At 56.5% G+C, this 57,671-nt stretch carries 51 protein-coding genes (1 of these 51 running past the window's edge); 17 read left to right on the top strand and 34 right to left on the bottom strand.

What is annotated here, in order from left to right; genetic code table 11:
* Positions 1-270 carry the beginning of a nickel/cobalt transporter gene (locus tag QFI97_RS08025; protein ID WP_346430892.1) on the bottom strand. 711 nt of this gene lie to the left of the window's left edge, so 270 of the gene's 981 nt are visible here — the first part of the coding sequence; the start codon lies at positions 268-270; its stop codon lies off the left edge, out of view.
* A complete protein-coding gene (locus QFI97_RS08020; RefSeq protein WP_095100259.1) occupies positions 261-899 on the bottom strand; it encodes a DUF1007 family protein in 639 nt (212 codons plus the stop codon). The genes QFI97_RS08025 and QFI97_RS08020 overlap by 10 nt, the downstream gene beginning before the upstream one ends.
* Before the next feature lie 124 nt (positions 900-1,023).
* On the opposite strand from QFI97_RS08020, the gene csiE reads away from it, so the two are divergent.
* On the top strand, positions 1,024-2,301 hold the full coding sequence (gene csiE, locus QFI97_RS08015) for a stationary phase inducible protein CsiE (protein WP_095100257.1): 1,278 nt from the start codon (positions 1,024-1,026) through the stop codon (positions 2,299-2,301).
* On the opposite strand, the gene QFI97_RS08010 is transcribed toward csiE, so the two are convergent.
* From QFI97_RS08010 to QFI97_RS07980, 7 genes are all read right to left on the bottom strand, one after another.
* On the bottom strand, positions 2,298-3,431 hold the full coding sequence (locus QFI97_RS08010) for a 3-phenylpropionate MFS transporter (protein WP_346430891.1): 1,134 nt from the start codon (positions 3,429-3,431) through the stop codon (positions 2,298-2,300). The two genes, csiE and QFI97_RS08010, sit on opposite strands and share 4 nt — an antisense overlap.
* Positions 3,432-3,522: 91 nt before the next feature.
* Entirely contained in the window at positions 3,523-4,404 is an 882-nt protein-coding gene (locus QFI97_RS08005; protein ID WP_346430890.1) for an aldose 1-epimerase, read from the bottom strand.
* 9 nt (positions 4,405-4,413) lie between these two features.
* Complete coding sequence (locus tag QFI97_RS08000) at positions 4,414-5,475, bottom strand: zinc-dependent alcohol dehydrogenase family protein (RefSeq protein WP_346430889.1); 1,062 nt, start codon at positions 5,473-5,475, stop codon at positions 4,414-4,416.
* A 27-nt stretch (positions 5,476-5,502) separates the two neighbouring features.
* On the bottom strand, positions 5,503-6,501 hold the full coding sequence (locus tag QFI97_RS07995) for an ABC transporter permease (protein WP_346430888.1): 999 nt from the start codon (positions 6,499-6,501) through the stop codon (positions 5,503-5,505).
* Positions 6,502-6,528: 27 nt separating this feature from the next.
* A complete protein-coding gene (locus QFI97_RS07990) occupies positions 6,529-8,040 on the bottom strand; it encodes a sugar ABC transporter ATP-binding protein (RefSeq protein ID WP_346430887.1) in 1,512 nt (503 codons plus the stop codon).
* A gap of 35 nt (positions 8,041-8,075) precedes the next feature.
* A complete protein-coding gene (locus QFI97_RS07985) occupies positions 8,076-9,059 on the bottom strand; it encodes a substrate-binding domain-containing protein (RefSeq protein ID WP_346430886.1) in 984 nt (327 codons plus the stop codon).
* Positions 9,060-9,199: 140 nt separating this feature from the next.
* Positions 9,200-12,478: a DUF5107 domain-containing protein gene (locus tag QFI97_RS07980; RefSeq protein WP_346430885.1), complete on the bottom strand. Its 3,279-nt coding sequence runs from the start codon at positions 12,476-12,478 to the stop codon at positions 9,200-9,202.
* Between the two features lie 115 nt (positions 12,479-12,593).
* Here QFI97_RS07980 and QFI97_RS07975 point away from each other — a divergent pair, with 115 nt between their 5' ends.
* Both QFI97_RS07975 and QFI97_RS07970 read left to right on the top strand, forming a co-directional pair.
* Positions 12,594-13,787 carry an ROK family transcriptional regulator gene (locus QFI97_RS07975; RefSeq protein ID WP_346430884.1) on the top strand — a complete coding sequence of 398 codons (1,194 nt, stop codon included), beginning with the start codon at positions 12,594-12,596 and terminating at the stop codon, positions 13,785-13,787.
* Positions 13,788-13,861: 74 nt separating this feature from the next.
* Positions 13,862-14,284 carry a DoxX family protein gene (locus QFI97_RS07970; protein WP_346430883.1) on the top strand — a complete coding sequence of 141 codons (423 nt, stop codon included), beginning with the start codon at positions 13,862-13,864 and terminating at the stop codon, positions 14,282-14,284.
* A 66-nt stretch (positions 14,285-14,350) separates the two neighbouring features.
* On the opposite strand, the gene glyA is transcribed toward QFI97_RS07970, so the two are convergent.
* Entirely contained in the window at positions 14,351-15,604 is a 1,254-nt protein-coding gene (glyA, locus tag QFI97_RS07965) for a serine hydroxymethyltransferase (RefSeq protein ID WP_095100236.1), read from the bottom strand.
* Positions 15,605-15,926: 322 nt separating this feature from the next.
* On the opposite strand from glyA, the gene hmpA reads away from it, so the two are divergent.
* Positions 15,927-17,117, top strand: a complete 1,191-nt coding sequence (gene hmpA, locus QFI97_RS07960; RefSeq protein ID WP_346430882.1) for an NO-inducible flavohemoprotein — start codon at positions 15,927-15,929, stop codon at positions 17,115-17,117.
* Positions 17,118-17,154: 37 nt separating this feature from the next.
* Here the strand turns inward: hmpA and glnB are convergent, their stop codons facing one another.
* The 5 genes from glnB to purL form a co-directional block, all read right to left on the bottom strand.
* Positions 17,155-17,493, bottom strand: coding sequence for a nitrogen regulatory protein P-II (gene glnB / locus QFI97_RS07955; RefSeq protein ID WP_041146740.1), 339 nt, complete (start codon positions 17,491-17,493; stop codon positions 17,155-17,157).
* 65 nt (positions 17,494-17,558) lie between these two features.
* Positions 17,559-18,896, bottom strand: coding sequence for a two-component system response regulator GlrR (gene glrR, locus QFI97_RS07950; RefSeq protein ID WP_095100227.1), 1,338 nt, complete (start codon positions 18,894-18,896; stop codon positions 17,559-17,561).
* The gene (gene qseG, locus QFI97_RS07945; RefSeq protein WP_346432075.1) at positions 18,883-19,587 is read right to left on the bottom strand and encodes a two-component system QseEF-associated lipoprotein QseG; all 705 of its coding nucleotides are present in this window, start codon (positions 19,585-19,587) and stop codon (positions 18,883-18,885) included. The genes glrR and qseG overlap by 14 nt, the downstream gene beginning before the upstream one ends.
* A gap of 17 nt (positions 19,588-19,604) precedes the next feature.
* Positions 19,605-21,041, bottom strand: coding sequence for a sensor histidine kinase (locus tag QFI97_RS07940; protein ID WP_095100221.1), 1,437 nt, complete (start codon positions 21,039-21,041; stop codon positions 19,605-19,607).
* 652 nt (positions 21,042-21,693) lie between these two features.
* Positions 21,694-25,581, bottom strand: a complete 3,888-nt coding sequence (gene purL, locus QFI97_RS07935; protein ID WP_346430881.1) for a phosphoribosylformylglycinamidine synthase — start codon at positions 25,579-25,581, stop codon at positions 21,694-21,696.
* Between the two features lie 174 nt (positions 25,582-25,755).
* On the opposite strand from purL, the gene mltF reads away from it, so the two are divergent.
* Entirely contained in the window at positions 25,756-27,372 is a 1,617-nt protein-coding gene (gene mltF, locus QFI97_RS07930) for a membrane-bound lytic murein transglycosylase MltF (RefSeq protein WP_346430880.1), read from the top strand.
* Here mltF and tadA read toward each other — a convergent pair.
* Positions 27,369-27,875 (bottom strand): tRNA adenosine(34) deaminase TadA, encoded by a 507-nt coding sequence (gene tadA, locus QFI97_RS07925; RefSeq protein ID WP_346430879.1) that lies wholly within the window; start codon positions 27,873-27,875, stop codon positions 27,369-27,371. The genes mltF and tadA overlap by 4 nt on opposite strands.
* A 61-nt stretch (positions 27,876-27,936) precedes the next feature.
* A complete protein-coding gene (gene yfhb / locus QFI97_RS07920; protein ID WP_189339871.1) occupies positions 27,937-28,560 on the bottom strand; it encodes a phosphatidylglycerophosphatase C in 624 nt (207 codons plus the stop codon).
* A gap of 219 nt (positions 28,561-28,779) precedes the next feature.
* Here yfhb and QFI97_RS07915 point away from each other — a divergent pair, with 219 nt between their 5' ends.
* Positions 28,780-29,628, top strand: coding sequence for a MurR/RpiR family transcriptional regulator (locus QFI97_RS07915; RefSeq protein WP_095100207.1), 849 nt, complete (start codon positions 28,780-28,782; stop codon positions 29,626-29,628).
* 56 nt (positions 29,629-29,684) lie between these two features.
* Positions 29,685-29,945 carry a YfhL family 4Fe-4S dicluster ferredoxin gene (locus QFI97_RS07910; protein ID WP_045856379.1) on the top strand — a complete coding sequence of 87 codons (261 nt, stop codon included), beginning with the start codon at positions 29,685-29,687 and terminating at the stop codon, positions 29,943-29,945.
* Here the strand turns inward: QFI97_RS07910 and acpS are convergent.
* The 11 genes from acpS to rpoE all read right to left on the bottom strand — a co-directional run bounded on the left by acpS (position 29,942) and on the right by rpoE (position 39,477).
* On the bottom strand, positions 29,942-30,322 hold the full coding sequence (gene acpS, locus QFI97_RS07905) for a holo-ACP synthase (RefSeq protein WP_159237913.1): 381 nt from the start codon (positions 30,320-30,322) through the stop codon (positions 29,942-29,944). The genes QFI97_RS07910 and acpS overlap by 4 nt on opposite strands.
* Positions 30,322-31,053, bottom strand: coding sequence for a pyridoxine 5'-phosphate synthase (pdxJ, locus tag QFI97_RS07900; RefSeq protein WP_095100201.1), 732 nt, complete (start codon positions 31,051-31,053; stop codon positions 30,322-30,324). Before pdxJ ends, acpS begins: the two co-directional genes overlap by 1 nt.
* 8 nt (positions 31,054-31,061) lie before the next feature.
* Complete coding sequence (gene recO / locus QFI97_RS07895; RefSeq protein ID WP_095101323.1) at positions 31,062-31,802, bottom strand: DNA repair protein RecO; 741 nt, start codon at positions 31,800-31,802, stop codon at positions 31,062-31,064.
* A gap of 131 nt (positions 31,803-31,933) precedes the next feature.
* Positions 31,934-32,839 carry a GTPase Era gene (gene era, locus QFI97_RS07890; RefSeq protein WP_095100195.1) on the bottom strand — a complete coding sequence of 302 codons (906 nt, stop codon included), beginning with the start codon at positions 32,837-32,839 and terminating at the stop codon, positions 31,934-31,936.
* Positions 32,836-33,516, bottom strand: coding sequence for a ribonuclease III (rnc, locus tag QFI97_RS07885; protein ID WP_041146753.1), 681 nt, complete (start codon positions 33,514-33,516; stop codon positions 32,836-32,838). The genes era and rnc overlap by 4 nt, the downstream gene beginning before the upstream one ends.
* 294 nt (positions 33,517-33,810) lie before the next feature.
* Positions 33,811-34,785 carry a signal peptidase I gene (gene lepB / locus QFI97_RS07880; protein WP_095100192.1) on the bottom strand — a complete coding sequence of 325 codons (975 nt, stop codon included), beginning with the start codon at positions 34,783-34,785 and terminating at the stop codon, positions 33,811-33,813.
* A 16-nt stretch (positions 34,786-34,801) separates the two neighbouring features.
* Positions 34,802-36,601 (bottom strand): translation elongation factor 4, encoded by a 1,800-nt coding sequence (gene lepA, locus QFI97_RS07875; protein WP_346430878.1) that lies wholly within the window; start codon positions 36,599-36,601, stop codon positions 34,802-34,804.
* Positions 36,602-36,787: 186 nt separating this feature from the next.
* Positions 36,788-37,267, bottom strand: coding sequence for a SoxR-reducing system protein RseC (gene rseC / locus QFI97_RS07870; RefSeq protein ID WP_095100186.1), 480 nt, complete (start codon positions 37,265-37,267; stop codon positions 36,788-36,790).
* Positions 37,264-38,220: a sigma-E factor regulatory protein RseB gene (gene rseB / locus QFI97_RS07865; protein ID WP_095100183.1), complete on the bottom strand. Its 957-nt coding sequence runs from the start codon at positions 38,218-38,220 to the stop codon at positions 37,264-37,266. The genes rseC and rseB overlap by 4 nt, the downstream gene beginning before the upstream one ends.
* Positions 38,220-38,870, bottom strand: coding sequence for an anti-sigma-E factor RseA (gene rseA / locus QFI97_RS07860; protein WP_041146759.1), 651 nt, complete (start codon positions 38,868-38,870; stop codon positions 38,220-38,222). Before rseA ends, rseB begins: the two co-directional genes overlap by 1 nt.
* A gap of 31 nt (positions 38,871-38,901) precedes the next feature.
* On the bottom strand, positions 38,902-39,477 hold the full coding sequence (rpoE, locus tag QFI97_RS07855) for an RNA polymerase sigma factor RpoE (RefSeq protein WP_041146760.1): 576 nt from the start codon (positions 39,475-39,477) through the stop codon (positions 38,902-38,904).
* Between the two features lie 420 nt (positions 39,478-39,897).
* Between rpoE and nadB the strand changes: the two genes are divergently transcribed.
* Positions 39,898-41,517, top strand: a complete 1,620-nt coding sequence (gene nadB / locus QFI97_RS07850; RefSeq protein ID WP_346430877.1) for an L-aspartate oxidase — start codon at positions 39,898-39,900, stop codon at positions 41,515-41,517.
* On the opposite strand, the gene trmN is transcribed toward nadB, so the two are convergent.
* A complete protein-coding gene (gene trmN / locus QFI97_RS07845; RefSeq protein WP_346430876.1) occupies positions 41,502-42,239 on the bottom strand; it encodes a tRNA(1)(Val) (adenine(37)-N(6))-methyltransferase TrmN in 738 nt (245 codons plus the stop codon). The genes nadB and trmN overlap by 16 nt on opposite strands.
* A 130-nt stretch (positions 42,240-42,369) precedes the next feature.
* On the opposite strand from trmN, the gene srmB reads away from it, so the two are divergent.
* Both srmB and QFI97_RS07835 read left to right on the top strand, forming a co-directional pair.
* Entirely contained in the window at positions 42,370-43,695 is a 1,326-nt protein-coding gene (gene srmB, locus QFI97_RS07840) for an ATP-dependent RNA helicase SrmB (RefSeq protein WP_346430875.1), read from the top strand.
* Positions 43,696-43,812: 117 nt separating this feature from the next.
* The gene (locus tag QFI97_RS07835) at positions 43,813-44,532 is read left to right on the top strand and encodes a GntR family transcriptional regulator (protein ID WP_095100171.1); all 720 of its coding nucleotides are present in this window, start codon (positions 43,813-43,815) and stop codon (positions 44,530-44,532) included.
* On the opposite strand, the gene QFI97_RS07830 is transcribed toward QFI97_RS07835, so the two are convergent.
* Positions 44,533-45,732, bottom strand: a complete 1,200-nt coding sequence (locus QFI97_RS07830) for an enolase C-terminal domain-like protein (protein ID WP_346430874.1) — start codon at positions 45,730-45,732, stop codon at positions 44,533-44,535. It lies immediately after the preceding gene.
* 273 nt (positions 45,733-46,005) lie between these two features.
* On the opposite strand from QFI97_RS07830, the gene QFI97_RS07825 reads away from it, so the two are divergent.
* The gene (locus QFI97_RS07825; protein WP_346430873.1) at positions 46,006-47,370 is read left to right on the top strand and encodes a PTS transporter subunit EIIC; all 1,365 of its coding nucleotides are present in this window, start codon (positions 46,006-46,008) and stop codon (positions 47,368-47,370) included.
* A 54-nt stretch (positions 47,371-47,424) separates the two neighbouring features.
* On the opposite strand, the gene grcA is transcribed toward QFI97_RS07825, so the two are convergent.
* The gene (grcA, locus tag QFI97_RS07820) at positions 47,425-47,808 is read right to left on the bottom strand and encodes an autonomous glycyl radical cofactor GrcA (RefSeq protein ID WP_076947771.1); all 384 of its coding nucleotides are present in this window, start codon (positions 47,806-47,808) and stop codon (positions 47,425-47,427) included.
* Positions 47,809-48,124: 316 nt separating this feature from the next.
* Here grcA and ung point away from each other — a divergent pair, with 316 nt between their 5' ends.
* Entirely contained in the window at positions 48,125-48,814 is a 690-nt protein-coding gene (gene ung, locus QFI97_RS07815) for a uracil-DNA glycosylase (RefSeq protein WP_095100162.1), read from the top strand.
* 80 nt (positions 48,815-48,894) lie between these two features.
* Here the strand turns inward: ung and QFI97_RS07810 are convergent, their stop codons facing one another.
* Positions 48,895-49,965, bottom strand: a complete 1,071-nt coding sequence (locus tag QFI97_RS07810; RefSeq protein WP_346430872.1) for a tRNA/rRNA methyltransferase — start codon at positions 49,963-49,965, stop codon at positions 48,895-48,897.
* Between the two features lie 203 nt (positions 49,966-50,168).
* Between QFI97_RS07810 and trxC the strand changes: the two genes are divergently transcribed.
* From trxC to QFI97_RS07785, 5 genes are all read left to right on the top strand, one after another.
* On the top strand, positions 50,169-50,594 hold the full coding sequence (gene trxC / locus QFI97_RS07805; RefSeq protein ID WP_346430871.1) for a thioredoxin TrxC: 426 nt from the start codon (positions 50,169-50,171) through the stop codon (positions 50,592-50,594).
* Between the two features lie 70 nt (positions 50,595-50,664).
* Positions 50,665-51,363 (top strand): tRNA-uridine aminocarboxypropyltransferase, encoded by a 699-nt coding sequence (gene tapT / locus QFI97_RS07800; protein ID WP_095100153.1) that lies wholly within the window; start codon positions 50,665-50,667, stop codon positions 51,361-51,363.
* A 35-nt stretch (positions 51,364-51,398) separates the two neighbouring features.
* The gene (locus tag QFI97_RS07795) at positions 51,399-54,056 is read left to right on the top strand and encodes a bifunctional acetate--CoA ligase family protein/GNAT family N-acetyltransferase (protein WP_346430870.1); all 2,658 of its coding nucleotides are present in this window, start codon (positions 51,399-51,401) and stop codon (positions 54,054-54,056) included.
* 114 nt (positions 54,057-54,170) lie between these two features.
* A complete protein-coding gene (gene pssA / locus QFI97_RS07790; RefSeq protein WP_346432074.1) occupies positions 54,171-55,526 on the top strand; it encodes a CDP-diacylglycerol--serine O-phosphatidyltransferase in 1,356 nt (451 codons plus the stop codon).
* Positions 55,527-55,568: 42 nt separating this feature from the next.
* Positions 55,569-55,892, top strand: a complete 324-nt coding sequence (locus QFI97_RS07785) for a YfiM family lipoprotein (protein ID WP_095100144.1) — start codon at positions 55,569-55,571, stop codon at positions 55,890-55,892.
* 3 nt (positions 55,893-55,895) lie between these two features.
* On the opposite strand, the gene QFI97_RS07780 is transcribed toward QFI97_RS07785, so the two are convergent.
* Both QFI97_RS07780 and QFI97_RS07775 read right to left on the bottom strand, forming a co-directional pair.
* Positions 55,896-57,194 carry an MFS transporter gene (locus tag QFI97_RS07780; RefSeq protein WP_346430869.1) on the bottom strand — a complete coding sequence of 433 codons (1,299 nt, stop codon included), beginning with the start codon at positions 57,192-57,194 and terminating at the stop codon, positions 55,896-55,898.
* Between the two features lie 201 nt (positions 57,195-57,395).
* A partial coding sequence (locus QFI97_RS07775) for a hypothetical protein (protein ID WP_346430868.1) occupies positions 57,396-57,671 on the bottom strand: 276 nt, incomplete at its 5' end.

Raw genomic sequence — 57,671 nt, 5'->3', positions numbered from 1 at the left:
CCCCGGCCCCAGCGCGTGCAGTACGCCGTAGATAAAGCTAAACGTCAGCAGCGAAAGCCCCGCCGCTCGCGGATTTTCCGCCACCGCTTTAAGCAGGCCGCTTAGCTCGAAATTTAACGCCCGCTGCCAGATAGCGCTTTGCCGCATCACCTCCGGCCAGGCCTGCCACAGCCAGACGCCCGCGCCCAACGCCAGCGCTAAAAACAGCGCCAGCGGCCACAGCTGACGCAGGCGGGAAGCCCGGGAGGGAGTTGAAAATACTACCGACATGTCAGCGTCACCTTCTGAGCAAAATAGGTTCCGAGCGCCATATCTTCCGGCGGCGCGTCGGCTTTATCGAGCGATTGCGCAAAGGCCGTCATTTTATCATTCGGCTTTGGCGTCACGACCGTCACTTTACACCCCGCGCGCAGCGCCGCAGGCAGAGTGACATCGCCCGGCTTCTCATAGAACATATCGACGTAATAGGTGGGGTCGTAGGTCGAAAGCGTCAGGGTTTGGCCCGCCAGAGGCTGCGGTTTAGCCAGCGGCAGAGTAAAGGTCAGTACCGCCTGATGCCCGTCACGTTCAAGACCGTAGCCGTCGGGGCGATTGTCAAACTTCACGTGCTGGCCGTTATGCCAAAGCTCGCTGAAGTAGTGCTGCCCGAGGACGTTCGCCATCACTTCCGCCGCCAGCTTTTTCCAGACTTCATCTCCCGGCTTTGCGCTTCCGGCATCGTAAAGCAGGTCTGAGGAGGTGATCTCATCCATCGTCCAGCGCATTTTAAAACCGGTGAGCTGTCCGTTATCGGCGACCACCTCCGTCCGCAGGCTGATAAAGCTATGCGGATGCGCTAGCACGCTAAATGATAAAACCATGAAAAATGCCGCACAGGTGCATTGTTTCACTCTCTTCATCCGTTCCTCGCGTGAAAAATTCTGTGAACCTATCCAGCAATCCTGACGTAAAGACGCCAGCCTGCCCAGATCTCTGTTCATCCATTGGCTATTCTTAGCAAAAATCCTAACTGGAACTTACCAGATGATGACAGTGATTGAACCACCATCTGCGCTTTCCAGTCCACAGCGCCGTAACCAGGTCCTGCTGATGTTTTATCTGCCCGGGCAGCCGGTGACCCCCGAGCGGCTTAGCGCTATCAACCTGGTTGATGAGGCCACGGCCCGGCAAGATATCGCGGAGACGGGACGTGAAATTCAGCGTTACCACCGCCTGACCCTCGCGTCGCAGGTGGACGGCAGCTATCGGATTGAAGGCGCCGCAATCGATCAACGCCTGTGCTTACTGCACGGCTTACGCCGGGCGCTGCGCCTGTGTCCGCATTTTATCAGCCACCATTTTACCCCAGCATTAAAAACGCAGCTTAAACTGCAGGGCGTTGCGCGCACCTTATACGACGACACCAATCTGCAGGCGCTGGTCAACCGCTGCGCCCGGACGCTTAACCGCCAGTTTGACTGCCGGGACATTCATTTCCTGCGTCTGTATCTGCAGTACTGCCTGCTTCAGCATCATCTCGGGCTGACGCCGGCCTTTACCGAACAGCAGCAGCGCTGGACGCAGGAGGCGGCGGAGTCGATTCTCGCCGCTGAGATTATCCGTCACTGGCAGCGTCGGGTCACCACCGCGCCGCACCCGGGCGAGCAGCTCTTTCTGACCCTGCTGTTCATGCTGCTCAAAACCCCCGATCCTATCCGCGATGGCCACCAGCAGGACCGGCGCCTGCACCTGGCTATCTCCGGGCTGATCCACCGTTTTCAGGATCTATCGGGCCGCCCGTTTAGCGACGATCAGGGGCTGAGCGATCAGCTCTATATTCATCTCTCCCAGGCGCTGAACCGCAGCGTGTTCGCTATCGGCATCGATAATGCGCTACCGGAAGAGATGAACCGCCTCTATCCGCGCCTGATGCGCACCACAAAAACGGCGCTGGAGGAGTTCGAAAGCGCCTACAGGGTCCGTTTTAATCAGGAAGAAGTGGGGCTGATTGCGGTGATTTTTGGCGCATGGCTGATGCAGAAAAGCGAGCTGCACGAGAAGCAGGTGGTGCTGCTCACCCACGACAATCCCGACCTTGAGCAGGCTCTTGAGCTGCAGCTGCGCGAGCTGACCCTGCTGCCGCTCAATATCAAATATCAAAACGTTCACGCCTTTCAAAAGGAAGGCGCGCCGAAGGGCGTGGCGCTGGTCGTGACCCCTTATGCTACGGCGCTACCGCTGTTTTCGCCGCCGCTGTTTCACGCTGAGGAGATGTTCAGCGATCACCAGCGGCAGCATATTTGTAAAATGCTCGAGGACTAGGCCACCGCCTTCGGCCGCAGAACCAGCGCCGGCAAGGCTACCAGCGCCATCACCCAGAAAACGCCCTGGTGCAGATGCTGATAGAGGAAGCCGGCAAATACCGTCATCACCGCAATGCTGCCCCCCATTGCGACCGCGGAGTAGACCGCCTGCAGACGAATCACCTCGCTGCCCTGACGCGCCGAAATATAGCGCATCGCCGCCAGGTGACATACCGTAAAGGTGCCGCAGTGCAGGATCTGCGCGACGATTAGCCACGGCAGCGCCGTGGTCCAGCCCATCAGGGTCCAGCGAATCAGCCCGCAAACGGCGGAAAGCAGCAGTAAATCGCGCGCGCTAAAGCGGCTAAATACTTTTTTGCTCAGCGCAAAGATAACCACCTCCGCGACCACCCCTAGCGACCAGAGATAGCCGATCGCCGAAGCGGAATAGCCCGCCTCCTGCCAGTAAATCGCGCTGAAACCATAGTAGGCGGCATGCGCGCCCTGCAGCAGGCAGACGCAGGCGAGGAAGCGCCAGCTTTGGCGCACCAGCTTCAGCCATGCCGGAAGTCCGGCCGTCTGCTGGTGGCGAACTTCCCCCTGCGGCATCACCGAGGGTTTAAGCAGCATGCCCAGCAGCATTGAAGCGATACCGAGGCTTAGCAGCACCAGGATCGCCCGATAATCAAACAGGCTGACCAGCTTGCCGGTCAGCGCGGAGCCGATAACAAACGCCACCGATCCCCACAGGCGCACGCGCCCGTAGTCCATAGTTATCTGCTTTTGCCAGGTATTCGCCAGCGCATCGGTCAGCGGTACCAGCGGAGAGAAGAACAGATTGAAGCCGACCATCACCACCATCAGCCAGGCCACGCGGCTATCGGCCCAAAAGCCAAGAACAAACAGCAGCGCCAGCAGCGCCAGGACACGCAGGGCGGAAATTAGCCGGGAGGGATCGCTCACCCGCGGCGCAATCAGCAGGCTGCCGAGAAAACGAGCCACCAGCCCGGCGCCGAGCAGCACGCCGATGGTTTCCGGCGTCAGCCCTGCGCCTGCCAGCCAGACGCTCCAGAACGGCAGGAAGATGCCGTAGCTAAAGAAGTAGGTAAAGTAACTAAGCGCCAGCCAGCGCGTGGAGTGCAAGACCATGATTTCCTCCCGAATGGAGGCGACAGTCTGGCGATAAACCCGCAAAGCCGCAAGGTGAAGTTGTACCTGCCCGTCTCCGGGCAGGTCGGGCTTAAACCGGACTGACTTTCAGCACCATTTTTTGCCTCATGCTTTCACCGCGTGAAAGCAGGGTTAATTGACCAAATCCCGGACGATGATGATCGTCAGGCGCGTGGCTCATTGGCTCAAAACAGAAGAAATCAAATTTATAGCCTTTATCAAACGCCGGATCGGAAACAAAAACAAAATAGCATGGAGCCGGAGGCTCGGTGGTCATGGAGAGTTGATACCCCAGCACAGGCTGCCGGATCGTCGCGATACCATCCCAGCCGGAGAAGCCATTATTTACCCAGCGCTGGGGGAGCGGCGCGGGCTGATTGAAATCCAGCTCCTGCGGTAAACTCTCCTGATGCTCTCCGGTTAGCCAACCTTCTATCTCCAGCCAGTAGCCGGTGGTCTGCGCCTGCACCCGCGTGTCATGCGACAGCGGTAAGTACGGATGCCAGCCCAGACCGAACGGCAGCGTGTCGCCATCATTCGTCACGCTCAGTTCCACCTCAACGCCGCTTTCGCTTAAGGTAAAGCGCTGCTGCGCGGTGTACTGATAGACGCCCTGGCGGTGGACATACTCTAACCTAAGCTGCGAGGGCGATTGCTCCTCACAGCACCAGCTATTCAGCCAGCCGTCACCGTGAAGATAGTGGCGATCCCACTCAACGTTCGGCGCCAGCCGATGCTCTCCTGCCGGCGAAGAAAACTGATTGCCGCTCACCCGATTGCCAAACGGCACCAGTGGAAAGCAAGAGGACTCCACCGCCACGCCGCTATTCAGACCCGGACGCAGCACCGGGATCGTTTTTCCCTGATGCTGCCACCATAGCCCCTCGATCGCGCCGCCGCGATCCGCAACCTGTAGCCGCAGCTGGCCGTTATCCAGTGTAAAAAGCGTCATCAGAGCTCCTTAATCGGGAAAATTAATCACCACTTTGCCACATTTACCGCTGGCCATGAGCGCGTAGGCCTCCCCCGCCTGAGCAAGCGAAAAACGATGGGTAATCGCGCTATGCGGCCACAGCTTCCAGTCGGTCAGATCGCGGGCGCACTTCTCCATATGGAACAAACTGGTCACCCAGGAGCCGATAATACGCCGCTGGTGATGCATCAGATCGGCGCTGACCTCAAACTCAACCTTCCCCGTTTCACCGATGTACACCACTCTTCCCCAATCCGCCGTAGACTGTAGCGCCAGCAGACGCCCCGCGGCATTGCCAGAACAATCCAGCGCCACATCCGCCCCGCCGTGCGTCAGTTCGGCAATCCGCGCCGGGAGGTTTTCCGTTGTCGCCAGGAAGCCATTATCCATCACCCCCAACTGTTTTGCCGTCGCCAGGCGCTCGGGCAGCATATCGACGCCGATAACGCGTTTCGCACCACGTCCTTTAGCCAGCATCATCGCCATCATGCCAACGGGCCCTAACCCGACAACCAGAACGTTGTCGCTGCCGGAAACCTCGCCGCGCAAAATACCTTCGTAGGCTGTCCCTACTCCGCAGCTAATAAACGCGCCATCTTCGTAACTAAGCGCATCAGGCAGATGAATCAGGTCCTTTTCCTCCGCCAGCAAATATTCCGCATGGCCGCCATCGCGCTGCCAGCCATAGGCCGCTTTGCCCTTTCCGGTACAGGAGATCGGAAAACCGCGACGGCAGTTGGAGCAAAAGCCGCAGCCGGAAATATGATAAACCAGCACCCGATCGCCCTCTTTAAAATGCCGGCAACCGGCCCCCGTAGCCATAATTTGTCCGCAGGGTTCATGACCATTAATAAAACCTTGATACAGTGGTTTATCCGGCGCGGCGGCGGTACCGCGATGCTGATGATAAATATAATGGACATCGCTACCGCAAATTCCTGAGGATTTCATTTTAATCAGGACCTGATTAATCCCCGGGGTTGGTACAGATACTTCGCGCAGCTCAACGCTTGAGTTCCCCGGTAAAAAAGCAGCCAACATTGTTTTCATAATTCCCTCTATACAAATTAATGAATATTAATGTTTAAGTTTACTGTTACGTTGGGTCAGCAATATATTCGCCAGGACAGCTACTACGATAATTAATCCGCGAACAACCTGCTGGAAAAATGAGTTAATGCCCAGAAGCACCAGCCCATTACCAATAAGGGTAATAACCAGTACGCCTAATAATGTGCCGAATAGCGAACCGCGGCCACCGGACAGCGCGGTACCGCCGACCACCACCGCAGCGATAACGTCAAACTCGAGGCCATTGGCGGCGCCCGCATTGCCCGATCCAAGCCGCGCTGCCAGCAAAATACCGGTAATCGCGGCCAGCAAGCCTGAAAGCGTAAAAATCAAAATACGCACCCGCCTGACGTTAATCCCGCAGAGCTGCGCTGCCGTTGCGTTACCACCAGTGGCAAACACCGAGCGGCCAAAGGCGGTTTTGCGGCTGATAAAGACAAAGATGACGAACAGAATCAGCATAATTAATGCCGAAACGGGAATGCCAAAGAGCTGTCCACCAAGCCAGTCAAGGACCTCATTTTCATCAATGGGTACCGGCAGCGCATTGGTCATGAATAGTCCCATGCCGCGTAATGCGCTCCATAAACCTAAGGTCGCGACAAAGCTGGGCACGCTGAATACGCCGCGTAATACGCCGGCGAGAGTTCCTAACGCGGCGCCGAGAATTAACACCAGCAGGCAGGCAATGCTAAGCGGCACCTGGAACTGCAACAGGAAGGCCAGGCACACCGAGATAAATGCCACCATCGGACCGACGCTGACATCAATCTCGCCGGAGATAATAATAAGCGTCATGGCCCATGCAGCAATACCAATCGTCGCCGCATCGCGCAACACGTTCATTTGATTGTTTAAAGAAATAAATCCCGGTGCGTTAAATGAAAACACCAGATACAAAATAGCGATCACCACCAGCAGGCCAATTTCATTAATATGGCGACTGATAAATTGCTTAGGTGCGGCATTTTTGCCTTGCGGCAGCGTTAATGATGAGGCAGACATCTGTTAATTCCTCAATAAACGTTATGGCTAATGCGTGGATAGAATTGCCGACATTAATTCATCGACATTAACGGGAGCTAAAAACTCACGGGTAAATTCGCCATTTTGCAGCAGTAAAATACGATCGCATACTAAAGGCAGCTCCTCTACTTCGCTGGAAATGAATACGACGCTTTTCCCTTCAGCCGCGAGCTCCCTCACAATACGATAAATCTGCTGCTTAGCTTCGATATCAACTCCGCGCGTGGGCTCATCAAGAAGCAAAATTTCGCTTCCGGCGTAAACCCAGCGGCCAATCACTACTTTTTGCTGATTGCCGCCCGATAGCGTCCCGATTGCGGTCTCCGTATTCGCCGCCTTGACCGTCATTCGACTCATGACTGCGGCGGTCAACTGCTGAATCCTCTGCCAGTTCAGTATGCCGCGCCGACTAACTTTGTGCCGGTTGGTCATCACCGTATTTTCATCCACGCCCAGAAGCGGAATGATGCCCGCCTCCTTTCGGTTTTCCGGGGTGTAGCCCACTCCGCTCTTGAGCATCGAGGTATACCGTGGGCGCGAAATGTGCGTACCGTTCAGCGTGATTTCCCCCTCTGCAAACGTTTCTAAACCGATAATGGCCTTGAGTAGTTCGCTACGACCCGATCCCAGCAGCCCGGCAATGCCCAATACTTCGCCACGGTGCAGTATAAAATTAATATGCTGAAGCTTGGGGGGATGGCGCAGCCGGGCCACCTGCAGCACCGGAGTTGTCAGCGCGATTTCAGATTTAACCAGAGGAAGATCGATATGCTCTCTTCCTAGCATCAGAGATACGATTTCCTGGGTTGTCGTACTCTCCAGCGTGACATCGCCTGCCACCTGACCATCGCGCATGATGGTGGCGCAAGAGGCGATGCGGCGAATCTCCTCCATTCGATGACTGACATAGATCACGGCAACGCCGAGAGCCGACATTCGCTTCACCGCGTTGATTACCAACTCGACCTCCGCATTGGCCAGCGAACTGGTCGGCTCATCAAGAATCACTACCTGCGGCTGACCTTTCATCACGCGGGCGATTTCAACCAGCTGCTTTTGAGCCGGGCTAAGCGTGTCGACCAGCGCATCTGGCGGGACATCAACGCCAAGGGCGGTCAATGCCTCCCTGGCCTGGCAGGCCATGATGCTTTGGTCAATCATGCCATTGCGGCGCGGCCACTGGCCAAGGCACAGGTTCTCCGCCACCGTTAATCCCTCAACCAGGCTTAACTCCTGGTATACGGCTCTGACTCCCAGCTCCGCTGCCCGACGGGTTAGCGTTGTATCGTTACCTTCGAGACGCGTGCCTGCCAGCCAAATCTCGCCGCTATCCGGGCTTTCACTTCCGGTCAGCATGCGGATTAAGGTGGACTTCCCCGCGCCATTTTTCCCCAATAACGCCCGAACCTCACCTTTTGATAGCGTAAAATCAACGTTATCCAGCGCTACTACGCCAGGATAACGCTTATTTCCCCCTAAGATCTGTGCCACCGGCACCGCCGTTTTTTCTGTTGCCATCATCGGGTCTTTACCTCAGTTATTCGACAGGGGAATTAAGGCAAACCATCGACATGCGTAGCCAGCCACTGCTTACCGTCTTCAGATTTGGTATAGGTATCGATAGCGACCGGGATAATCTTATTTGCTGGTGGGGTTTTATTAATCACATTCAGGGTTTGCGCGAAAACAGCGTTACCCATCTTCTTGCCGGAAATGTCCACCACCGCTTTTAGCACCTGGTGGCTGTTTAACTCCTGGGCAATTTCGGTGGTCATATCGGAACCAAATACGGCAATTTTATCGGCCTTATTTTGGTTACGGACCGCTTTTACCGCCCCCAGCGTTGCACCGCCAGACTCTCCCATAATGGCGTCCAGTTCAGGCGCAGAGATAATCAGTTTCTCGCCAACCGAAATAGCCTTATCCAGAACGGTTCCCTCCTGATTCGCGACAATCTGCATATCCGGAACCCGCGCCTTCAGCGCGGCTTCAAAACCTTTGCGTCGCTGTACGCACACTTCAAATGCTTCACAGTTGATGACCGCAATTTTCGGTGCGCTAATTTTGTTGGCAATAAAATAATCCGCCGCCGCATCTCCAAGCTTTTTGCCAAACTCAAGCGGGTCGCCGACCAGATAGGCAGAGACATATTTGTCGACGCCTTTCTCATTAATGCAGGTGTTGTAGCAAATCACCGGAATACCGGCTTCATTAGCCCGACGAACTGCGCGGCTGCTGCCATTTTCTGAAACGGCGGAAAGAATGATTGCGTCCACGTTACGCGCGACCAGCGTATCGATAAATGAACTCTCTTTAGAAATATCGCCCTGAGCGTTGGTTTCAATCAGCTGGATTTTCGCATCTGTACTTTTTGCCGCATCCTGGACACCCTGCCGCACGCCGGCGTAATAGCCCTGAGTATCGAGGTAGATAGCACCAACGGTAATATCTTTTACTGCGCTATAGCCGGGGAATGAAATACTCAACGACGTTAACAGTAAACATAAAAAAAATGAGACTGCCTTATTTTTAGACATACGTGCCTCCTGTAGGGTCAGGCATTTATTGTTGTTTGGCTTCTGCGGCAGGTGGGCCTGCTGCAGAACGATTTCACATATTCTAAACATCTCGAGGAGAGCGGCGGGTCAGACCGCTCAAAAATTACAGTAAACTCTCTTTAGTTAATGAGGTGCAGCACAAACGGCAGCGTTTTCCGGAATAACGCCGCTTTAGCCCAGGCTGGGTTTAGCGCTTCCAGCTCAGACAGCGCCTGTTCATACCTCGATCCGCCGCCTAATCCCGCAGTCGCCAGAACTCGCACCAAAAAACACTTCTCCTGATGTTGCTTTTGGATATCGGCATACAGCGCCAGCAGGTCAGGCTGCGACACAGCGAAGAAGTCGGCCTCTATCTGTGCCGTTTCCATATGCTCAGCCCACTGCAACATTTCAGTGAAAAGACGTTCGCTGCTCAGACGATCGCCGAGCATCCGCAAAGCCACGCCTTGCCAGAAGAGATAGTCCACCGGCTGATCGTTGTAGTAGCTATGAATATTGATCGTCCGATCGCCTGACGCCGCCTTGCGGAAACACTCAAGCGCGCGTTCTTCCATGCCCTGCTGCCTGGTGCAAATACCCAGCCAGAACCAGATATCGTTATCCGTCTGTCCCGGGAGACGCCCTTCGCTCAGGTTTTCCGGATAGCGCAGCGCCGATAGCAGCAGCGCCTCCGCCTGCTGCGGCTGCGGCTGGAGATACTGCCAGGCACGTAATAACTGGTTGATAACAAACTGGCTGGTCACTTTACCTTCGCCGCCTTCCCAGGGGTGGAATTTACGCGAAGTAAGCACATTTGCCGCCTGCTCAACGTTGCCCGCCAGGTGCCACAGATGGAGCAGCTCAGCCGTTAAATCATCGCGTTTCAAGGCGGTTGCGAGATTGGCCTCCAGCCGGGCAAGGCGTTTTTCCGGCGCTACCGCGGTCAGCTTATCCAGCAGATCGCGTTCAAAAAGCAGACGAGCATCCTGCGGCTGCTGGGCGCAGGCTTTATCCAGATACTCTGCCGCCAGGCGGGCATCACTCTGTTTATTCCATGCATGAATCGCCAGCCCTCGCCAGGCATCGGCAAAATCAGGAGCCATTTCAACGCAGCGATACCACAGCTGCGTCGCTTTCTCATAGTTACGCCGGCTATAGTGGAAACAGGCGAGCAGATGCTGAGCAAAATAGCACTCAGGTATATTCTCCAGCGCAGCCACTTCCACCAGCAGATTGGGAAAACGCACGAAGTCAGCGAACACTTCGCGTGCGCGGTTGATCAGCGCGATGCGCTCGTTACCTTCAGCCAGACTGGCCTGTAAATAGAGCGGCAGCGCTTTTTGACAGTTAAGCGCCGTCAGTACGGCTTTCGCCCGCGCCGCCATTCCCCAGCTCAACAGCAGCCCGGCCGTCAGCAGTGCGTTAATATCCCGCGACTGGCATACGGCGAACCATCGCGCCGTATCCGCTTCAGCCTCTGATATTGTTGCGTTGAGCCACCACAGGGTGGGATTCAGCGGATAGTCGCCCAGCAGCTTTTCAATCTGCTGTAAGGCCTGACTGCGACGGCCGGTGAGATGCAGCAAGAGGGTTTCCAGCGACAGGACATCCTGGTTGGTGGGACACGCCAGCAGGCTCTGCCGGCAAAATGCCAGCGCATCATGGTAGCGCTCGCTGCGCGTCGCCAGCCGGGCAAGTCCGTAATATCCCCCGGCCTTACTATTGCCGCTCCACACCGCGCGCCAAAAATCCTCCTGCGCATCATGCCACTGCTGTAAACGCTCTCTCGCACTGGCACGAATCAAACTTGCCTGCCCACACTGCGGATTTTTGTTTAACCGATGCGCGCGCGACAATGCCCGGCTCGCATACTCGATGGTTTGCGAGTAATCAGCGCGATTGTATTCCAGCATCGCCAGCGCCAGATTGCAGCGGTAGTCCTGCGGGTCCAGCTCAATTCCCCGCAGGTAATAATCAAACGGTGAGCGACTGGCGTGGTGATACTGCTCCAGATGCTGGCCGATAAACCACGCCTCATCCACGCTGCTTATTGCTCCGGCGCTTAAGGGGGTAACAGCCACTTCAGGCAGCGGCAACTCCTGTGGCTGATGCTCCTGATAGCGCAAAACGCACCTGCCGTGACGGTCCAGCAGCTCCATCGTCAGACGAGATGGGTCAATACCGGCTAAGGCTCCCTGAACGGCAGCGCATGGCGTCAGCTCAATCATTTCATCAAGCAGCGGCTGCGGGTTGCCCTCCTCGCGAACCGTAAGCCGGTGGGCGACCAGAGGCGAAATAGCATATACGCCCCATATAATGTTGTCCTCTTCGCGTTGCAGTTTGATCACCGCATCGCGCGAAGCGTTCTGTACCATGCCCAGCGAATGGTAAGGCAGGAAGTATTGTTCGAAGCGCTTTTCTTCAAACGGATCGAGCCAGGTAAAATCCGGTTGGTTATCGGCAAAAATGCCGGTCATCAGCTCGATGTAAGGACCATTATCATCTGTCAGATTTCTGTCCCACGCCTGACCAAACTCGCTGTAACCCCAGCTCCACTGTTTTTTCCCTGGCGCAATGTGATGATCCGCGACGTGCAGCAGCCCACCATCTTCATCGTGGCACCAGGCGCCGACGAAATCGTACTCTGACTTTTCCGCCATATAGGAGGTCGGTACCGGGACATTTTTATAGCGCGAGATGTCGACGCCGGCCGAATAGTCCACCTTGTAATAGGTGCCGGTAGCAATCGGAAACGCTGAAACCGCGCGCTTGCCGTGATCAAATACCGCAGTCACATCCGGCGGGAATACGCTTTGATGTCCATCGCCCCCCTTAACCGCAGGGTTCGCCCACCACAAGAAATGGCGCGGCGTGGCGTTGCTGTTGTAGACCCGGCTACCAATCTCTAATGCCGCGCGCTGCGGACGCAGAGTAAACCCGGTCATCACCTGCAACCCATGCATCGGCTCCGTCTCGCCAACCCAAACGGTTTTTGAGCCATCGTCATTTTCGCTAATCGTAAAATCAACCGGCATATAGGTGGTGGGACGGTGGTGCTGCGGCCAGTTAAACTCAATCCCCCCGGAGATCCACGGGCCAAGCAGGCCAACCAGCGCGGGCTTGATGACATCATTGTGATAAACGAAATCACGCTGTCTGACCTTATCCCACGCTCGGTGCACCCGGCCTCCCAGCTCGGGCAGAATCATAATTTTGATGTAATCATTTTCCAGCCACACCGCCTGCCAGGCCTTTAGCGTTTTTTCCTCACTCAGCGTATCCGTCACGCCATAGGGATACACCGCCCCGGAAGACCCTTGATAAACCCGATTTTCCAGAAACATGGGATGAACGTCCTGAGCCCCCGTTTCATAGGTTGGAATATGTACCGTTTCCTGCCAAACGTTTACTGAACTCATAATGCCCTCAAAGTTAACAAGACATACTGAAGTGAAATAATGAGAACAGTTTAATAGACAGAATCAGCGCATTTACGCACAATAATCACGCAATTTAGTTAACAAGGTTTAGTTTATGAAAGCCTGCATTAACAATCAGCAAATCCGCCATTACAACAAGGGCGTGCTGCTGGAGTATCTGTACCGTAAGAAACGGGCCAGTAAATCGGCGCTCGCACGGCTGGCACAAATCTCGATCCCCGCGGTCAGCAATATCCTCCAGGAGCTGGAAGAAGAAGGACGCGTGGTCAACGTGCAGGACGACCGCCTCGCCCGCGGCCATAGCAGCGGCGCCTGGCTTATTGCGCCCGACGGCGACTGGACCCTGTGTATGAACATCACGCCCACCAGTATCGAGTGTCAGCTTGGAAACGCCTGCCTGAGTGCGAAAGGCGATGTCGAATACCACGCCATTGACGCCCCAACGCCTCAGGCATTACTGGCAGCGATTGAGAAATGCTGGCATCAGTACCGTAAAAACTGGCCCAGGCATAAAATCAATCTGGCGCTGGCGGTTCACGGGCAGGTTGATGCGGGAACGGGAGTATCACAGACCATGCCGCAGGCTCCCTGGAAGCAACCCGTGGAGATGAAATATCTGCTGGAAGAAAAGCTCAACGTTCGCGTAATGGTCGATAACGACTGCGTCATGCTGGCACTGGCGGAGAAATGGCAAAATGACGGGCAGTATCGGGACTTCTGCGTTATCAACGTCGATTACGGTATTGGCTCCTCCTTTGTTATCAACGACCAGGTCTGGCGCGGTAGCCTTTATGGCAGCGGCCAGATTGGCCACACCATTATCAATCCTGATGGCGTTGCCTGCGACTGCGGACGCTATGGCTGCCTGGAGACCGTGGCCTCCCTCAGCGCGTTGAAAAAGCAGGCGCGGATATGGCTTAAAACGCAGCCCGATCTAGCGGATAATCCGGAAGCTCTGACCATCGATGCCCTGATCGAAAAATGGCAGCAGGGTGATTCTCGCCTTCATACGTGGGTGGAAGACTCCGCAAACGCCATCGGGCTCAGCCTCTACAACTTCCTGAATATATTAAATATAAACAATATATTATTGTACGGTCGCAGTTGCGGCTTTGGCGAGGAGTGGCTGAATACCATCATCAGGCAGATCGGGTTTAATCCTTTTGATCATCGGGATGCCCCTCGCACTCGCGCTACCCAAATCGGCTTCGGCCAGCTAACCCGAGCGCAGCAGCTGATGGGCATCGGCTATCTGTACATTGAGGAGCAGCTACAAACGCTGCGCTAATCCTGGGCGGCGCGTGGCGGGGAGCAAAATTGTGTATTACGTTTAAATAACTCGTCTTTCATAAGGTGCTGGTTATGAACGCATTACGCTATTTTGATTTTGGTTCCTCGCGCCACGTACTGCTGCTGATTGCGCGTATTGCCGTCGTGCTGCTGTTTATCATCTTTGGCTACCCCAAACTGCTGGGCTTTAGCGGCACCGTGCAGTATATGGCGTCATCCGGCGCGCCGCTGCCGACGCTGGCGGCCGTTATCGCCATCGTGATGGAGGTCCCGGCGGCGATCCTGATTATTCTCGGCTTCTTCACGCGTCCGCTGGCGGTCATCTTTATTTTTTATACTCTGGGCACGGCGGTTATCGGCCACCATTTCTGGGATATGTCCGGCGATGCGGTGCTGCCAAATATGATTAACTTCTATAAAAACGTCAGCATTGCCGGCGCCTTCCTGCTGCTGGCGATAGTCGGCCCGGGCGCCATCTCGCTCGACCGGCGTTAATCACCGGGCGACAGACGTAAAAAAGGCCGCATTCGCGGCCTTTTATTCGCTTTCAGCGGCTCAGCGTTATGCGTAAACCGGGAAGCGTGCGCAGATATCCAGAACTTTACCTTTAACGCGCTCGGTTACCGCTTCGTCATTGATGTTGTCCAGAACGTCACACATCCAGCCTGCCAGCTCTTTCACTTCCGCTTCTTTAAAGCCGCGGCGAGTTACAGCCGGAGAACCGATACGGATACCGGAAGTCACGAACGGGCTCTTCGGATCGTTAGGCACGCTGTTTTTGTTCACGGTGATGTTGGCGCGGCCCAGGGCAGCGTCAGCTTCTTTACCGGTCAGGTTCTTATCAACCAGATCCAGCAAGAACAGGTGGTTTTCAGTCCCGCCGGACACCACTTTGTAGCCGCGGTTCAGAAACACTTCTACCATCGCTTTGGCGTTTTTCGCTACCTGCTGCTGGTAGACTTTGAATTCTGGCTCCATCGCTTCTTTCAGCGCTACCGCTTTCGCGGCGATAACGTGCATCAGCGGGCCGCCCTGAGCGCTTGGGAATACGGCAGAGTTCAGCTTTTTGTACAGCTCTTCGTCGCCGCCTTTCGCCAGGATCAGGCCGCCGCGCGGACCCGCCAGGGTTTTGTGCGTGGTTGTGGTGACAACGTGAGCGTGCGGAACCGGGTTCGGGTAAACGTCCGCGGCAATCAGGCCCGCAACGTGCGCCATATCGACGAACAGGTATGCGCCGATGCTGTCTGCGATTTCACGCATTTTTGCCCAGTCAACGATACCGGAATAGGCAGAGAAGCCGCCGATGATCATCTTCGGCTTATGGGTCTGCGCCTGCTTCGCCATATCTTCGTAGTCAATTTTACCGGACTCATCAATACCGTAAGGGATGATGTTGTACAGTTTGCCGGAGAAGTTAACCGGGGAGCCGTGAGTCAGGTGGCCGCCTTGCGCCAGGTTCATACCGAGAACGGTATCGCCCGGCTGCAGCAGAGCGGTGTAAACCGCGAAGTTAGCCTGAGAACCGGAGTGCGGCTGCACGTTGGCGTAGTCAGCGCCAAACAGCTCTTTTGCGCGATCGATAGCCAGCTGCTCGACGATATCAACGTATTCGCAGCCGCCGTAGTAGCGCTTGCCCGGATAGCCTTCGGCATATTTGTTGGTCAGCTGAGAACCCTGTGCCTGCATAACGCGCGGGCTGGTGTAGTTCTCGGAGGCGATCAGTTCGATGTGCTCTTCCTGACGTACTTTTTCCTGCTCCATAGCCTGCCACAGTTCGGCATCATAATCGGCAATGTTCATTTCACGCTTTAACATCCGCATCTCCTGCTCAGCTAACAATAGATTACAGCTCTAAAAAGGGGCCTTTTTGGGCGACGGCCCACAGTATAACTGAATCGTTCTGTGATAACAGGTCTTGACAAACGATTTTACGCAAACGTTTGGCTCCGCATGACACAAGGCTTTGAGCAATAACGCCTCTACGATTATCAACGGATTTCTTTTCAGGTTTGTGATGCAAATTCTTCACGTTGTAACTGTTTCAATGCAGGGTGTTAAAGAACCATTTACATTGCAGGGTTATTTATATAAGATGCATTTGAAATGCATCATTAAGATAACACTAAAGGAAGCTGCTATGCTCGACGCTCAAACCATCGCTACGGTCAAAGCCACCATTCCCCTGCTGGTCGAAACCGGTCCGAAGCTGACCGCCCATTTCTACGATCGCATGTTTGCTCATAACCCAGAACTCAAAGAAATCTTCAATATGAGCAACCAGCGTAACGGCGATCAGCGTGAGGCGCTGTTTAACGCTATTGCCGCCTATGCGAGCAATATCGATAACCTGGCGGCCCTGCTGCCGGCGGTAGAAAAAATCGCGCAGAAGCACACCAGCTTCCAGATCAGGCCGGAGCAGTACAATATTGTCGGCGGCCACCTGCTGGCGACGCTGGATGAAATGTTCAGCCCGGGTCAGGAAGTGCTTGATGCCTGGGGCAAAGCCTACGGCGTGCTGGCAAACGTCTTTATCAATCGCGAAGCCGAAATCTATCAGGATAGCGCCAGCAAGACCGGCGGCTGGGAAGGGACCCGCGCGTTTCGCATCGTGAAGAAAACCCCGCGCAGCGCGCTGATCACCAGCTTCGAAATGGAGCCGGTAGACGGCCAGCCGGTTGCCGACTATCAGCCGGGCCAGTACCTGGCCGTCTGGCTGAAGCCAGAAGGGTTTGAATATCAGGAGATTCGCCAGTACTCCCTGACGCGTAAGGCGGATGGCAAAGGCTATCGTATCGCCGTGAAGCGCGAGAGCGGCGGCCAGGTATCGAACTGGCTGCACAATGCGTCAAGCGAAGGGGATGTTGTGCACCTGGCGGCGCCGGCAGGCGACTTCTTCCTTACCGTTGACGCCGAAACTCCGGTAACGCTGCTTTCCGGCGGCGTCGGCCAAACGCCAATGCTGGCAATGCTGGATTCGCTGGCAAAAGCGCGCCATCCGGCGCAGGTTAACTGGTTCCACGCGGCGGAAAACGGCGAGGTTCACGCCTTTGCCGATGAGGTCAGCGCGCTGGGAGCGACCTTGCCTAAGTTTGCTTCTCACGTCTGGTATCGCAGCCCTGGCGAAGAGGACCGTCAGGCGGCGCGTTTTAATAGCGAAGGTTTGATGGATTTGACCGCTCAGGCAGAGAGCCTGCGCGACCCGCTGATGCAGTTCTACCTCTGCGGCCCGGTAGCCTTTATGCAGCACGCTGCAAAACAGCTGGTGGCGCTTGGCATCAATAGCGAGCGCATTCATTACGAATGCTTTGGCCCGCACAAGGTACTGTAATTGATGCCCCTCTCCCCGCCGGGGAGAGGGTTAAAACTTAAATCGCTTCGTCGTCTTCTTCGCCGGTACGGATACGGATCACGCGCGCCACGTCAAAGACAAAGATTTTGCCATCGCCGATTTTACCGGTCTGCGCCGTGCGGATAATAGTATCCACGCAGGTATCGACGATATCATCAGTGACCACGATTTCGATTTTCACTTTTGGCAGAAAATCCACCATATACTCCGCACCGCGGTACAGCTCGGTATGGCCCTTCTGACGGCCAAAGCCCTTCACTTCCGTTACCGTCATCCCGGTGATGCCGACTTCCGCCAGCGCTTCACGCACGTCATCCAGCTTGAAAGGTTTAATAATCGCATCAATCTTTTTCATGGTGTTCCTGTCTTAGTCGCGTAACCGGTTGCTTACCGTATCATAACTTGCGCTATGGCGCGGAGCTACTCTTTAAAGTCGTTGGCGTCGAGCTCATGGCGCGACAGCAATTTATAAAATTCGGTGCGGTTGCGTCCGGCCATTCTGGCCGCGTGCGTCACGTTACCTTTGGTTATTTGCAGCAGCTTGCGCAGGTAGTTCAGCTCAAACTGGTTACGCGCCTCGACAAAGGTCGGCAGCGCGGTATTTTCGCCTTCCAGCGCCTGCTCCACCAGCGCGTCGCTGATCACCGGCGATGAGGTCAGCGCCACGCACTGCTCAATCACGTTCACCAGCTGACGCACGTTGCCCGGCCATTTGGCGGCCATCAGCCGCTTCATCGCATCGGTCGAGAAGGCGCGGACAAACGGCTTGTGCCGGTCGGCAGACTGCCGCAGCAGATGGTTGGCGAGAAGCGGAATATCCTCGGTGCGATCGGCGAGAGGCGGGATCTTCAGGTTCACCACGTTCAGGCGATAAAACAGATCTTCGCGGAACTCGCCGCGGGCCATCGCCTTAGGCAGGTCGCGGTGAGTGGCGGAGATGATCCGCACGTCGATGTCGATATCGCGGTTGCTGCCCAGCGGGCGGACCTTTCGCTCCTGCAGGACGCGCAGCAGTTTTACCTGCAGGGCCACCGGCATATCGCCGATCTCATCGAGGAACAGCGTGCCCCCTTCGGCAGCCTGGAACAGCCCTTCCCGATTGCTGACCGCGCCGGTAAAGGCGCCGCGGGCGTGGCCAAACAGCTCCGACTCCAGCAGCTGTTCCGGCAGGGCGCCGCAGTTAATGGCGACAAACGGCTTAGCGTGGCGCGGGCTGGCGTTATGAATCGCCTGGGCGACGATCTCTTTGCCGGTGCCGCTCTGGCCGTTAATCAGCACGCTGACGTCCGACTGCGCCACCATGCCCGCCTGCTCAAGCAGACGCTGCATCAGCGGGCTACGGGTCACAATCGCCTGGCGCCAGCGCTCATCCGTCGCCGGAGCGCTGTGCTCCAGGGCGTCATCAATGGCTTTGTACAGCGCATCCTTATCTACCGGCTTGGTCAGGAAGCTGAACACTCCCTGCTGGGTCGCGGCCACCGCCTCCGGAATCGATCCGTGGGCGGTGAGAATAATCACCGGCATTCCCGGCTGCACCTTCTGGATTTCGGCAAACAGCTGCAGGCCGTCCATTTCATCCATGCGTAAATCGCTGACCACCAGGTCGACCTTATCGCGCCCCAGCACGCGCAGCGCCTCGGGGCCGCTTTCGGCAGTGACCACGCTGTATCCTTCGCTGACAAGGCGCATCCCAAGCAGCTTCAGCAGCCCTGGGTCATCGTCCACCAGCAGCAGGCGCGCGGGTTTACGGCTCGTCATGATTGGCCTCCGGGACTTTATCGCTACCGTGCCCGACGTCAGAATTAAAATTCCCTCCCGGCTTACGGGTGGAGAGCTGACGTTCGATATCGGTGAGATTTTCCAGCTTACGCGTCGTGAGCTCCAGCTCGCCGCGCAGCTGCTGCTCCTGCTGGCGCAGCGCGTCGAGCTCGGCATCGCTGGTCTGCTGTAGCTTCGCGTAGCGGGAACGTTCGTTCACCAGCTGCAGCTGTCGGCTCTGGCCGTCGCGCCAGAGCTGATAAAGCGGGCGCACCTGCACGGCAATTTGGGAGCTGAAGGTATCCAGGCGAGAAACCAGCTCGCGCCGCTCGTCCGGGGTAATTTTGGCGTCCGCCAGCAAAATGCCGCGCTTAAACGCATCCTGCCAGCGGTCGTCACCGTGCTGCCGGGCTTCCGCCCGCGCCTGTACCGGAGCAAGGCGATCGGCGCAGTCAATTCCGCGCAGCCAGTAGAGCGGATTTTTGTCGCTGATATCACCGTTCAGAGACCAGATATCTGCGCAATCAACCGAGAGGAAGTCCGCCACCTGGTGCTGCGGCAGCTCGGGCTGCGCTTTGTCGTTTGCCGTATGCGGCGATAAAGCCGCGGAACATCCGGCCAGCGCAAGGCAAGAAACGCCGGACAGCAGCCAGACTTTGACGGGACGAACCCATGCGAAAAAGTGGGACATAGTCACCCATTGTTGATTCATGTGTTGATTTTTCCCGGCTCGCCGGTGGGTAGCGTGATGCGAAAACAGATCAGCCCGGGTATATCGTCGACCAGGCTTAGCTCACCCTGCATTTGTCGCACGCAGTCCCGCGCAATGCTTAGCCCGAGACCGCTGCCTTTTACCGCCCCTTTACGCTGATGACTTCCCTGATAAAAGGGCTCAAAAATCATTTTTCTTTCCACCGGCGGTATCGGCTCGCCGCTGTTGCTAACGTCGATGCGCACCTGCTCGCCGTGCCGGTAGCTGTGAATGTGAATGTTACCGGATTCAGCACCATAGTGCACCGCATTGGAATAGAGATTATCCAGCACGCTCGCCAGCAAAGCCGGCTCCGCCTGGCAGAACCTGGCCTCCAGGCTGAGATCCGTTCGCATCAGTTTAGCTCTTGCCGGCAGGCTGTGGGCGGAGACAACGCTTTCTACCAGCTCCGCAAGGTTCACCGTCTCGCGCGCCACCGGGCCGTCGGCCTGTTTACGGTTGTAATCAAGCAGCTGTTCAATCAGCTTTTGCAGATTGCGGCTGCTGCTGTCGAGGATCTCGACAATCTCCTGCTGCTCGGCGGTCAAAGGCCCGGCGACGCGGTCGGCAAGCAGCTCCGTACCTTCCCGCATGCTGGCTAACGGCGTTTTCAGCTCATGCGAGAGATGACGTAAAAACTGATGCCGCTGCGACTCCAGCCAGGCCAGGCGCTCGCTCAGCCAGATGATGCGCTCGCCGACCGAGCGCAGCTCGCGCGGCCCGGTGAACAGCGCCGCGTTATCCAGCGACTTCCCTTCCCCCAGCCGGTTAATCATTTTCTCAATCCCTTTTACCGGGCCGATGATCATGCGGGTAAACAGCAGCACCAGCGCCAGGCTCAGCAGGAACAGCACCAGCGCCTGCCAGCCGAAGAACTGCCCGCGTTCGGCGATCTCCTGCTGGAGCTGCTGCCCGCGCGAATAAACGACCGTTCGGGTGGCCTGCACCATGACGCTGTTGGCCGTGGCGAAGGCTTCCAGGCTCTCTGCGGACTTTGCGTCTGGGCTGCTGTTTTTACATCTCAGCTGCGCCAGGTCGCTCAAATCCTGGCTCAGCGCCTGCCAGATTTTCTCATCCGGCAGAACGCCGGCGTGCGCGTCCAGCATTTCGCTGTAGCGCTGGCGCTGATTCTGATAAACCTTCGCCAGAGTCGGATCGTCCAGCACGCAGTACTGGCGGTAGCTGCGCTCCATTTCCAGCGAAGCGTTAATCATTGCCTCGCTGCGACGAGCATCGACCAGCGTGGTCCGGTTGATGTGCGCAGCCTGGGCGCTGAGGGCGTTCAGGCTTTGCCACGCCTGCCAGGCCAGAACCAGCAGGGGTAGCAGGATCAGCACAAAGGAGAGCGTCACCAGCTGGCGCAATGAGCGGGGGAAAAGAGAGAGTCGCTTCAAGTATATAGCCTCAAACATTAGCTTAAGATGATGCTAACTGAGGACGCCGCAGAGTAACAGGTGCAATCAGCAGATCTGCGCGAAAGGCGACAAGTCAGGGCGAGGCCCGTCAGCGGAGCGGATAATCACGCCGCTGGCTTGCCCTGGAGCGGAAATAATAAAGCCAGGCAAGTGCCTGGCTTTATTAAGAAATAAGGCGGTGCCTAACTCGACGTTTCGCCCGATGGCTGATAAAGCAGAGCTATTATCAGGAGTTGGACGGCAGGCACCTTGTTGTGCGTCATTCGAAGTTTATGTAGCGCGTCCCGAAGGGGCTGACATAAGAAGGTGAATGAGCCACTGCATATTATTATGCACGTTCTATGCCACATTACAAAACATTTTATTAACACAATGAAATATAATAGATTTTCTATACTTATCACCCCAAACGATGGTGTCTGTTTTTTAACCACACTGTCGCCATTTAGCAACGCTTCACAACCGGCCTGGTAACCCCTTTTAAAATCAATGAATTAAATGTCTCCTTTTGGAGACACTCCTTCCTCGCGTTTGTCGGTAAATCCCGACACCCTGCTGCGATACCCATCACAAACAAAAAGGCCCCCCGCTTTCGCGGGAGGCCTTTTAGAGCAAGGAACCAGGAGCCGGTTTAGCCTAACTGCTTACGCGCATTGCGGAAAATACGCATCCACGGGCTGTCCTCTCCCCAGTTTTCCGGGTGCCAGGAGTTTGCCACGGTACGGAAGACGCGCTCAGGGTGCGGCATCATGATGGTGGCACGACCGCTTTCGCTGGTGACGGCGGTAATCCCGTTCGGCGAGCCGTTCGGGTTCGCCGGGTAGCTTTCGGTGACTTTACCGAAGTTATCCACGAAGCGTAGCGCGACCAGCCCTTTGCTCTCAAGCTGCGCCAGATGCGCGCCGTCGCGCACCTCCACCTGCCCTTCACCGTGAGAAACGGCGATGGGCATCATGGAGCCGACCATTCCCTGCAGCAGCAGAGACGGGCTTTGCGTCACTTCGACCAGGCTGAAGCGCGCCTCAAAGCGGTCAGAGTAGTTACGCACGAAGCGCGGCCACAGGTCGCTTCCCGGGATCAGCTCCCGCAGGTTCGACATCATCTGACAGCCGTTACACACGCCCAGCGCCAGGGTCTGCGGACGATGGAAGAAGGTCGCAAACTCATCGCGCACGCGGTCGTTGAACAGAATCGATTTCGCCCAGCCTTCGCCCGCCCCCAGCACGTCGCCGTAGGAGAAGCCGCCGCAGGCAACCAGCGCCTGGAAGTCGGCAAGACCGGTACGGCCCGCAAGCAGGTCGCTCATATGCACGTCAACGGCATCAAAGCCCGCGCGATGGAAGGCCGCGGCCATCTCCACGTGCGAGTTGACGCCCTGCTCGCGCAGTACCGCCACCTTCGGACGCGCGCCGGTCGCAATGTACGGCGCGGCGATATCTTCGCTGATATCGAAGGAGAGCTTAACGTTGAGGCCCGGATCGCTATCGTTGCTTTTCGCGGCGTGTTCGCTATCGGCGCACTCGGGGTTATCGCGCAGACGCTGCATCTGCCAGGTGGTTTCTGCCCACCACGTACGCAGCGTAGAGCGGCTTTCGCTGAATACCGGGCTGCCGTCGGCGGTGATGACAAAGCGGTCGCCCGCCGTTGCCTGACCGAGGTAGTGGGTGCACTCCGCCAGGCCGTGGGACGCCAGCAGCGCTTCAACCGCCTCGCGATCCGCGGCGCGAACCTGAATAACCGCGCCGAGCTCTTCGTTGAACAGCGCCGCCAGGCTATCGTCGCCCAGCGCGGCAATGTCCGCCGTCAGGCCGCAGTGGCCGGTAAAGGCCATCTCAGCCAGCGTCACCAGCAGGCCGCCGTCAGAACGGTCGTGGTAAGCCAGCAGCTTGCGTTCGGCCACCAGCGCCTGCATTGCGTCCCAGAAGCCTTTCAGCTGCGCAACGTCGCGAACGTCTGCCGGGGTATCGCCCAGCTGGCGATAAACCTGCGCCAGCGCGGTCGCGCCCAGCGCGTTGCGGCCGTTGCCTAAATCAATCAGCAGCAGGGCGTTGTCTTCGCTGGAGAGCTGCGGCGTCACGGTACGACGCACATCTTCCACGCGGGCAAAAGCGGTGATCACCAGCGACAGCGGAGAAGTCATCTCGCGCTGCTCGCTGCCTTCCTGCCAGCGGGTTTTCATCGACATCGAATCTTTGCCGACCGGGATAGTCAGGCCCAGAGCCGGACACAGCTCTTCACCAACCGCCTTCACCGCTTCGTACAGGCCGGCATCTTCGCCCGGGTGTCCGGCCGCCGCCATCCAGTTTGCCGAAAGCTTCACGCGATTCAGCGCACCAATCTGCGTTGCCGCCATGTTGGTCAGCGCTTCGCCTACCGCCAGACGGGCGGAGGCGGCAAAGTCCAGTAACGCCACCGGCGTACGTTCGCCAAGGGCCATCGCTTCGCCGTAGTAGCTATCGAGGCTGGCGGTGGTGACCGCACAGTTAGCCACCGGGATCTGCCACGGACCAACCATCTGATCGCGCGCCACCATGCCGGTAACGGTACGGTCGCCGATGGTGACGAGGAAGGTTTTCTCCGCCACCGCCGGCAGGTGCAGAACGCGATTTACCGCATCGGCAACGGTCATTCCCTGGCGATTCAGCGCTTCACCTTTCGCCTTCAGGGTCTGCACGTCGCGGGTCATTTTCGGCGTTTTGCCCAACAGCACGTCCAAGGGCAGATCGATCGGCTGGTCGTTGAAATGGCTGTCGCTCATATTCAGATGCAGCTCTTCGGTAGCGTCGCCGATCACGGCGTAAGGCGCGCGCTCGCGGCGGCACAGCTCGTCGAACAGCGGCAGCTGGTCCGGCGCCACCGCCAGCACGTAGCGCTCCTGCGATTCGTTGCACCAGATTTCCAGCGGGCTCATACCCGGCTCATCGCTGAGAATATCGCGCAGCTGGAATTTGCCGCCGCGGCCGCCGTCGCTAACCAGCTCCGGCATCGCGTTCGAAAGACCGCCCGCGCCGACGTCGTGAATAAAGAGAATCGGGTTGGCTTCGCCCAGCTGCCAGCAGCGGTCAATAACCTCCTGACAGCGGCGCTCCATTTCCGGGTTGTCACGCTGTACGGAGGCAAAATCGAGGTCCGCATCAGACTGACCGGATGCCATAGACGATGCCGCTCCGCCGCCGAGGCCAATGTTCATCGCCGGGCCGCCGAGAACAATAAGCTTCGCCCCAACGATAATTTCACCTTTCTGGACGTGCTCAGCGCGAATGTTGCCGATGCCGCCAGCCAGCATGATCGGCTTGTGATAGCCGCGCAGCTCTTCACCGTTGTGGCTGGTAACCTTTTCTTCATAGGTGCGGAAGTAGCCGTTCAGCGCCGGACGACCAAATTCGTTGTTAAACGCCGCGCCGCCCAGCGGGCCGTCGGTCATGATATCCAACGCGGTGACAATGCGGTCCGGTTTGCCAAAATCTTCTTCCCACGGCTGTTCGAAGCCCGGGATGCGCAGGTTAGAAACCGAGAACCCGACCAGGCCCGCTTTGGGTTTCGCCCCGCGTCCGGTTGCGCCTTCATCGCGGATTTCGCCGCCGGAACCGGTCGCCGCGCCCGGCCACGGGGAAATCGCCGTCGGGTGGTTATGCGTTTCTACCTTCATCAGGATATGCGCCTCTTCCTGATGGTAGTCATAAATCCCTTCCTGATGGCTGGCAAAGAAGCGACCGACTTCTGAACCTTCCATAACCGCGGCGTTGTCTTTATAGGCAGACAGAACGTAGTCCGGGGTCTTCTCAAAGGTATTTTTGATCATCTTAAACAGCGACTTCGGCTGCTGTTCGCCGTCGATAACCCAATCGGCGTTAAAAATCTTGTGGCGGCAGTGCTCGGAGTTAGCCTGCGCGAACATATACAGTTCGATATCGTTCGGATTACGGCCCAGCGTTTTGAAGGCATCCTGCAGATAGTCGATTTCATCTTCCGCCAGCGCCAGCCCCAGACGGAGGTTAGCGTCGATCAGCGCCTGGCGGCCCTGGCCCAGCAGGTCAACGCTGGTGACCGGCGCAGGTTGATGCTGAGCGAACAGCTTCTCGCCCTCTTCCAGCGCGTCAAATATGCTTTCCATCATCCGGTCGTGCAGTTCAGCCGCAACGACGGCCCACTGCTCAGCGCTCAGCGTACCGGCTTCAACGTAGTACGCCACGCCGCGCTCAAGGCGCACAACCTGTGCCAGGCCGCAGTTATGGGCAATATCGGTAGCTTTAGAAGACCAGGGGGAGATGGTGCCAGGGCGGGGGGTGACGAGCAGTAATTTACCGGTTGGGGTATGGCTACTTAAGCTTGGGCCATACTTGAGCAGTCGTGCCAGCCTCTCGCGATCCTCACCGCCGAGCGGGGCGTTCAGGTCGGCAAAATGAACATACTCTGCATATATTGTGCTTACCGGTATGTTGGCCGCCTGAAAACGTGCCAGCAGTTTATTAATACGAAATGCCGACAGTGCAGGCGAACCACGCAAAATTTCCATCATAAGTCTCTCGTCTTCGAAGCTTTCAATATGAGCCAGGGGGGAAACGGGCGCTATTATAGTGAATCCTGTGCCCTGACGAAACCGTTTGCGTGGAAATAAAATCATTCCCTGTGTTTACCAATAAATGTGACCCCTATCGCGAATAAGTTGCCAACTGGCGCATTCTTAAGCAAAATGCCGCTCATTCATCGACAACCTTTTACTTTTTCTGGTCATAGTCTGCTGAGGAACACAGAGCTGCAGAAGATTAACTATCTGAAAAAACTAAAGATTAATTATCTGCTCATCGGCATTGTTACCTTGTTGCTGGCGGCTGCCCTGTGGCCGTCGATCCCGTGGTCGGGCAAACCAGAGAACCGCGTTGCGGGAATTATATCGCGCGGAGAGCTGCGGATCAGCACCATCAACTCACCGATGACCTTTGCGACCATCAATGACAAAACCTACGGCCTTGATTACGAGCTGGCGCAGCAGTTCGCCGACTACCTCGGCGTCAAGCTCAAGGTCACCGTCCGGCAGAATATCAGCCAGCTCTTTGACGATCTGGATGACGGCAAGGCCGACATGCTCGGCGCAGGGCTGGTCTATAACTCCGAGCGGGTGAAGAACTATCAGCCGGGACCGAGCTACTACTCCGTATCGCAGCAGCTGGTCTACCGGGTCGGCAGCACTCGCCCGCGCACCCTTGCTAACCTCAATGCAGACCAGCTGGTTATCGCGCCGGGCCACGTCGCCATTAACGACCTGCAGAACCTAAAGGGCAGTAAATATCCCGATCTCAGCTGGCGCGTCGATGAAAAGCGCGGCACCACGGCGCTGATGCAGGCGGTCATCGATGGCGACCTGGACTACACCATCGCCGATTCCGTAGCGGTCAGCCTGTTTCAGCGCGTTCATCCTGAGCTGGCGGTCGCGCTGGACATCACCGATGAGCAGCCGGTGACCTGGTTTAGCGTAAAGAGCGATGACAATTCGCTATCGGCGGCGATGCTCGATTTCTTCAACAACATTAATGAAGACGGCACGCTGGCGCGGCTGGAAGAAAAGTATCTCGGGCACGGCAACGATTTCGATTATGTCGACACGCGAACCTTCCTGCGGGCGGTAGAAAATATCCTGCCGGATCTGCAGCCGATGTTTGAAAAATATGCCCGACAGATCGACTGGCGTCTGCTGGCGGCTATTTCATGGCAGGAGTCGCACTGGGACCCGCAGGCGACCTCGCCGACCGGAGTTCGCGGGATGATGATGCTCACCAGAAACACCGCCCAGAGCCTGGGATTAACCGACCGCACCGATGCAGAACAGAGTATCAACGGCGGCATGCGTTATCTGCAGGATATGATGAATAAGGTTCCGGATGCGGTACCCAAAGATGAGCGGATCTGGTTTGCGCTGGCGGCTTACAATATGGGCTACGCGCATATTCTTGACGCCATCGCCCTGACGAAAAAACAAAAGGGTAACCCCGACAGCTGGGCAGACGTAAAGCAGCGCCTCCCGCTTCTCAGCCAAAAATCCTACTACAGCAGGCTGAAATACGGCTACGCGCGGGGCCATGAAGCGTACGCTTACGTCGAGAATATTCGCAAATACCATATCAGCCTGGTCGGCTATCTTTCCGAGAAGGAGAGCAAGGACGAGCAGGCGCTGGCGATGGCCGGCGACTACCCGGCGGTTATGCCGGATGAGGTAGATAAAAAGGAAGAGCAGACGCTACCGTTCTTCAAATTCCGCGCCGAAGCGCTGGTCGATAACGCCAAATTCAAAATCCCCGGGCTGGGCCACTAGCCCTCGCTTTCCTGGCGCGCCTTCTTTAGCGCCTTTTTCTCTTCCCGCCGCCAGCGGAAAAAATCGCTCAGCATTGCCGAACACGACTCAGCGAGAACGCCTTCGGCGATCTCAACCCGATGGTTCATCCCCGGATGGTGCAGCACGTCGATCAGCGATCCGGCGGCGCCGGTTTTGGCATCCCGGGCGCCGAAAACCAGGCGCGAGATGCGGCTATGCACCATCGCCCCGGCGCACATCACGCAGGGCTCAAGGGTCACGTACAGCGTGGCGTCAATCAGGCGGTAGTTTTGCAGCACCAGCCCGCCCTGGCGTATGGCCATGATCTCGGCATGCGCGGTCGGATCGTGACGGCCGATTGGACGATTCCAGCCCTCGCCAATGACCTGGTTATTGTGTACCAGCACGGCGCCCACCGGCACTTCGCCCTCTTCCCAGGCGCGTTTAGCCAGCGTCAAAGCGTGACGCATCCAGTATTCATCATTGCGTTCATGGTCAGACAAAGCGGGGACTCCTGTGCAAAAGCGGGGCGCATTATACATGCCGGCCGTGCATTACACACTATCACTCTAGCTGATGCAGGTCGCCCTGCGGCGTCACCCGCCAGCGATGCTGGCAAAAGCAGAGCAGCGGATTATCCTGCTCGCTGTCGCTATAGCCGCTATACAACCGCAGCGGCGCGCCAATTTTTTGCTCCAGCTGAACCACTTTTTCATGCCCCAGACAGCGCAGAGTCAGGACCCAGCCGCCGTAGCGCCGCGCCATCCTGCTGGCAATCACGTTCACCCTCGGTAGCCAGGGCGTATCAAAATAGACCTGCTCCACCAGCGACTGCGGCGAACCGGTGATCAGCCAGACGTCGGCATCGGTGCTGGTCAAATAGCCCGTTAGCCGGGCATGCACCACCGGGAACGCCGTCACGTGCTGGCGAAACCAGCGGACGAAGTTCGCCTCCAGGCGCTTGAGCTTCGCCTCGCTGCGCCCGCAGGTGGACGCCCACAGCAGCAGGCTCATCGGCCAGCGCGCCGCCCTGCCGTTGACCAGCAGCCCGCCGAGGATAAGCGGCAGCAACAGCATCACCGGCAGCAGATTCAGAGGCTGATGACGCAACACGTAGCGTATGAAGCTGCCAAACATATCCTGCTGGTGCAGGGTTCCATCAAGATCAAAAAAGACCACCCGACGCATAACGCTATTCAAACCCGACCTCTTCTTTTAGTCATTCCAGCAGCCGATAGCTTACCAGCCTTGCACCCTTAATATTAAAAACATCTGCGGGCGTTGAATTTGGGTTAAGGTCGTTCCTCAAGAAATCTCAGCGCCAGAATTTTTAATTCGCCATAATCCTCTTATAATCGAATACAAAATTCTTTCAGCAGAGGGTGAAGGCCGTCCTCAGGAAAACCTATGAACTGTTTAATCCGCATTCGCCAGCGCTACCCCTCTCTGGCGGCAAGCGATAAGAAGCTGGCTGATTTTATCCTCGCCCAGCCGGACCAGACCCGGCACCTGAGCTCCCAGCAGCTGGCGGGTGAAGCGGGCGTGAGCCAGTCCAGCGTGGTGAAATTCGCCCAGAAGATGGGCTTCAAAGGTTTCCCGGCCCTGAAGCTGGCGCTGAGCGAAGCGCTGGCCAGCGCGCCCGACCCGCAGTCGGTCCCGGTGCATAACCAGATCCTCGGCGACGATCCGCTGCGTCTGGTGGGTGAAAAGCTGATTAAGGATAACGTGGCGGCGATGCACGCCTCGCTGGACGTTAACAGCGAAGAGAAGCTGCTGGAGGCCGTTGCGCTGCTGCGTACCGCCCGTCGGGTCATAATTACCGGCATCGGCGCCTCGGGCCTGGTGGCGCGCAACTTCAGCTGGAAGCTGATGAAGATTGGCATTAACGCCGTCGCCGAGCAGGATATGCACGCCCTGCTGGCCACCGTCCAGGCGATGTCGCCGGACGATCTGCTGTTCGCCATCTCCTATTCCGGCGAGCGGCGCGAAATCAACATGGCGGCGGCAGAAGCCCTGCGCGTTGGCTGCCGGATCCTGGCGATCACCGGCTTCAGCCCCAACGCGCTGCAGCAGCAGGCCTCCCAGTGCCTGTATACCATTGCTGAAGAGCAGGCGACGCGCAGCGCGGCTATCTCCTCAACCAGCGCGCAGATGATGCTGACGGATCTGCTGTTTATGGCGCTGGTCCAGCAGGATCTTGAGCATGCGCCGGACCGTATTCGCCACAGCGAGGCGCTGGTGAAAAAGCTGGTGTGAGCAGAAAATGGGCGTATAATGCCCGCCCTGTTTGTGTTGTTTCTGAGAATTACCTGATGGCGCTGTTAATTACCAAAAAATGCATCAACTGCGATATGTGCGAACCGGAGTGTCCGAACGAGGCCATTTCGATGGGGGATAGCATTTATGAAATTAACAGCGATCGCTGCACGGAGTGCGTGGGCCATTATGAAACGCCCACCTGTCAAAAAGTGTGCCCGATCCCCAATACGATCCTCAAAGATCCGGCGCACCTCGAGAACGAAGAGCAGCTGTGGGATAAATTTGTGCTGATGCACCACGCGGATAAAATCTAGCTTTCGATAATTACCGTTGCGCAGGCGTAGTGGCGCTCATCGGCCAGCGTGACGTGAACCGCGCTGACTCCCAGACGCTCCGCCAGATTCTTAGCCTCACCCCATAAGCGCAGCTTCGGTTTACCCAGCTCATCGTTGTAGACTTCAAACTGGTTAAAAGCCAAACCGTTACGAATCCCGGTACCTAGCGCTTTTGCCGCCGCCTCTTTCACCGCAAAGCGCTTGGCCAGAAAACGCACCGGCTGCTGGTGCTGCTCCCAGATTGCCCACTCGCTATCGCTTAAAACGCGTCGGGCAAGGCGATCGCCGCTACGGGCGATCACCGCTTCAATGCGGGCAATTTCAACGATATCCGTGCCCAGCCCGAGAATAGCCATTAAGGACGGGCTTCCTGCATCAGGCGCTTCATTTCAGCAACCGCTTCCTTCAGGCCACTCATCACCGCGCGACCGATAATCGCGTGGCCGATATTCAGCTCATGCATTTCCGGCAGTCGGGCGATGGCCTTGACGTTGTGGTAGGTCAGACCGTGTCCGGCATTGACCTTCAGGCCAAGGCTGGCGGCGTAGGTGGCCGCTTTCGCAATGCGCTCGAGCTCTTTGGCCTGCTGAGCGTCGCTTTCGGCATCCGCGTAGCAGCCGGTATGAATTTCGATATAGGGCGCGCCGACTTCCGCCGCCGCCTTAATTTGCGCAAAATCGGCATCAATGAACAGCGAAACCAGAATGCCGGCATCGGCAAGACGCTGGCAGGCATCGCGCATTTTTTCGCGCTGGCCGGCCACGTCCAGGCCGCCCTCGGTGGTCACTTCCTGGCGCTTTTCCGGCACCAGGCAGCAGAAATGCGGTTTGGTTTCGCAGGCGATAGCCAGCATCTCTTCGGTCACCGCCATTTCGAGATTCATGCGGGTACCCAGCGTCTGACGCAGGATGCGCACATCGCGGTCGGTGATATGGCGGCGATCTTCACGCAGATGCACGGTAATACCGTCGGCGCCGGCCTGCTCGGCGATAAACGCTGCCTGTACCGGGTCCGGGTATGCGGTGCCGCGAGCGTTACGTAGCGTAGCGATATGGTCAATGTTGACCCCTAACAGTAATTCAGCCATGACAATCCTCATTGTTCATTATTTGTTTTATCTGCTCGCGCCGCTCTGGCGGGGATAAACTGGCGAAACAGCTCCCGGCTCTTTAGCGGCTTGCCGCCAAGATACGGCTTCAGGGCGATACGGGTAAAGCGTTTGGCAGCACGTAAGGCATCGCTATCCGGAAATTCACGGTTAGCCAGCGCTTTCAAATGGTGCCCGGTAAAGCTGCTGTTATCAATAACCATGCTGGCGATAAAGCCTTTTTCTTCGCGGTAACGATAGGTCATGGTATCGGAGACCGCTTCGCCGCTACCGGCGCAGTGCAGGAAATCGACGCCGTAGCCGAGATGTCCGAGCAGGGCCAGCTCGAAACGCCGTAGAGCGGGTTCCGGCGAACCGCTCGCGCCGGCCAGCGCCTGGAGGCAGTGCAGGTAGTCGAAGAACAGTTCAGAGAAGCGGGTTTCGTGTTCGAGCACGCGGGAGAGCAGCTCATTGACGTAGAGACCGCTATAGAGCGTGATCCCGCTGAGCGGGAGCGCCAGCGAAACGGCTTCGGCGCTGCGCAGCGTTTTGACTTCGCCACGGCCGCCAAAGCGGAGCAGTAAGGGGGTAAAAGGTTGGAGAGCGCCTTTGAGGCTGGAGCGTTTGGAACGCGCGCCTTTAGCAACAAGGCGCACGCGGCCCGACTCTTCCGTGAAGACGTCCAGCATCAGGCTGGTTTCGCTCCAGGGACGACTATGCAGAACGAAAGCGCGCTGCCAGCCTTCCATCATACGCGTCGTCTTGCAGGCTGCAGGGGCGTTGGCTGCGTCCGCACACCCTGGTCACTTACTACGGTAAGCTCCCGGGGACTCGCGGTCCTGCCGCCTGCCTGCACCTCGAAAGCCATAGAGTATCAAACTCAGAGATCGTCAACGTAACCGAGGCTGCGCAGCGCGCGCTCGTCGTCGGCCCAGCCGGATTTCACCTTCACCCACAGTTCGAGGTGAACCGGCGCTTCGAACATATCCTGCATGTCTTTACGCGCTTCAATACCGATGGTTTTGATTTTGGCACCTTTGTTACCAATAACCATCTTCTTCTGCCCTTCACGCTCAACCAGGATCAGGCCGTTAATATCATAACCGCCGCGTTCGTTGGTCTGGAAACGCTCGATCTCTACCGTTACGGAGTACGGCAGCTCGGCCCCGAGGAAGCGCATCAGCTTCTCACGGATGATTTCAGAAGCCATAAAGCGCTGGGAACGATCGGTGATGTAATCTTCCGGGAAGTGATGAATCGCTTCCGGCAGATGTTTACGCACGATCCCGGCGATAGTATCGACGTTGGTCCCGGTTTCTGCGGAAATCGGCACGATATCGAGGAAGTTCATCTGGCTTGCCAGGAACTGCAGGTGCGGCAGCAGATCGGCCTTTTCCTGCACGTTATCGACTTTGTTCACCGCAAGAATAACCGGCGCCCTGGCGTCGCGCAGCTTGCCCAGCACCATTTCGTCGTCGGCGGTCCAGCGGGTGCCTTCAACAACGAAGATCACCAGCTCAACGTCGCCAATCGAGCTGCTCGCCGCTTTGTTCATCAGGCGGTTAATCGCCCGCTTCTCTTCCATATGCAGGCCCGGGGTATCAACGTAGATTGCCTGATACGGCCCTTCGGTATGGATACCGACGATGCGGTGACGCGTGGTCTGCGCTTTACGAGAAGTAATAGAAATCTTCTGCCCAAGCAGCTTGTTCAACAGCGTGGATTTACCCACGTTCGGGCGGCCAACGATGGCAACAAACCCGCAATAACTTTTTTCTTCGCTCATTCCAGCTCCAGCTTTTTCAGCGCCTGTTCGGCGGCAGCCTGCTCCGCCTTGCGACGGCTGGAACCCGTGCCGACCACCGGTTCACTCAGGCCGCTAACCTGGCAGTGGATAGTAAATTCCTGATCGTGTGCTTCCCCGCGCACCTGGACAACCAAATAAGATGGCAGCGGCAGGTGGCGACCCTGCAGATATTCCTGCAGGCGGGTCTTCGGATCTTTTTGCTTATCGCCCGGGCTAATTTCGTCCAGACGAGTTTGGTACCAGGAGAGGATCAGGCGTTCGATATTCTGGATATCGCTGTCGAGGAAGACTCCGCCAATTAACGCTTCAACGGTATCTGCCAGAATCGATTCGCGACGGAAGCCACCGCTTTTCAATTCACCCGGCCCCAGACGCAGGCACTCACCCAGCTCAAACTCGCGAGCGATTTCCGCCAGCGTGTTGCCTCGTACCAGCGTCGCGCGCATGCGGCTCATATCGCCTTCGTCAACCCGAGGGAAGCGATGGTAGAGCGCATTCGCGATCACAAAACTCAAAATAGAGTCGCCTAAGAATTCCAGGCGCTCATTGTGTTTGCTGCTGGCACTGCGGTGAGTTAATGCCTGTTGCAACAGCTCCTGATGATTAAAAGTGTAGCCCAGCTTCCGTTGAAGCCGATTAATTACGATGGGGTTCATGCGTTACCAATAAATGAATGCGTCAAAAATGCAGCACACGAAACCGACCTGAGCACTCTCGCCAACTTCACGTTGCATGCGCGCTTGCTTGTCGCCTTTCTGCAACCCAAATTATTGAGAGTATAAACAACCAACGCGGTTTCGTGTGCAGTGTCACTCTTACGAGAGACAACCAAAACTTCGGGGGGATATTCTATACGCAACGACAAGGGATGTCGTTAGTTTGGATGGATTTAAATATTAAATAATTCACGCTGCCGATATTGCGGCGGCAGCGTGAATCGGTCAGGAAAATTAGTGGATGCTGCCGATGCGCGATAAACGTACGCCGGTCGGCCACTCGCCTTCCTGTTTTTCGAAGCTCATCCAGATGGCCGTGGCTTTACCCACCAGGTTTGCTTCCGGCACAAAACCCCAGTAGCGGCTGTCCGCGCTATTATCGCGGTTGTCGCCCATCATGAAATAGTGGCCCGGCGGCACAATCCAGGTCGCCAGCGGCAGACCGGACTGGTGGTAGTACATACCTACCTGATCCTGAGCAATCGGCACGGTCAGAATCCGATGGGTAACGTCACCCAGCGTCTCTTTGCGTTCGGTCAGACGGATACCGTCAGCCTTGCTCTCGCCCTTCGGCAGCTGCCAGAAGCCGCTGGTCGCTTCACCGCCGTTGCTGCGCGAGAAAGTCTGGACGAAATCGCTCGGCTCAACGTTGGAGTAAGTGACCGGCAGCGCGTTGCCGCACGCCTGTCCGGAACTGCATCCCGGCTGGATAGTTACCTGCTTGGTCAGCGGATCGTAGGTGACTTTATCACCCGGTAAACCCACCGCCCTCTTGATGTAGTCAAGGCGCGGATCTTCCGGGTATTTAAACACCACGATATCGCCACGCTTCGGATGCCCGGTCTCGATCAGCGTTTTCTGGTAGATAGGATCTTTAATCCCGTAAGCAAACTTCTCTACCAGAATAAAATCACCGATCAGCAGCGTCGGCATCATTGAGCCTGACGGGATCTGGAAGGGTTCGTAAATAAATGAACGCACCACCAGCACGATGGCCAGCACCGGGAACACCGAGGCACCCGTTTCCAGCCAGCCCGGTTTCGGGCCGACTTTCTTCAGCGTCGTTTTATCAAGCCCTTCGCCGGTCGCCGCCTGAGCGGCGGCCTGACCTGCGCGGCGCTTCGGTGCGAAGATAAACTTATCCAGACACCATAAAAGCCCCGTTACCAGGGTTGCGATCACCAGGATCAGGGCAAACATGTTCGCCATGCCAACTCCTTAATGGTTATTTTCCGTCTTTACCCACGTGCAGAATGGCGAGGAACGCTTCCTGCGGCAGCTCAACGTTGCCTACTTGCTTCATTCGCTTCTTACCGTCTTTCTGCTTCTGCAGCAGCTTCTTCTTACGGCTCACGTCGCCGCCATAGCATTTCGCCAGGACGTTTTTACGCAGCTGCTTAACGGTAGCACGGGCGATAATGTGGTTGCCGATTGCCGCCTGAATCGCGATATCGAACTGCTGACGAGGGATCAGCTCTTTCATCTTCTCCACCAGCTCGCGACCGCGGTACGGGGCGTTATCGTTGTGGGTGATCAGCGCCAGCGCATCGACGCGCTCGCTGTTGATCAGCACATCTACGCGCACCATGTTGGAGGCCTGGAAGCGCTTGAAGTTGTAGTCCAGCGACGCGTAGCCGCGAGAAGTTGACTTCAGGCGATCGAAGAAGTCGAGAACCACTTCCGCCATCGGGATTTCATAGGTCAGCGCAACCTGTTTACCGTGGTAAACCATGTTGGTCTGCACGCCGCGCTTCTCAATGCACAGGGTGATGACGTTGCCGAGGTACTCCTGCGGCAGCAGCATATGGCACTCCGCAATAGGCTCGCGCAGCTCCTGAATATTATTCAGCGGCGGCAGCTTGGACGGGCTATCGACGTAGATGACCTCTTTCGCCGTCGTCTCGACTTCGTAGACCACCGTTGGCGCCGTGGTAATCAGGTCCAGATCGTATTCGCGCTCCAGACGCTCCTGGATGATCTCCATGTGCAGCAGGCCGAGGAAGCCGCAGCGGAAACCAAAGCCCAGCGCCGTCGAGCTTTCTGGTTCATAGAACAGAGAGGCGTCGTTGAGGCTCAGTTTGCCCAGCGCATCGCGGAAGCTTTCGTAATCATCAGAGCTTACCGGGAACAGGCCGGCGTACACCTGCGGCTTGACCTTTTTGAAGCCAGGCAGCGCTTTGTCCGCCGGGTTGCGGGAAGTGGTCAGGGTATCGCCCACCGGCGCGCCGAGGATGTCTTTAATCGCGCATACCAGCCAGCCTACCTCACCGCATTTCAGCTCGGTACGATCGACCTGTTTCGGCGTGAAAATACCGAGGCGATCGGCGTTATAAATCTGCCCGGTACTGATGACCTTAATCTTGTCACCCTTGCGCATGGTGCCGTTTTTAATACGCACCAGCGAGACGACGCCGAGGTAGTTGTCGAACCAGGAGTCGATGATCAGGGCCTGCAGCGGGGCGTCCGGATCACCTTCCGGCGGCGGAATGTCGCGCACCAGACGCTCCAGCACATCCGGAACGCCTACGCCGGTCTTCGCCGAGCAGCGAACCGCATCGGCGGCGTCGATACCGACGATGTCTTCAATTTCTTCCGCCACGCGTTCCGGATCGGCCGCAGGCAGGTCGATTTTGTTGAGGACCGGCACAACTTCCAGGTCCATTTCCATCGCGGTATAGCAGTTTGCCAGCGTCTGGGCTTCCACCCCTTGACCGGCATCGACAACCAGCAGCGCGCCTTCGCAGGCGGCCAGAGAACGCGAAACTTCATAGGAGAAGTCGACGTGTCCCGGGGTGTCGATAAAGTTCAGCTGGTAGGTCTCACCGTTGGTGGCCTTATAATCCAGGGTGACGCTTTGCGCCTTAATGGTGATGCCGCGCTCACGCTCAAGATCCATGGAATCCAGTACCTGGGCTTCCATTTCACGATCGGAAAGGCCACCGCAAATCTGGATGATACGGTCAGACAACGTAGACTTACCGTGGTCAATGTGGGCGATGATTGAAAAGTTACGTATATTCTTCATATTTAGAGTTAATTATGCCTTACGCGTATCATGAGGCCGCTGTTCTGTGCCTGACGTTTTTTAATCCGAAAACGCCGCATTCTACACTACATCCGTGAAACCAGGAAATGCTCTTACAGCTAGCATAACCGGAGTAAATGGCGGGATCTTACGAGAATGGTAAATAAAAAATAAAGGCCAGTGGAATCACTGGCCTGCTTCTGAAGAGGGTGTCTCAATACGGACTAAATCGGGCGCTAAACCCACGCTAATGATGATCGGCTGCCACGACTGGCGAGCGGCCAGACCGGGGGACAGCCCGCGCGCAACCAGGAATCCGCCGACGCCGCCGAGTATCGCGCCGCAGAGGGAGGCAAAATCATTAGAGAACAGCACCTGGAAGATGGATGCCATCACAAACAGTCCAAACAGCGGCGCCATATACACTAAGAGCGCAGAGCCTAATAAGCTGCTTTCCGCGATGCCGAGCTCCACTTTTTGCCCGGCGCTCAGCGGCTGTGCGCTGGGCACGCTGATAGTGTGGCTGGTTTGCGGTCCCAGCTTATTCAGCACCCGGCTACCGCAGCCGGCTCGAGAGGCGCAGCTGCTGCAGGACGCTTTGACATCGCAGTGCACCTGCGCCATTCCGTTGTGCCAGGAAACGACGGTCGCCCACTCTTTAATCATTGTACGGCCTTAAATTTGATGCTGTCGGCAATGCGCTTAGCCGTTTGCGGCGGCAGTTCGCCCACAACGGTAATCTCCGCGCTGTCGCGTACCGTCGTACTCACGGTACGACGCCCGGTGCGCAGCAGCTGATCGCTGCTGTTTGCCGTCGCGCGATTCACGTTAATCGAGAAGCTAAACAGTCCGTCCGAATAGAGACGAGATTCCACCGGGCCATCGAAGGTTGGCAGACGGCGCTGGCTGCTGGATATCTCGGAGACGCCCTGCGGTAGCCAGGCCGGCGCCCAGTTGAAGTTAGCTTTATCGCCGCCTTCCGGCACCGACAGCTGCGGAGGCAAATTAGCCTTCGCCAGGGTCTCCATGCTGCTGCTTACCTTATCGCCAACGCTAAAGGACACAACCCGGAACTGTTCCAGAGTTTCGCCATCGCGATCGAGCAGATCGACCCGCATCGGCAGCCGGGTCTCCGCATCCAGCCAGACGATATAGCTATAGCGCGTTCCGTCTCTCGCCACCACGCGGATCACTTCGCACAGGCGATCGGCAATACGCGTGCGCCCCACGGAGATGAAGTCGTAGTATGCCGCCAGACGTTTGAAATCGGTATAGGCCAGTGAAGGCAGGGAATCAACGATGTAGTCACCGTTCAAGGTGAACGGGTCGAGCCCAGGCTCAAAGTAGCTGATTTCGTTACCGCGCAGCACAACCTCACGGCGGGGGCCATCGAGCTGTAGAAGCTGAGCGAGAGGTTGATTGTTCAGCCGTGCGTGACGATAACGCAGCGACTCAACGCCCTGTTTGTTGATACTGACGAAAGACAGCTCATAATTGAGGGACTGGCTAGCCAGGTTCATTTGCTGCAACAACGCCCCGGAAGAGGTATCAGCCGAGGCGTTGACAGAGAAGAACAGGCTGCCTGCCATGAGCGACATGGCACACCAAAGTTGCTTCATTACTGCGATTGCGTTCCTAAAGTTTGATAACCCGGTACCTGAACGGCGGCCTGCTGAGTCTGGGCTTGACCAAACTGAAGCTGTTCGGCATGCAGGCGACGCTGTAATTCATAGTCCTGCAGCATGGCATTAATACGACGACGCTGCTCCTGGACCTGCACCTGTTGGCCGGTTCCTGCGGATGCATCAGCCGGTACGCCCAGGCTCACCGGACTCGCTTTACCCATCATCGGCATGGTATTAAACACCGGTGCTTCAGGCTGCTGAGATGATTCGGTTTGCCCATTATACTGCTGGACGCCGACGATAACAGCAAGAGATACGCACGCGGCAACGCCCATCTGCGTAAGCGAACTGGCCCACGGACGCACTTTCTGCCAGAAAGGCATCTGACGCCACTGGTGCGGTGCCGGCTGAGATTCAGGAATTAGCGGCACCGTCTGGCGAACGGGCTCGTTTTCAATGGCGGCCATCACGCGAGCTGAGATATCAAAGTGGAGCATCTCAGCGGTGTCGCCTCTCAGCGAATCGCGGATGAGATGGTAGCTCTCCCAGGTCTTTTGCATTTCAGAAGAACCGCTCAGCTCATTAAGCAGTTCGTTATCCAGCGTTTCACCATCCATTAAGGCCGAAAGTTTTTCTTTCTGCATGCCTGATACCCTTTTCAGTATTCCGCTATCGTCAACGCCTGATTAGCGGTTGAACTTTATTATCAATAGCTTCTCGTGCCCGGAATATACGCGAACGTACCGTACCTACCGGACAATCCATGATAGCGGCTATCTCTTCATAGCTTAGGCCATCAAGCTCCCGTAACGTAATTGCCATGCGTAAATCTTCCGGGAGCGATTCAATGGTACGAAAAACTATTTGTCTCAGTTCTTCTGACAACATTAAGTTCTCAGGGTTCGAAATTTCTTTCAGCGCCCCGCCGCTTTCGAAGTTTTCTGCCTCATTGGCATCGACATCGCTGGACGGTGGGCGACGACCCTGAGCAACCAGATAATTCTTCGCCGTGTTTACGGCGATACGATATAACCAGGTATAAAAAGCGCTATCCCCCCGGAAAGAATCCAGGGCACGCCATGCTTTTACGAACGACTCCTGAACAACGTCAGGAATATCGCCCTGCGGCACGTAGCGGGAGACCAGGCTCGCGACCTTATGCTGATAGCGCACCACCAGCAGGTTAAACGCTTTCTGATCTCCTTTCTGGACCCGTTCGACGAGGACCTGATCCGTTAACTGCTCGCTCATCCGAGGTAATGTCTCCCCAAACCTAATTCCCATGAGTCTTCAAAGCACTACCCAATCACTGCATTATGAGCAAGCAATCGTTGGAGTACCTGAAAACAATAAAGTTCCGTTACGCCTTTGATTTTTGTCTGGCAACGGCGGACGATTTGTTATCTCTCATTATATGTCCCGTTACTCAGCCGCAGATAAGATGATGAGGAAAAAGCGTAAGGTCCGCGAGAAGGGTAACGTAACACGGTTTATATTTCACTATAAAATCTGAAGCTAACGATCTGCTTCGCAAATATTTTCTTTCGTTTTGCTCCCGCCGGTTTAGCGCCGAATGTTTAGTTGCCACAACTAACGGTAAAAAAAATGTACGATTCATCACGACCTGGTGCTATTGTGGCTCAATCGTGTTTAGTAAATTAAACAAAGGCCATGAATACAACTCCTGAGTTCTCCTGTGATGTATTGATTATTGGCAGCGGCGCTGCCGGTTTGTCGCTTGCCTTGCGTTTAGCGGAGCACAGTTCGGTCACCGTACTGAGCAAAGGCCCGATCAGCGAAGGCTCCACCCTCTATGCGCAGGGCGGTATTGCCGCCGTCTTTGATGAAACGGACAGCATCGAATCTCACGTGGAGGATACGCTGATCGCCGGAGCGGGCCTTTGCGATCGTCACGCCGTTTCCTTCGTGGCGAGTAACGCCAAACCCTGCGTGCAGTGGCTTATCGATCAGGGAGTGCTGTTCGATACCCAGGTCCAGGCCAACGGCGAGGAGAGCTATCACCTGACGCGTGAAGGCGGCCACAGCCATCGCCGCATTCTCCATGCCGCCGATGCCACCGGTAAAGCGGTGGAAACCACCCTGGTCAGCCAGGCGCTTTCACACCCCAATATCCGCGTGCTCGAACGCAGCAATGCCGTCGATCTGATTATTTCAGACAAGATTGGCCTGCCCGGCGCTCGTCGGGTCGTCGGCGCGTGGATCTGGAACCGTAATAAAGAAAAGGTCGAGACCTGGGGGGCGAGAGCCGTTGTTCTGGCAACCGGCGGCGCGGCCAAGGTGTATCAATACACCACTAACCCGGACGTTTCATCCGGCGACGGCATTGCTATGGCCTGGCGGGCGGGCTGTCGCGTCGCCAACCTTGAGTTCAATCAGTTCCACCCTACCGCGTTGTACCATCCGCAGGCGCGCAATTTCCTGCTGACCGAAGCGCTGCGCGGTGAAGGCGCCCATCTGAAGCGTCCGGACGGTTCACGCTTTATGCCCGATTTTGACGCCCGCGGCGAGCTGGCTCCGCGCGACATTGTCGCCCGCGCCATTGACCATGAAATGAAGCGTCTCGGCGTTGACTGCATGTATCTTGATATCAGCCATAAGCCGGAAGCCTTTATCCGTCAGCACTTCCCGATGATCTACGAGAAATTACTCGGTCTCGGTATCGACCTGACGAAAGAACCGGTCCCTATCGTACCGGCGGCGCATTACACCTGCGGCGGAGTGATGGTCGACGATAACGGTCGGACCGATGTCGAGGGGCTGTATGCTATCGGCGAAGTCAGCTACACCGGGCTTCACGGCGCCAACCGCATGGCATCCAACTCGCTGCTCGAATGTCTGGTCTACGGCTGGTCGGCCGCCGAAGATATCCTGCGCATCATGCCTCAGGCCCGGGCGGTTACCGATCTGCCGGCCTGGGACGAGAGCCAGGTTGAAATCCCCGATGAGCTGGTCGTTATCCAGCACAACTGGCACGAGCTGCGCCTGCTGATGTGGGACTACGTCGGGATTGTGCGCACGACCCGTCGCCTGGAGCGCGCCCTGCGGCGCATTACCATGCTGCAGCAGGAGCTCGACGAATACTATGCCCGCTTCCGCGTCTCCAACAACCTGCTGGAGTTGCGTAACCTGGTACAGGTTGCCGAGCTGATTGTACGCTGCGCGATGCTGCGCAAAGAGAGCCGCGGCCTGCACTATACGCTGGACTACCCGGATCTGCTGCCGGACAGCGGGCCGTCGGTTCTCGTGCCGGAAACTCACATAAAGAGATAAAAGTCCTGGGTCAGCGCGGTAAACCCCTCGGAGTATTGCTGCTCTGGCCCACGGATAATCAGCCTGTCACTGAAGCACTCCCCTGCCGTCGGCGAGAAGGCAAGGAGCACCCGATGCGGCGCGCGCATTTCCGTTTCCGCCACGTCGGTGCGTAAACGCAGATGCCAACCCATCGTTTGCGCGCGCCGGGCAAAGGTATCGCCAATATCCACCGGCAGCACCACGCAGAAAAAGCCCTCTTCTGTGATACACTCTGCGGCACAGCTTAATAGCGTCACGTGATCGAGCGTGGTCGTATATCGCGCCTGTTCGCGCTGCGATGTTGCGCAGGGCACGCCTTCAGCAAAAAAAGGCGGATTACTGACAATCAGCTCATAGCGTCGGGTTTGCGGCGGCTGCCACTGCTGAATATCGGCTTGATGCACCTGGATGCGGGCGGACCAGGGAGAAGCCGCGGCGTTTTCCCTCGCCTGATCTGCCGCATCTTCATCCAGCTCAACCGCATCCAACGCCACCAGCTCCCCGGTACGCTGAGCCAGCATCAGGGCCAGCAGGCCGCTGCCGGTACCGATATCCAGCACGTGTTTAACCTGAGCAATCGGCGCCCACGCGCCGAGCAAAATGCCGTCGGTGCCAACTTTCATTGCGCAACGGTCGTGAGCGACAAAGAATTGTTTAAACGTAAAACCATTGCGCGGCAGCGCAAACTTCGACTGAGACATCCTGACAACCTTGCGGGCGAAAACTCCTGAGCTTAAGGCTATGCACAATACCGGAGAACAGATAGCCTTACAAACAGATGAACATTATGCCCGTAACGTCTATAATCGTCGGTCCACTCAGAGGTAGATAATGACTGTAACGACTTTTTCCGAACTTGAACTCGACGAAAACCTGCTGGAAGCCCTCCAGGAAAAAGGTTTCACACGCCCGACAGCCATTCAGGCCGCCGCTATTCCGCCTGCGCTCGATGGCCGTGACATTCTCGGTTCAGCCCCGACCGGCACCGGTAAAACAGCGGCGTATCTGCTGCCAGCGTTGCAGCACCTGCTTGATTTCCCGCGCAAGAAGTCAGGGCCTCCGCGTATTCTGATCCTGACGCCGACCCGCGAGCTGGCGATGCAGGTTGCTGACCATGCCCGCGAACTGGCAGCGCACACGCATCTCGATATCGCCACCATCACCGGCGGCGTCGCGTACATGAACCACGCTGAAGTGTTCAGCGAAAACCAGGATATCGTGGTCGCCACCACCGGGCGTCTGCTGCAGTATATTAAAGAAGAAAACTTCGACTGCCGCGCCGTAGAAACGCTGATCCTCGATGAAGCGGACCGGATGCTGGATTTGGGCTTCGCTCAGGATATCGAACATATTGCCGGTGAAACCCGCTGGCGCAAGCAGACAATGCTGTTCTCCGCGACCCTCGAAGGCGATGCCATCAAAGATTTTGCCGAGCGTCTGCTGGAAGAGCCGGTGGAAGTGTCCGCCTCTCCTTCTACCCGCGAGCGGAAGAAAATCCATCAGTGGTACTACCGCGCCGATGACGTTAAGCATAAAACCGCGCTGCTGATAAACCTGCTGAAACAGCCGGACGCCACCCGTTCTATCGTCTTTGTGCGTAAGCGCGAGCGCGTTCATGAGCTGGCATCCTGGCTGCGCGAAGCCGGTATCAACACCTGCTGGCTGGAAGGCGAAATGGTTCAGGCCAAGCGTAACGAAGCGATTAAGCGCATGACCGATGGCCGCATGAACGTGCTGATTGCCACCGATGTCGCCGCGCGCGGGATCGATATTCCGGACGTTAGCCACGTCTTCAACTTCGATATGCCGCGCACCGCGGATACCTACCTGCACCGTATCGGTCGAACCGGTCGTGCCGGGAAGAAAGGCGTTGCTATTTCACTGGTTGAAGCCCATGACCACCTGCTGCTGGGTAAAATCGGTCGCTACATTGACGAGCCGCTGAAGGCACGTGTTATCGACGAACTGCGCCCGTCAACCCGCGCACCGAGCGAGAAGCAGACCGGTAAACCTTCAAAGAAAGTGCTGGCTAAACGCGCAGAGAAGAAAAAAGAAGATAAAGAAAAGCCGCGCGTGAAGAAACGTCACCGCGATGCTAAAAATATCGGCAAGCGTCGTAAGCCGAGCGGCAGCGATACGCCGCAGCAGTCGAGCTAAGAGTACAAGGACGCCGGGATATCCCGGCGTTTTTGCATTTACGTCCGCTGGCGACAACGCCGCGGGGAGTGATATCGGGCGTTCCCCCTTGTGCCGGCGAGTCAGGAATTCATCATCATGAAAAAAAAAGATTTCGTCACCCAGGATCTGCTCAGCAAAATCTACCAGCACAATGACCCCGGCCCCCGCAAGCTCCCGCCTGAACGCCGGCTGGCGGAGGAGTATGGCGTCTCACGGTTTACCATTCGCCAGGCGCTGGAAAAACTCTCTGACATCGGCGTCATACGTATCGTGCAGGGCTCAGGGATTTGGATAAACGAGCGAATGAGCAACAACCCGCTGGTGTATAACTCCATCACCGAAAAGCGTTTCGATCGGATGCGCTATCGGACAATCAGCCTGCATAAAAAGCGCCCCGACCGCGCGGAGCAGCAGATTTTCGGCATAACGGATGAGGAGTTTATCTGGCAATTTTGCCGCCTGCGCTTCGTTGATGACGTAGCGGTGCAGATTGAGATTTCGCGGATGCCGGCCGCCGCCTTTGCCGATCTTAGCCGGGAGGTTATCGAACGCTCGCTGCAGCAGTACGTACTTTCCAAGGGCTATCAAATTTCACATTTGCTCACCACCTATCAGGCGGTGAGCGTCAGCCGGGAACAGGCCGCCCTGCTGGGCTGCAAAAAAGGCATTCCGGCCATGCATATTAACAATCGAGGAATTCTCGACGGCGGGCAGGTGTATGAAATCAGCGATATCATCGATATCAACTACTCCTGCACCTACGTTATTCCGCATAATCGCGACAGCTTAACCTTCCGCCAGGCGCCCTCGGACTAATTATGGCGTATGGATCGTGCCGTCAGGCAGGCGGCTCTGCGTCCATTCGTGCGGACGATAGACAACAGGATACGTCTGCGCCAGCTGTTGGTTAAAGCCGACGCCAATCCCTGCCGCCGTTGGTGGATAGATAAACCCGTTATTGACGCCGGGCGCTCCGGGGAATACCGCATCAGTAGCGGCAGAACGCGGTATAAACTCCTGGATTGCGGCATTATTGAGGTAGATATTCAGGTGGGTATTGACCGCAACCCCAATTGGCGTCATATCGCCGGGCCCGTGCCACGCCACGCGCACGCCGAATGCCTGACACAGCACCGCCAGCTTCAGGGCCGGCGTAATCCCGCCAATCTGGGAAATATGGCAGCGGATAAAATCAATCTGCCGGTTAACAATCAGGTCATGCCATTCAGCCGGATTATTAAACAGCTCCCCCATCGCGAGCGGAATTGCGCTTTGCTGGCGGATCTGCGCCAGCCATGCGCTCTGCTGCGGCGCTAAAATATCCTCAATAAACCACGGCTGATAGGGCTCGAGCTGCTTCGCCAGCTGCAGCGCCTGCTGCGGGAAGAGCCGTTCGTGGACGTCATGGAGGATATGAAAACGGTGTCCGTAGCGCGCTCTCAGCAGCCGGAACATCTCCACCGTATTCCTGATGTACTCATCCTGGTCGTAATAGGCGCCCGGCGTCGGGTTCTCCGGCGTATGCATCGCCTGCGCAGTGCCGCCGTAAAAGCCCAGCTGGCAGCGGATGTGGCGATAGCCCTCCTCCAGCAGACGCTCAACGGATATAAACAGCGCCTCGGGCGTCTCACCGCTAGCGTGGGCGTAAGCCGGGATAGCATCACGCGATTTGCCGCCAAAAAGCTGGTACAGCGGCATTCCCGCCAGCTGGGCTTTGATATCCCAAAGCGCCATATCAACGCCGGCAATGGCGTTATTCATTACCGGCCCGTTTCGCCAGTAGGCGTTGACGTTCATCATCTGCCAGAGGTCTTCGATATTGTTCGCATCACGGCCAAGCAGCAGCGGCTTAAGGTATTCATTAACCATCGTTTTGACCGCCAGCGGACGCTGCTGGAAAGTCGCGCAGCCGTGGCCGACGGTACCTTTGTCGGTGGTCACGCGTACCGTGACCAGGTTATGACGATCGGGACGGGTGATAAAACACTCAATATCAGTAATTAGCGTAGCGTTCACGGCAAGGCTCCCTGCGGCAAAAATAAAAGGTGATGCCAATTATCTTCACCCTATTTATTACGCAAGGTAAACCTTTTTATTTAATAAAATTTTGGTTCGTAAAACAGATTTAATTTCATTAAAAACCGGACCAATTTAGATAAATACTGCCAATACATCCTATAACAGCGGTTATTTGTGACTAAACTCATATTTTATTGGTTTGTTTTTATAAATCGGCTTATTTACCATTTCACGACGTAAACAGCACAACACATTGCTTCAGGAGCCGGTATGGAGACGCAAGATGCAATCAGCAGAATTATTTTGCTGATTGGCGGAAAAGAAAATATTAATAACGTCTGGCACTGTATGACCCGATTACGCTTTGATTTAATTGATGATAACAAAGTAGAAAAAGAAGAGATTAAGAAACTGCCCGGCGTGCTCGGCGCGCAGCTGCAGAGCGATCAGTTTCAAATTATCATCGGGCCGAAGGTTAATAGCTGGTATGAACGCCTGCTCGCGGCATTAGGTACCGTCGGCGAAAAGGCTGCCGAAAAGCCCCGCCAGCGTAAGGGGCTGGTGTCGCTGTTTATGGATACCGTCTCGGGCGTTTTTGGCCCAATCGTGCCGGCCATTGCCGGCGCCGGGATGATAAAGGGCCTGCTGGCCGGACTGATCGCGTTGAAAGCGGTACCGCAAAATAGCGACAGCGTAATGATCATCGACCTTATCGCCAGCGGCGTATTCTATTTCCTGCCCTTTTTCCTTGCCGTCTCGGCGGCAAAGATCTTTAAGACCAACGAGTATCTGGCCGTCGCCGTTGCCGCCTGCCTGATGTATCCAACCCTGATTGACGCCGCGAAGGCGCTGGCGGCCCATCACGAGGGGGCGGCTTCCGCGCTGTGGCTGCTTAACGCCGTTCCCATCCCCGTGTTCAACTACGCATCCAGCGTGATCCCGGTTATTTTCTCCGTGCTGGCGCTGAAATATATCTACGCCTGGGTCGATCGCATTATGCCCGAGGTGCTGAAAACCGTTTTCACGCCGACGCTGGCGCTGTTTCTCGGCGCGCTGGCGGCGCTGGTGGTTATTGGTCCGGTTGGCATTTGGCTTGGCAAAGCGCTGGCGTGGTTTATTGAAGGCCTGTTCGGGATATCCGCGGGCTTTGCCGGGCTGGTTGTGGGCGCCATCCGCCCGGTCGCGATCCTGACGGGCATGCATCATGCCATGACGCCCATTGCCCTGCAAAACTTCAGCGATCGCGGTTACGACATGCTGATGCCAATGATGTTTATGGCAAATATGTCGATAGCGGGCGCGACCTTTGCTATCTGGCGCGTAAGCAAAAACCGGCAGGAGCGTACGGTGACGCTGTCCGCGGCAATTTCAGCGCTGCTTGGGATCACCGAGCCCGCCCTGTTTGGCGTCTTAACGCGCTATAAAAAAGCGTTCGTCGCGGCAACCATTGCCAGTTCGCTGGCCTCGGCCTTTATCGCTTTCTTCGGCGTGCGGCTGTATGGCTATATTTTATCAAGCATTTTTAGCCTGCCGGCTTACATCGGCCCCTACTTTATCTTTGCGCTGTCAGGCGTGGCTATCGCCATAATATTGTCGTTCACGCTCACCACGCTGCTGGTGAGACGGGAACCGTAGCCCGACATAATAAAAAACCCCCGGCTCGATTGAACCGGGGGTTTTTGCTAACGCTTACAGACTTTCAGTGAAAGTACGCGCGATGACGTCGCGCTGCTGCTCTGGCGTCAGAGAGTTAAAACGTACCGCATAGCCCGATACGCGGATGGTCAGCTGCGGGTATTTCTCCGGATGTTCAACCGCATCCATCAGCGTTTCACGACGCAGGACGTTAACGTTCAGGTGCTGGCCGCCTTCAACGCGGACTTCCGGTTTAACGTCGAGCGGGATCTCACGGTATTCGATTTCGCCGAGCTTATTCACCGCAACCACGTCATCTTCAGCAAAACCACCTTTTGCACACAGGCAACGCGCTTCACCTTTTTCGCTATCCAGCAGCCAGAAAGAGTTCAGCAGGTCGTCGTTTGCAGCTTTAGTAATTTGGATACCTGTAATCATGTGATGCCTCCCTTAGGCAATATTTATTCGTTCTGTTGGCCCGTTCATGGCCAATTGGTAAAACCATTGTTGTATGAGTGTATATATATCAGCCGAACACCCGGCATTCATTGACTTAAATCAACAAAAACCACTAATTAAAAGTGGGTATGAAGGGATATTATTGTTTTACATCAAGTTACGCCATAACGGATGCCAAATAATTTTGTAAATTTTCAACTATTTTTGCAGAAAAAACGTCAGCAAAGCGGCGCCGATTTTGTTATGCAGAAAGAAGCAGTTAAGCTATAGCGATACCACTTTGCAGGAGAGCAAGATGACCACCCCACTGACCTGGCACGACGTGCTGGCGGAAGAGAAGCTACAGCCCTATTTTGTGAATACCCTGAAAACCGTCGCCGAAGAGCGCCAGTCGGGCATCACGATTTATCCACCGCAAAAAGATATTTTCAACGCCTTCCGCTACACCGAAATTGGGGATGTAAAAGTGGTTATCCTCGGGCAGGACCCCTATCACGGGCCAGGGCAGGCGCACGGCCTGGCCTTTTCCGTACTGCCGGGTATCCAGACTCCGCCGTCTCTGTTAAATATGTATAAAGAGCTGGAGGGGACCATTCCTGGATTCAGCCGTCCGGAGCATGGTTATCTCGAAAGCTGGGCGCGTCAGGGCGTGCTGCTGCTCAACACGGTATTAACGGTGCGCGCGGGGCAGGCGCATTCTCATGCCAGCCTTGGCTGGGAAACCTTTACCGATAAGGTTATTGCGCTGATCAACGAGCATCGGGAAGGAGTTGTGTTTTTACTGTGGGGCGCGCACGCGCAGAAGAAAGGTGCCATCATCGACCGCCAGCGCCACTGCGTGCTGAAGGCGCCGCATCCGTCTCCGCTCTCCGCCCATCGCGGTTTTTTCGGCAGCAACCATTTTGTCCAGGCCAACCAGTGGCTGGCCGAACGCGGCGAAGCGCCGATCGACTGGATGCCGACCTTACCGGCCGCCGGGAAGTAATCGGGTTACTCGCCCGTTACGCTATGCGCAAATACAAAAATGCCAGCATTACGCTGGCATTTTTTCAGGCAGGTCAGGCATCAGGCCTTGTTCTGGCGCCACCATTCGGCCAGCAGAACGCCGGTCGCGACGGAGACGTTCAGGCTTTCCACGTTGCCAGTGCCTTCGATAGCCACGTTCAGATCCGCGCTGGAGATCGTCGCATCAGACAAGCCATCACGCTCCTGTCCTAACGCCAGGACCATTTTCTTCGGCAACTCGGCTTTGTAGAGCGGCGTCCCGTTGTGGCTGGAGGTAGAAACAATCGCGTAGCCAGCCGCGCGGAACTGCTCCAGAGTGTCGAGGAAGCTATCGCCGGTAATCGGCTCTACGTGCTCGGCGCCGCCCTCTGCGGTACGGATGGCCGCACCGGACTCCAGCATGCCGGCATCCTGAACCACCACGCCCTTCACGCCGAAGTGAGCGCAGCTACGCATGATTGCGCCAAGATTGTGCGGGTTGCCGACGTCTTCAAGCGCCAGTACGCAGTCTTCAGCATCGGCCTTAGCGACCCACTGCGCAACGGAAGTCCCGTTACGTTTCTTAATCAGGAAGCAAACTCCGCCGTGGTGCTCAGTGCCGGACGCTTTCGCCAGCTCGGCTTCGTCAACCACGTGATAGGCTTTACGGTTGGCCGCCATCCAGCGCAGGGCTTCTTTAAAACGCGGGGTGACGCTTTGCACGAACCAGGCGCGAACGATAGCGTCCGGGCGGCTCTGGAAAAGTGCCTGGCAGGCATTTTCGCCGTACACGCGGGTCTCTTCCGCACGCTGACGACGCAGTACTTCCGGATCGATAAAGCTTTTACCGCTGATCCCGCCGTGATCCGGTTTTGCTGCCGTTTCATCATTCGGAGCACGTGAAACTGTACGCCACGGGGAACCCCCTTCACGATCGAAATCATCGCGTTTACGATCGTCACGTTTGCGGTCGTCGCCGCGGCTGTTTCTTTCATCGCGGGCAGGGCGGCTACGGCCGTCAACACGAGATTTTCCTGGGCGCCCTCCCCCTTTCCCGGTACGCGGGTTATGGGTGCGTCTGTCAGAATCATCATCACTGCGGACATACATCACTTTGACCTTGCCGCTTTTATTTTTCAGTTCGTCGCTCATCAATTTTCTCCACCTGCGCTGCGCGAAGCGCGCAGATTACCCGATGTATCACCGCTTCGCCATTATTTCGTTTAAAAGATAGGGTCTATCGTATTCATCGAACAAAACGCATTGTTGTTTAGCGGTACCTAATCGATAATATGTAACATTACAGATACAAATCGGCCACGTGCCGTGCTGCAACCCATAACCAGAGGTTAGTTATGAATACCGTTTGTGCCAGTTGTCAGGCTCTGAACCGCATCCCCGACGATCGTAGCGCCGATGGCGCTAGATGCGGACGCTGCGGCCACGATCTTTTTGACGGCGACGTCATCAACGCGACCGGGGCAATGCTGGATAAACTGCTGAAGGACGATCTGCCGGTTGTTGTCGATTTCTGGGCCCCGTGGTGTGGACCCTGCCGTAATTTCGCCCCGATCTTTGAAGACGTTGCGGAAGAACGCAGCGGCCAAATGCGCTTCGTGAAGGTCAACACCGAAGCTGAACGTGAGCTGAGCGCGCGTTTTCGCATTCGCAGCATTCCGACCATTATGATCTTTAAAAACGGCGAAGTCATCGACATGCTGAACGGAGCGGTACCAAAAGCGCCGTTCGACAGCTGGCTTAACGAAGCCAACCAGCAGTAAACCTGACGGGGCAGCGCTTGTGCCCCGTTTTCACCTCTGCGACAATGGCGTTTTCTCTTAGCGATCCCCCATGATTGATAACGCCGTTCTTCGCCTGCGTGCCGAACGTCTCGCGCGCGCGACCCGACCTTTTCTTGCTCGCGGTAACCGTATCCACCGCTGCCAGCGCTGTTTACTGCCGTTGAAGCAGTGCCTGTGCGCAACCCTCGCGCCAGCGGCGGCGGCCAGCCGTTTTTGCCTGGTGATGTTCGATACTGAACCGATGAAGCCAAGCAATACCGGGCGCCTTATCGCGGATATCCTGCCGGACACCGAGGCATTTCAGTGGTCACGAACCGAGCCGCCGCAGGCGCTACTCGATCTGGTCGCCGATCCTGATTACCAGCCAATAGTCGTTTTCCCGGCGTCGTATGCCGGAACGGAACGCGAGGTGCTGAGCTCGCCGCCTGCGGGTAAGCCGCCGCTATTTATCATGCTCGACGGCACATGGACCGAGGCGCGGAAAATGTTCCGTAAGAGTCCCTGGCTTGACGCGCTGCCGGTCATTTCCGTCGATCTTTCGCGTATCTCGGCCTATCGCCTGAGAGAGGCCCACGCGGAGGGACAGTATTGTACGGCAGAAGTGGCCATCGCCCTGCTGGATCTCGCCGGGGACACAAACGCCGCGCTCGCGCTCGGCGATCACTTTAGCCTGTTCAGAAGCCGCTATCTGGCAGGAAAGACGCAGCATAAGGGCAGTATCACAGCACAAGAGGCAGAAAACGTTTAAAATCATCCGGTCACTGGGGATCAAAGGAGACCGGTATGAGCCAACGAGGCCTGGAAGCACTATTGCGGCCAAAATCGATCGCCGTCATTGGCGCATCAATGAAACCGCAGCGTGCCGGTTATCTGATGATGCGCAACCTGCTGGCCGGGGGCTTTAACGGCCCGGTGCTGCCGGTCACTCCGGCGTGGAAAGCCGTACAGGGCGTGCTGGCCTGGCCGACTATCGATAGCCTGCCGTTTACTCCCGATCTTGCCGTTCTCTGCACCAACGCCCGGCGAAATCTTGAGCTGCTTGAGGCGCTGGGGAAAAAAGGCTGCAAAACCTGCATTATTCTCTCCTCGCCGCCGGAGCAGTACCCCGCGCTGCTTGAGCATGCCGCCCGCTATCAGATGCGGCTACTGGGCCCAAACAGCCTCGGTCTGCTGGCGCCCTGGCAAGGGCTGAATGCCAGCTTTTCGCCGGTCCCGATTCGTCGAGGCAAGCTGGCGTTTATCTCCCAGTCCGCTGCGGTTTCGAATACCATTCTTGACTGGGCACAGCAGCGCGAAATGGGTTTCTCATACTTTATTGCGCTGGGCGACAGCCTGGATATCGACGTTGACGATCTGCTCGATTTCCTTGCCCGCGATAGCAAAACCAGCGCCATTCTGCTCTATCTCGAACACCTCAGCGATGCCCGCCGCTTTGTTTCTGCGGCCCGGAGCGCATCGCGCAATAAGCCGATCCTGGTGATTAAAAGCGGACGCAGCCCGGCGGCGCAAAAGCTGCTGCACGTAAACTCAGGTATGGACCCGGCCTGGGACGCCGCGATTCAGCGAGCGGGCCTGCTGCGGGTGCAGGATACCCATGAGCTCTTCTCCGCCGTCGAGACGCTGAGCCATATGCGCCCGCTGCGCGGCGAGAAATTAATGATTATCAGCAACGGCGCGGCCCCTGCGGCGCTGGCGCTGGACGAACTTTGGCTGCGCAATGGCAAGCTTGCGTCGCTAAGCGACGAGACCGGCGACAGGCTGCGTCAGGCGCTGCCGGGTAGCATCGATATCGCTAACCCGCTGGATCTGCGCGACGATGCCAGCAGCGAGCACTATCTCAAGGCGCTGAACGTGCTGCTGGATAGCCAGGATTACGATGCCCTGCTGGTCATTCACTCGCCGAGCGCGGCCGCGCCGGGAACCGAAAGCGCGCTGGCGCTGATTGACGCCTTAAAAAACCATCCGCGCGGCAAGTACGTTACGGTGCTGACGAACTGGTGCGGCGAATACTCTTCTCAGGAGGCCCGACGCCTGTTCAGCGATGCGGGGCTGCCAACCTATCGTACGCCGGAAGGCACGATTACCGCTTTTATGCATATGGTGGAATATCGGCGTAACCAGAAGCAGCTGCGGGAAACGCCGGTGCTCTCGGATATGGTCACGGCCAATACTGCGGAAGCCCATACGCTGCTACAGCAGGCAATAACCGAAGGCGCAACCACCCTGGATACCCATGAAGTCAGCCCGGTGCTACACGCCTATGGTATCCATACCCTACCGACGTGGATTGCCGCCGACAGCGCCGAGGCGGTGCGCATCGCCGAGCAAATTGGCTATCCGGTCGCCCTGAAGCTGCGGTCACCGGATATCCCGCACAAGTCGGAAGTGCAGGGCGTAATGCTCTATTTGCGTACCGCCGCCGAAGTACAGCAGGCGGCGGATGCCATTTTTGACAGGGTAAAAATGACCTGGCCGCAGGCGCGCATTCATGGCCTGCTGGTACAGAGCATGGCGAATCGCGCCGGAGCGCAGGAGCTGAGGGTAGTCGTTGAACAGGATCCGGTTTTCGGCCCGCTGATTATGCTGGGTGAAGGCGGCGTCGAATGGCGCGCGGAAGATCAGGCCGCCGTCGCCCTGCCGCCGCTGAATATGAACCTTGCCCGCTATCTGGTGATCCAGGCGATCAAAAGCAAAAAGATCCGTGGCCGTAGCGCCCTGCGCCCGCTGGATATCTCCGGCTTAAGCCAGCTGCTGGTTCAGGTGTCGAACCTTATCGTCGACTGCCCGGAGATCCAGCGTCTGGATATTCATCCTCTGCTGGCGTCCGGCAACGAGTTTACCGCGCTCGACGTGACGCTAGGCCTTGCCCCGTTTACCGGCGATAGCGAAAGCCGCCTGGCAATACGCCCCTATCCCCAGCAGCAGGAGGAGTGGGTGGTGTTGAAAAATGGCGAACGCTGCCTGTTCCGCCCGATTCTGCCTGAAGATGAACCGCAGCTGCTGGCCTTTATTGCTCAGGTGACCAAAGAGGATCTCTATTACCGCTACTTCAGCGAGATCAATGAATTTACTCACGATGATTTAGCCAATATGACGCAGATCGACTACGATCGAGAAATGGCCTTTGTTGCCGTACGCGCGACCGCAGAGGGAGAGGAGATCCTCGGCGTCACGCGCGCGATTTCCGATCCCGATAATATTGATGCAGAATTCGCCGTCCTGGTCCGCTCTGACCTGAAGGGTTTAGGTTTAGGCCGCCGGCTGCTGGAAAAGCTGATTACCTATACGCAAAGCCACGGTTTGCAGCGTTTGAACGGGATCACGATGCCCAATAACCGGGGCATGATTGGTCTTGCCAGAAAGCTTGGTTTTAAGGTGGATATTCAGCTGGAAGATGGGATTGTCAGCTTGTCCCTGCAATTTCCAGCGCAACAATCATAAACTGGCGGCCGCAATTGTTGACCACTTTAGCGGGTAGTAATGTTATTATTGCCCGCTTACGTCGTCTGCATGGTACAGAAGACCCTTCAATAAACAGAGAAGAAACGCACTGTGATGTTGTCAAAATTTAAGCGCAATAAACATCAACAACACCTTGCCCAACTCCCTAAGCTTTCTCAGTCAGTTGATGATATCGAGTTCTTTTACGCTCCCGCAGATTTTCGGCAAGCGTTACTGGCAAAGATAGCTCACGCCACTCAGCGTATTTGCATTATTGCGCTCTATCTGGAGCAAGATGATGGCGGCAAAGGAATTCTGCAGGCACTCTATGACGCTAAACGCCAGCGTCCAGAATTAGATGTTCGCATCCTGGTTGACTGGCACCGAGCCCAGCGCGGGCGCATTGGCGCTGCGGCAGCCAACACTAACGCCGACTGGTACTGCCGCATGGCGCAGGAAAATCCTGGCGTTGATATCCCGGTTTACGGCGTGCCGGTGAATACCCGCGAAGCGCTCGGCGTACTGCATTTTAAAGGTTTCATCGTTGATGACTGTGTGCTTTACAGCGGCGCCAGCCTGAATGATGTTTACCTTCATCAGCATGACAAATATCGCTACGACCGCTATCAGTGCATTCGCAACGGCAAAATGGCCGACGTGATGTTCGATTGGGTTGAGCATAATCTGGTCGAAGGCCGCGGCGTGAACCGCCTCGACAGACCCGATCGTCCAAAAAGCCCGGAAATTAAAAATGATATCCGTCAGTACCGCCAGGAACTGCGGGACAGCGGCTATCGTTATGTCGGCGATGCTGACGACGATCGGCTGTCGGTGACGCCGCTGGTCGGCCTCGGGAAATCAAGCCTGCTGAATAAAACCATCTTCCATCTGATGCCCTGCGCTGAACGGAAGCTGACTATCTGCACGCCGTACTTTAACCTTCCTGCCCTGCTGGTGCGTAATATCATCCAGCTATTGCGCAGCGGAAAGACCGTAGAAATTATCGTGGGCGATAAGACGGCGAACGACTTCTATATTCCGGAAGATCAGCCGTTTAAGATTATCGGTGCGCTCCCCTATCTGTATGAAATAAACCTACGCCGCTTCCTGAGCCGGCTGCAGTACTATGTCAACACTGACCAGCTGATTGTCCGTTTGTGGAAAGATGACGATAACAGCTATCATCTGAAAGGCATGTGGGTTGATGACGAATGGATGCTGCTGACCGGCAATAATCTTAATCCGCGCGCGTGGCGCCTCGATCTGGAAAATGCCATTCTTATTCACGATCCGCAACGCCAGCTTGGCGCGATGCGTGAAAAAGAGCTGCACCTGATTCGCCAGCATACGACGGTGGTGAAACACTATCGCGACCTGCAAAGCATCGCCGATTATCCGGTAAAAGTGCGTAAGCTGATTCGCCGTTTGAGGCGCATCCGTATCGACCGGCTTATCAGCCGTATTCTCTGAATTGCAGCCCCGCTTCCGCCGGGGCTTTTTTATGGGATCGTTATGCGTAAAGTCATCATCATCGCTCCTCTGCTGCTGACCGGCTGTAGCCATATGGCCAATGATTCATGGCATGGCCAGGATAAGGCCCAGCATTTTATCGCCTCAGCCATGCTCTCCGCAGCGGGTAACGAATACGCTCAGCATCAGGGTTACAGCCGCGATCGCAGCGCCGCCATCGGCTTTATGTTTTCGGTAAGCCTGGGCGCTTCGAAGGAGCTGTGGGATAGCCGCCCGGCGGGGAGCGGCTGGAGCTGGAAAGATTTTGCCTGGGACGTGGCCGGCGCCACGACCGGTTACGCGGTGTGGCAGCTGGCGCATCAGTAATATCTACAGGCGTAATCCCTTGCCCTTACGGTGCAGCATCAGGGAGACGAAGAAAGCTAACGCTCCCATGACGGTGACATACCAGTAAAACGCGTGTTCTGTTCCGACTGATTTTAACAGCAATGCGACATATTCAGCCGAGCCGCCGAACAGCGCATTGGCGACCGCATAAGATAAACCAACGCCTAGCGCGCGGACCTGTGCCGGGAACATCTCCGCCTTCAAAATACCGCTGATCGAGGTATAGAAACTGACGATCAGTAAGGCGCACATAACGAGTGCGAAGGCGGCATATGGCGACGTCACGCTTTGTAATGCGCTCAAAATCGGTACGGTAAAAAGGGTCACGAGTGAGCCAAAACAGAGCATTGAGGTGCGGCGGCCAATCCTGTCCGATAGCGCACCAAATAGCGGCTGAGCCAGCATATAGAAAAACAGAGCGGCGGTCATAATCATGCTGGCCGTACTGGCGTTCATACCTGCGGTATTGACCAGGTATTTCTGCATATAGGTCGTAAAGGTGTAAAAGCTTAGCGAACCGGCGGCGGTAAAGCCCAGCACCATCATGAACGCCCGGCGATTACGCCATAGCCCTTTAAAGGAGCCCGCTTCTTTCAGCGCCCGGGTCTCTTGCTGCGACGTTTCATCCAGCTGGCGTCGGAGCCATAGGGCGACTATCGCCAGCGCTGCGCCAAGAGCAAAAGGAATACGCCAGCCCCAGGCATGCAGCTGTTCATCGCTGAGAATTTGCTGCAGCGCCACCACGACCAGCACCGCCAGCAGCTGCCCGCCGATTAGCGTTACGTACTGGAAGGATGCATAGAAACCTTTCTTACCCTCAACGGCAACCTCACTCATATACGTTGCGCTGGTTCCGTATTCACCACCGACTGAGATGCCCTGGAAAAGTCGGGCCAGCAGCAGGAGTACGGGCGCCCAGGTGCCGATCGTCTCGTAGCCCGGCAAACAGGCAATGACCAACGACCCCATGCACATCATGCACACCGAGATGAGCATCGAGGTTTTACGCCCACGGCGATCGGCGATACGGCCAAATAGCCATCCGCCAATTGGCCGCATCAGAAATCCGGCGGCAAACACGCCTGCGGTTTGTAGTAACTGGGTAGTGGTGTTTCCTGAAGGGAAAAAGATATGCGCAAAGTAGAGAGAGCAGAATGAGTAGACATAAAAATCAAACCACTCGACCAAATTCCCTGAAGATGCTCCAACAATTGCCCATATGCGACGGCGGGTATCAGCGTGTTTCAGCGATCCCCGCTCGTTAATACTACTTTCTACCATTGTTATTCTGCTCCAGCAAAGACTGCAATCTGTCTCGTCGGGCGTACCGCGTCACTTAGACAAATCAATTAGTAAAACAAATGTTATATAATTGTTATATTTTTATATGTGATTTATGTCACATTTATTTTCGTCATGCGGGTATTCGGAATGAACGCTAAAGCAGAAGAGGGGATAGAGTGAAATATGGTGATGAGGTGGCTACAGTAGGCTTTTATGTTGCAGCTGCAGGTTTATTCGACGCGGCGCGCAGCGCCCGTGCCGGGCGGCGTCCCGCTGCTTTTCCTGAACCGCGGACAACAAAAAAACCCCATGCCTGCGCATGAGGTTTCTTCGTCTGTCTGATGCCTGGCCGTTGTATGCCGGGCCTCCTGCCCGCCACCCTCCGGGCTGCACGGCGTGCTGTGCAAATTCGTTCCCGACGAATTTGTCCTCCTCAGGAGTGCGCTTACCGACAAACAACAGACAAAACAAAAG

This window comes from Klebsiella scottii (assembly GCF_036561945.1).
In the GTDB taxonomy this organism is placed as follows: Bacteria; Pseudomonadota; Gammaproteobacteria; order Enterobacterales; family Enterobacteriaceae; genus Klebsiella; species Klebsiella scottii.
This window is presented reverse-complemented; position numbering and strand designations above follow the sequence as displayed.

Excerpts from the sequence above, each read along its gene's own strand:
- QFI97_RS08020 (WP_095100259.1), bottom strand. The coding sequence starts at position 899 with ATGAAGAGAGTGAAACAATGCACCTGTGCGGCATTTTTCATGGTTTTA.
- csiE (WP_095100257.1), top strand. The coding sequence starts at position 1,024 with ATGATGACAGTGATTGAACCACCATCTGCGCTTTCCAGTCCACAGCGC.
- QFI97_RS08010 (WP_346430891.1), bottom strand. The coding sequence starts at position 3,431 with ATGGTCTTGCACTCCACGCGCTGGCTGGCGCTTAGTTACTTTACCTAC.
- QFI97_RS08005 (WP_346430890.1), bottom strand. The coding sequence starts at position 4,404 with ATGACGCTTTTTACACTGGATAACGGCCAGCTGCGGCTACAGGTTGCG.
- QFI97_RS08000 (WP_346430889.1), bottom strand. The coding sequence starts at position 5,475 with ATGAAAACAATGTTGGCTGCTTTTTTACCGGGGAACTCAAGCGTTGAG.
- QFI97_RS07995 (WP_346430888.1), bottom strand. The coding sequence starts at position 6,501 with ATGTCTGCCTCATCATTAACGCTGCCGCAAGGCAAAAATGCCGCACCT.
- QFI97_RS07990 (WP_346430887.1), bottom strand. The coding sequence starts at position 8,040 with ATGGCAACAGAAAAAACGGCGGTGCCGGTGGCACAGATCTTAGGGGGA.
- QFI97_RS07985 (WP_346430886.1), bottom strand. The coding sequence starts at position 9,059 with ATGTCTAAAAATAAGGCAGTCTCATTTTTTTTATGTTTACTGTTAACG.
- QFI97_RS07980 (WP_346430885.1), bottom strand. The coding sequence starts at position 12,478 with ATGAGTTCAGTAAACGTTTGGCAGGAAACGGTACATATTCCAACCTAT.
- QFI97_RS07975 (WP_346430884.1), top strand. The coding sequence starts at position 12,594 with ATGAAAGCCTGCATTAACAATCAGCAAATCCGCCATTACAACAAGGGC.
- QFI97_RS07970 (WP_346430883.1), top strand. The coding sequence starts at position 13,862 with ATGAACGCATTACGCTATTTTGATTTTGGTTCCTCGCGCCACGTACTG.
- glyA (WP_095100236.1), bottom strand. The coding sequence starts at position 15,604 with ATGTTAAAGCGTGAAATGAACATTGCCGATTATGATGCCGAACTGTGG.
- hmpA (WP_346430882.1), top strand. The coding sequence starts at position 15,927 with ATGCTCGACGCTCAAACCATCGCTACGGTCAAAGCCACCATTCCCCTG.
- glnB (WP_041146740.1), bottom strand. The coding sequence starts at position 17,493 with ATGAAAAAGATTGATGCGATTATTAAACCTTTCAAGCTGGATGACGTG.
- glrR (WP_095100227.1), bottom strand. The coding sequence starts at position 18,896 with ATGACGAGCCGTAAACCCGCGCGCCTGCTGCTGGTGGACGATGACCCA.
- qseG (WP_346432075.1), bottom strand. The coding sequence starts at position 19,587 with ATGTCCCACTTTTTCGCATGGGTTCGTCCCGTCAAAGTCTGGCTGCTG.
- purL (WP_346430881.1), bottom strand. The coding sequence starts at position 25,581 with ATGATGGAAATTTTGCGTGGTTCGCCTGCACTGTCGGCATTTCGTATT.
- mltF (WP_346430880.1), top strand. The coding sequence starts at position 25,756 with ATGCCGCTCATTCATCGACAACCTTTTACTTTTTCTGGTCATAGTCTG.
- yfhb (WP_189339871.1), bottom strand. The coding sequence starts at position 28,560 with ATGCGTCGGGTGGTCTTTTTTGATCTTGATGGAACCCTGCACCAGCAG.
- QFI97_RS07915 (WP_095100207.1), top strand. The coding sequence starts at position 28,780 with ATGAACTGTTTAATCCGCATTCGCCAGCGCTACCCCTCTCTGGCGGCA.
- QFI97_RS07910 (WP_045856379.1), top strand. The coding sequence starts at position 29,685 with ATGGCGCTGTTAATTACCAAAAAATGCATCAACTGCGATATGTGCGAA.
- acpS (WP_159237913.1), bottom strand. The coding sequence starts at position 30,322 with ATGGCTATTCTCGGGCTGGGCACGGATATCGTTGAAATTGCCCGCATT.
- pdxJ (WP_095100201.1), bottom strand. The coding sequence starts at position 31,053 with ATGGCTGAATTACTGTTAGGGGTCAACATTGACCATATCGCTACGCTA.
- recO (WP_095101323.1), bottom strand. The coding sequence starts at position 31,802 with ATGGAAGGCTGGCAGCGCGCTTTCGTTCTGCATAGTCGTCCCTGGAGC.
- era (WP_095100195.1), bottom strand. The coding sequence starts at position 32,839 with ATGAGCGAAGAAAAAAGTTATTGCGGGTTTGTTGCCATCGTTGGCCGC.
- rnc (WP_041146753.1), bottom strand. The coding sequence starts at position 33,516 with ATGAACCCCATCGTAATTAATCGGCTTCAACGGAAGCTGGGCTACACT.
- lepB (WP_095100192.1), bottom strand. The coding sequence starts at position 34,785 with ATGGCGAACATGTTTGCCCTGATCCTGGTGATCGCAACCCTGGTAACG.
- lepA (WP_346430878.1), bottom strand. The coding sequence starts at position 36,601 with ATGAAGAATATACGTAACTTTTCAATCATCGCCCACATTGACCACGGT.
- rseC (WP_095100186.1), bottom strand. The coding sequence starts at position 37,267 with ATGATTAAAGAGTGGGCGACCGTCGTTTCCTGGCACAACGGAATGGCG.
- rseB (WP_095100183.1), bottom strand. The coding sequence starts at position 38,220 with ATGAAGCAACTTTGGTGTGCCATGTCGCTCATGGCAGGCAGCCTGTTC.
- rseA (WP_041146759.1), bottom strand. The coding sequence starts at position 38,870 with ATGCAGAAAGAAAAACTTTCGGCCTTAATGGATGGTGAAACGCTGGAT.
- rpoE (WP_041146760.1), bottom strand. The coding sequence starts at position 39,477 with ATGAGCGAGCAGTTAACGGATCAGGTCCTCGTCGAACGGGTCCAGAAA.
- nadB (WP_346430877.1), top strand. The coding sequence starts at position 39,898 with ATGAATACAACTCCTGAGTTCTCCTGTGATGTATTGATTATTGGCAGC.
- trmN (WP_346430876.1), bottom strand. The coding sequence starts at position 42,239 with ATGTCTCAGTCGAAGTTTGCGCTGCCGCGCAATGGTTTTACGTTTAAA.
- srmB (WP_346430875.1), top strand. The coding sequence starts at position 42,370 with ATGACTGTAACGACTTTTTCCGAACTTGAACTCGACGAAAACCTGCTG.
- QFI97_RS07835 (WP_095100171.1), top strand. The coding sequence starts at position 43,813 with ATGAAAAAAAAAGATTTCGTCACCCAGGATCTGCTCAGCAAAATCTAC.
- QFI97_RS07825 (WP_346430873.1), top strand. The coding sequence starts at position 46,006 with ATGGAGACGCAAGATGCAATCAGCAGAATTATTTTGCTGATTGGCGGA.
- grcA (WP_076947771.1), bottom strand. The coding sequence starts at position 47,808 with ATGATTACAGGTATCCAAATTACTAAAGCTGCAAACGACGACCTGCTG.
- ung (WP_095100162.1), top strand. The coding sequence starts at position 48,125 with ATGACCACCCCACTGACCTGGCACGACGTGCTGGCGGAAGAGAAGCTA.
- QFI97_RS07810 (WP_346430872.1), bottom strand. The coding sequence starts at position 49,965 with ATGAGCGACGAACTGAAAAATAAAAGCGGCAAGGTCAAAGTGATGTAT.
- trxC (WP_346430871.1), top strand. The coding sequence starts at position 50,169 with ATGAATACCGTTTGTGCCAGTTGTCAGGCTCTGAACCGCATCCCCGAC.
- tapT (WP_095100153.1), top strand. The coding sequence starts at position 50,665 with ATGATTGATAACGCCGTTCTTCGCCTGCGTGCCGAACGTCTCGCGCGC.
- QFI97_RS07795 (WP_346430870.1), top strand. The coding sequence starts at position 51,399 with ATGAGCCAACGAGGCCTGGAAGCACTATTGCGGCCAAAATCGATCGCC.
- pssA (WP_346432074.1), top strand. The coding sequence starts at position 54,171 with ATGTTGTCAAAATTTAAGCGCAATAAACATCAACAACACCTTGCCCAA.
- QFI97_RS07785 (WP_095100144.1), top strand. The coding sequence starts at position 55,569 with ATGCGTAAAGTCATCATCATCGCTCCTCTGCTGCTGACCGGCTGTAGC.
- QFI97_RS07780 (WP_346430869.1), bottom strand. The coding sequence starts at position 57,194 with ATGGTAGAAAGTAGTATTAACGAGCGGGGATCGCTGAAACACGCTGAT.